The 42,377-nt window shown below is 51.1% G+C and carries 36 protein-coding genes and 9 tRNA genes (1 of these 45 running past the window's edge); 15 read left to right on the plus strand and 30 right to left on the minus strand.

Annotation, left to right across the window (positions count from 1 at the left end; genetic code table 11):
• The 3 genes from EDM55_RS13460 to EDM55_RS13465 all read right to left on the minus strand — a co-directional run.
• On the minus strand, positions 1–453 hold the start of the coding sequence (locus tag EDM55_RS13460; protein WP_246070827.1) for a permease. The gene continues 582 nt to the left of window position 1, outside the view; only the first 453 of its 1,035 coding nucleotides appear in the window; it begins with the start codon at positions 451–453; its stop codon lies beyond the left edge, outside the window.
• A gap of 170 nt (positions 454–623) precedes the next feature.
• Entirely contained in the window at positions 624–869 is a 246-nt protein-coding gene (locus EDM55_RS29950) for a (2Fe-2S)-binding protein (protein ID WP_139228071.1), read from the minus strand.
• Between the two features lie 2 nt (positions 870–871).
• Positions 872–1,372, minus strand: a complete 501-nt coding sequence (locus EDM55_RS13465) for a hypothetical protein (RefSeq protein ID WP_092267954.1) — start codon at positions 1,370–1,372, stop codon at positions 872–874.
• Between the two features lie 321 nt (positions 1,373–1,693).
• Between EDM55_RS13465 and EDM55_RS13470 the strand changes: the two genes are divergently transcribed.
• The 3 genes from EDM55_RS13470 to EDM55_RS13480 all read left to right on the plus strand — a co-directional run bounded on the left by EDM55_RS13470 (position 1,694) and on the right by EDM55_RS13480 (position 5,271).
• Positions 1,694–3,055 (plus strand): hypothetical protein, encoded by a 1,362-nt coding sequence (locus tag EDM55_RS13470; protein ID WP_092267953.1) that lies wholly within the window; start codon positions 1,694–1,696, stop codon positions 3,053–3,055.
• A gap of 148 nt (positions 3,056–3,203) precedes the next feature.
• Positions 3,204–4,313 carry a flavin-containing monooxygenase gene (locus EDM55_RS13475; RefSeq protein WP_122960527.1) on the plus strand — a complete coding sequence of 370 codons (1,110 nt, stop codon included), beginning with the start codon at positions 3,204–3,206 and terminating at the stop codon, positions 4,311–4,313.
• Entirely contained in the window at positions 4,288–5,271 is a 984-nt protein-coding gene (locus tag EDM55_RS13480) for a cation diffusion facilitator family transporter (RefSeq protein WP_122960528.1), read from the plus strand. The genes EDM55_RS13475 and EDM55_RS13480 overlap by 26 nt, the downstream gene beginning before the upstream one ends.
• A gap of 52 nt (positions 5,272–5,323) precedes the next feature.
• Here EDM55_RS13480 and acsA read toward each other — a convergent pair whose 3' ends face one another.
• Positions 5,324–7,039, minus strand: a complete 1,716-nt coding sequence (acsA, locus tag EDM55_RS13485) for an acetate--CoA ligase (protein ID WP_092267950.1) — start codon at positions 7,037–7,039, stop codon at positions 5,324–5,326.
• Positions 7,040–7,203: 164 nt separating this feature from the next.
• On the opposite strand from acsA, the gene EDM55_RS13490 reads away from it, so the two are divergent.
• The 7 genes from EDM55_RS13490 (at position 7,204) to EDM55_RS13520 (ending at position 14,052) form a co-directional block, all read left to right on the plus strand.
• Complete coding sequence (locus EDM55_RS13490) at positions 7,204–8,109, plus strand: metallophosphoesterase (RefSeq protein WP_092267949.1); 906 nt, start codon at positions 7,204–7,206, stop codon at positions 8,107–8,109.
• Positions 8,110–8,147: 38 nt separating this feature from the next.
• Positions 8,148–9,167: a PucR family transcriptional regulator gene (locus EDM55_RS13495; protein WP_122960529.1), complete on the plus strand. Its 1,020-nt coding sequence runs from the start codon at positions 8,148–8,150 to the stop codon at positions 9,165–9,167.
• Positions 9,168–9,277: 110 nt separating this feature from the next.
• Complete coding sequence (locus EDM55_RS13500) at positions 9,278–10,393, plus strand: ABC transporter ATP-binding protein (RefSeq protein ID WP_092267947.1); 1,116 nt, start codon at positions 9,278–9,280, stop codon at positions 10,391–10,393.
• Positions 10,394–10,522: 129 nt separating this feature from the next.
• Complete coding sequence (locus EDM55_RS13505; protein WP_092268202.1) at positions 10,523–11,296, plus strand: Cof-type HAD-IIB family hydrolase; 774 nt, start codon at positions 10,523–10,525, stop codon at positions 11,294–11,296.
• Between the two features lie 22 nt (positions 11,297–11,318).
• Positions 11,319–11,966: a trimeric intracellular cation channel family protein gene (locus tag EDM55_RS13510; protein WP_092267946.1), complete on the plus strand. Its 648-nt coding sequence runs from the start codon at positions 11,319–11,321 to the stop codon at positions 11,964–11,966.
• Positions 11,967–12,035: 69 nt separating this feature from the next.
• Positions 12,036–13,433 carry a S8 family peptidase gene (locus EDM55_RS13515; RefSeq protein WP_246070824.1) on the plus strand — a complete coding sequence of 466 codons (1,398 nt, stop codon included), beginning with the start codon at positions 12,036–12,038 and terminating at the stop codon, positions 13,431–13,433.
• 25 nt (positions 13,434–13,458) lie between these two features.
• Positions 13,459–14,052 (plus strand): NAD(P)H-dependent oxidoreductase, encoded by a 594-nt coding sequence (locus EDM55_RS13520; RefSeq protein ID WP_122960530.1) that lies wholly within the window; start codon positions 13,459–13,461, stop codon positions 14,050–14,052.
• A 116-nt stretch (positions 14,053–14,168) separates the two neighbouring features.
• Here the strand turns inward: EDM55_RS13520 and EDM55_RS13525 are convergent, their stop codons facing one another.
• From EDM55_RS13525 to EDM55_RS13555, 7 genes are all read right to left on the minus strand, one after another.
• Positions 14,169–14,681, minus strand: a complete 513-nt coding sequence (locus tag EDM55_RS13525) for a DUF3907 family protein (protein ID WP_092267944.1) — start codon at positions 14,679–14,681, stop codon at positions 14,169–14,171.
• Between the two features lie 94 nt (positions 14,682–14,775).
• Positions 14,776–15,951, minus strand: coding sequence for an ABC transporter permease (locus EDM55_RS13530; protein ID WP_122960531.1), 1,176 nt, complete (start codon positions 15,949–15,951; stop codon positions 14,776–14,778).
• Complete coding sequence (locus EDM55_RS13535) at positions 15,944–17,134, minus strand: HlyD family secretion protein (RefSeq protein ID WP_092267942.1); 1,191 nt, start codon at positions 17,132–17,134, stop codon at positions 15,944–15,946. Before EDM55_RS13535 ends, EDM55_RS13530 begins: the two co-directional genes overlap by 8 nt.
• 39 nt (positions 17,135–17,173) lie before the next feature.
• Positions 17,174–17,755 carry a TetR/AcrR family transcriptional regulator gene (locus tag EDM55_RS13540; RefSeq protein WP_092267941.1) on the minus strand — a complete coding sequence of 194 codons (582 nt, stop codon included), beginning with the start codon at positions 17,753–17,755 and terminating at the stop codon, positions 17,174–17,176.
• A 137-nt stretch (positions 17,756–17,892) separates the two neighbouring features.
• Positions 17,893–21,093 carry an AfsR/SARP family transcriptional regulator gene (locus EDM55_RS13545; RefSeq protein ID WP_092267940.1) on the minus strand — a complete coding sequence of 1,067 codons (3,201 nt, stop codon included), beginning with the start codon at positions 21,091–21,093 and terminating at the stop codon, positions 17,893–17,895.
• Between the two features lie 122 nt (positions 21,094–21,215).
• The gene (locus EDM55_RS13550) at positions 21,216–21,839 is read right to left on the minus strand and encodes a YhcN/YlaJ family sporulation lipoprotein (protein WP_092268200.1); all 624 of its coding nucleotides are present in this window, start codon (positions 21,837–21,839) and stop codon (positions 21,216–21,218) included.
• An 83-nt stretch (positions 21,840–21,922) separates the two neighbouring features.
• Complete coding sequence (locus EDM55_RS13555) at positions 21,923–22,699, minus strand: stalk domain-containing protein (RefSeq protein WP_122960532.1); 777 nt, start codon at positions 22,697–22,699, stop codon at positions 21,923–21,925.
• Between the two features lie 235 nt (positions 22,700–22,934).
• On the opposite strand from EDM55_RS13555, the gene EDM55_RS13560 reads away from it, so the two are divergent.
• A complete protein-coding gene (locus EDM55_RS13560; RefSeq protein ID WP_122960533.1) occupies positions 22,935–24,995 on the plus strand; it encodes an exo-beta-N-acetylmuramidase NamZ domain-containing protein in 2,061 nt (686 codons plus the stop codon).
• Positions 24,996–25,063: 68 nt separating this feature from the next.
• Here the strand turns inward: EDM55_RS13560 and EDM55_RS13565 are convergent, their stop codons facing one another.
• From EDM55_RS13565 to EDM55_RS13600, 8 genes are all read right to left on the minus strand, one after another.
• Entirely contained in the window at positions 25,064–26,635 is a 1,572-nt protein-coding gene (locus EDM55_RS13565; RefSeq protein WP_122960534.1) for an acyl-CoA synthetase, read from the minus strand.
• A 658-nt stretch (positions 26,636–27,293) separates the two neighbouring features.
• Positions 27,294–27,382, minus strand: a tRNA-Ser gene (locus EDM55_RS13570).
• Between the two features lie 203 nt (positions 27,383–27,585).
• Complete coding sequence (locus tag EDM55_RS13575; RefSeq protein ID WP_122960535.1) at positions 27,586–29,004, minus strand: aldehyde dehydrogenase family protein; 1,419 nt, start codon at positions 29,002–29,004, stop codon at positions 27,586–27,588.
• Positions 29,005–29,023: 19 nt separating this feature from the next.
• Entirely contained in the window at positions 29,024–30,382 is a 1,359-nt protein-coding gene (gene gabT, locus EDM55_RS13580) for a 4-aminobutyrate--2-oxoglutarate transaminase (RefSeq protein WP_122960536.1), read from the minus strand.
• A 16-nt stretch (positions 30,383–30,398) separates the two neighbouring features.
• On the minus strand, positions 30,399–31,682 hold the full coding sequence (locus tag EDM55_RS13585; protein WP_122960537.1) for a peptidase: 1,284 nt from the start codon (positions 31,680–31,682) through the stop codon (positions 30,399–30,401).
• A 56-nt stretch (positions 31,683–31,738) separates the two neighbouring features.
• Positions 31,739–32,416 carry a 3-oxoacid CoA-transferase subunit B gene (locus EDM55_RS13590; protein WP_092267934.1) on the minus strand — a complete coding sequence of 226 codons (678 nt, stop codon included), beginning with the start codon at positions 32,414–32,416 and terminating at the stop codon, positions 31,739–31,741.
• The gene (locus EDM55_RS13595) at positions 32,398–33,090 is read right to left on the minus strand and encodes a 3-oxoacid CoA-transferase subunit A (RefSeq protein ID WP_092267933.1); all 693 of its coding nucleotides are present in this window, start codon (positions 33,088–33,090) and stop codon (positions 32,398–32,400) included. The genes EDM55_RS13590 and EDM55_RS13595 overlap by 19 nt, the downstream gene beginning before the upstream one ends.
• Positions 33,091–33,106: 16 nt before the next feature.
• Positions 33,107–34,459: an aspartate aminotransferase family protein gene (locus EDM55_RS13600; RefSeq protein WP_122960543.1), complete on the minus strand. Its 1,353-nt coding sequence runs from the start codon at positions 34,457–34,459 to the stop codon at positions 33,107–33,109.
• Between the two features lie 139 nt (positions 34,460–34,598).
• On the opposite strand from EDM55_RS13600, the gene EDM55_RS13605 reads away from it, so the two are divergent.
• Complete coding sequence (locus tag EDM55_RS13605) at positions 34,599–36,149, plus strand: PucR family transcriptional regulator (RefSeq protein ID WP_092267932.1); 1,551 nt, start codon at positions 34,599–34,601, stop codon at positions 36,147–36,149.
• A gap of 5 nt (positions 36,150–36,154) precedes the next feature.
• Here the strand turns inward: EDM55_RS13605 and ablB are convergent, their stop codons facing one another.
• Positions 36,155–37,000, minus strand: coding sequence for a putative beta-lysine N-acetyltransferase (gene ablB / locus EDM55_RS13610; RefSeq protein WP_092268197.1), 846 nt, complete (start codon positions 36,998–37,000; stop codon positions 36,155–36,157).
• A 209-nt stretch (positions 37,001–37,209) separates the two neighbouring features.
• On the opposite strand from ablB, the gene EDM55_RS31450 reads away from it, so the two are divergent.
• Together EDM55_RS31450 and EDM55_RS13620 are read left to right on the plus strand one after the other, a co-directional pair.
• Entirely contained in the window at positions 37,210–37,290 is an 81-nt protein-coding gene (locus tag EDM55_RS31450) for a YjcZ family sporulation protein (RefSeq protein WP_092267931.1), read from the plus strand.
• A 104-nt stretch (positions 37,291–37,394) separates the two neighbouring features.
• On the plus strand, positions 37,395–38,126 hold the full coding sequence (locus EDM55_RS13620) for a glycerophosphodiester phosphodiesterase (protein WP_092267930.1): 732 nt from the start codon (positions 37,395–37,397) through the stop codon (positions 38,124–38,126).
• A gap of 58 nt (positions 38,127–38,184) precedes the next feature.
• Here the strand turns inward: EDM55_RS13620 and mnmL are convergent, their stop codons facing one another.
• The 4 genes from mnmL to EDM55_RS13640 form a co-directional block, all read right to left on the minus strand.
• Entirely contained in the window at positions 38,185–39,159 is a 975-nt protein-coding gene (mnmL, locus tag EDM55_RS13625; protein WP_092267929.1) for a tRNA modification radical SAM protein MnmL/YtqA, read from the minus strand.
• A gap of 172 nt (positions 39,160–39,331) precedes the next feature.
• Positions 39,332–40,570, minus strand: coding sequence for a glycosyltransferase family 2 protein (locus EDM55_RS13630; protein WP_092267928.1), 1,239 nt, complete (start codon positions 40,568–40,570; stop codon positions 39,332–39,334).
• A gap of 265 nt (positions 40,571–40,835) precedes the next feature.
• Positions 40,836–40,912: transfer RNA gene (locus tag EDM55_RS13635), tRNA-Glu, on the minus strand.
• Between the two features lie 17 nt (positions 40,913–40,929).
• Positions 40,930–41,014 (minus strand) — tRNA-Leu (locus EDM55_RS13640).
• Positions 41,015–41,364: 350 nt separating this feature from the next.
• Here EDM55_RS13640 and EDM55_RS13645 point away from each other — a divergent pair.
• Entirely contained in the window at positions 41,365–41,622 is a 258-nt protein-coding gene (locus tag EDM55_RS13645) for a hypothetical protein (protein ID WP_092267927.1), read from the plus strand.
• 190 nt (positions 41,623–41,812) lie between these two features.
• On the opposite strand, the gene EDM55_RS13650 is transcribed toward EDM55_RS13645, so the two are convergent.
• From EDM55_RS13650 to EDM55_RS13675, 6 genes are all read right to left on the minus strand, one after another.
• Positions 41,813–41,889 (minus strand) — tRNA-Arg (locus tag EDM55_RS13650).
• A gap of 5 nt (positions 41,890–41,894) precedes the next feature.
• Positions 41,895–41,968 (minus strand) — tRNA-Cys (locus EDM55_RS13655).
• Positions 41,969–41,974: 6 nt separating this feature from the next.
• Positions 41,975–42,050: transfer RNA gene (locus EDM55_RS13660), tRNA-His, on the minus strand.
• A 22-nt stretch (positions 42,051–42,072) separates the two neighbouring features.
• Positions 42,073–42,146 (minus strand) — tRNA-Trp (locus tag EDM55_RS13665).
• A 1-nt stretch (position 42,147) separates the two neighbouring features.
• Positions 42,148–42,224: transfer RNA gene (locus EDM55_RS13670), tRNA-Met, on the minus strand.
• 11 nt (positions 42,225–42,235) lie between these two features.
• Positions 42,236–42,326: transfer RNA gene (locus tag EDM55_RS13675), tRNA-Ser, on the minus strand.
• Positions 42,327–42,377 lie beyond the last annotated feature (51 nt).

Raw genomic sequence — 42,377 nt, forward strand, 5'->3', positions numbered from 1 at the left:
AGGCTGTCTGGTAAAAGCAATGTATGTAGAGGACATAACGACTGGATTGACGATGGGGCCCGCTAGTAAAAATGTGATCCCTACATGCAGCGGCATGACTTTTTGAATCAATCGACGTACAACCGGTATGATGGCACATTCGCAGACCGGGAATAAAAATCCAAGCAACGCTCCAAAGGGAAGCGCTATCAGCGGATGCTTGGGGGTCCAGCGCCGAACCTGCTCTTCTGTGATAAACGTCTGGATGAAAGCAGAAAAGAATACCCCGAGCAAAACAAACGGGATGGCTTCCAAGACGATACTCAGAAAAAACGTTTTGACGTCCAGCCAACGCGGCGACCATTCCCATTGCCCACCAGCAAACCAGTCCTTTTTGCCGATCGTGGTCAACCAGACGGCTCCCAGTCCCAGAATAAGAGCACCTATAATCTCCAGGAAAAAATGGCGCAGCATCGTAAGCAACTCGAGCTTCCCCTCTCTAAATCGTAATCATTCCGAATTATATTCATTTCCGGACAAACATACAACGATTTTTTTCTCCCCCACTTCTTCGACTTCTTCCCTTCCTCCACTTGCGAATGAAACGGGTACTCTCGCATATCTTCCATGAGCGTCAGCCATAATCAGTCTCTTTCATCGTCTGAGAGCAGCGGACATGAATCGCAAACCCGGCTTTTATCACCGCCACGTACGATGTAAGCGAGACAACAGTGCTTGCGGATATAATAGGGACTGCTTCCATCTGACGGGTGATAGAGGCGAAACTCCATGGCAAGTGGATTCTTTTTCGTTCGGTCACAGCCAGCAGGAACCTCTAGTAATCTCTTCCATTGCCGATCGATCTGAAACGCTTTTTCGGGAATGTCCATTTTCAGCTGCAAAGCCTTCTGTGCGGTATTATACAAATCTGCGAAAACAGATGTGTAGTCTTGCTTCTCGACACCTCGGACACCCGCTGAAACAACGGAGTCAGGTGCTTGTACACAAAAGAAGACAGGAAGACCTCGACTTCATGGTCGGATAGCTCGCTCAACAGCTTTACCGCCGTTTCAGGAAGAACAAACCCCATTTCTCCTCCGTCTTTTCGCGTAATAAACATATGCTGAGGCGAGGTATCCAAAATAATCTGATAGCGGATAAGCGCATCGAACACTCCCATGCTAAGGACTGAATAACGCTTGGCAAACAGCGTGCCAGTGACAGCTAAAGCTATATGATTCATCTGACTGCTCTGCGCTTCTAAAAACTCCCTCATTTGCACCTTCTGTTCGATCAGATCCTGTACCGTATACTCACCTTTTGCCTGCGAAAGATCGTCTTCGATAGAGATGCCATATTGTTTTGCTAAATACATTGACCATTCCCGATTCATGTACGCACAACCTTCCGCATCATGTGATAATAATTCTTATTCTCACTTGTATTGTACCGAAGACAGCACGCTATGAAAAGATTCCCAGTTTTTTGTGTTTCGATTGTCTCTCTACGGGACAAGCGCCCTACATCAGGCAAGCAAGAATTGCTTCCAATCACCTATCCTTCCATCCTTTTTATTCCAGTTCCAACCCTTTATAATAGAAGTACCAACTCTCGTCCATCTGGAAAGGAGGTGGGTCCCCCAAAAAGCCGCTCACATGATTTGACGTAACCGTGTCCGGAGCACCTACTCTCTAGACGAATGGAGGCGTCACGCATGAACCATCCTGATTTCCGCCATCTGTTAGCCTGCATGGACGACGTCACGTCCGCTGCCATGGACGAAAACACGGGTCCAGCAGATCCTGCCGAGTACCACTCTCTGTACGGGCGTTTGCAAGATGCTGCCGACACCCTCCCGCCGCTTTATCGCGTACATGTTTATGAACCGTTTATGCTAGCCGTGGACAAGCTTTCCGAGGCTGGATTCAACAGCATGCTTAGCCGCGATCCTCGAAAAGAACGGGAGGCAGGGTTGTTTTTGGATATTGCCCACGCCATTCTCCAAAACAGTGAAGCGTACGAACGTGAAGCAACTGATGCCTTTCAGGAAGTAGTCAGCGATTTGTACGACGGCTTTTTAAGTGAGGAAGACAGGAAAGGAATCAAGCCACCAGATGAAAGCCTGATCGCTCCTCTCGTGAAATGGGGACGCCCCCAGTTTGGACCCTATACCTGGACGGCTGAAGCTGCCGCCCATTTTGACATCAAAACAGGAATTGTCAACCTCCCTCCGGCCAACGCTCGGCATGGTTTGTTGGCGTGGTCAGCGCTTGGCCACGAGACAGCCGGACATGACATCCTGCACGCGGACAAAGGATTGCTTGCCGAGCTGCAGCATCATGTTTACGACGCTTTGGCTGATGAGCTGTCCAATTCTACTTTAGCCAACTACTGGGCACTGCGTATCGATGAGACCGCCTCGGATGTCCTCGGCATTTTAAATACAGGCCCGGCCGCAGGCATCGGTTTGATCGGTTATTTCCGCGGATTGAACAAGGCATACACGGGAGTGCCCACTTTGCGCAACACGGGTCCACAAAACGATCCTCACCCAGCAGATATTCTTCGAGGCTACCTAGCCGCCGAGACCGTTCGCCTCCTCCAGTTCGACAATGCCACCGAGTGGGCGGAAGCCTTAGAGGAAGAAACAGATAAAGACCACTCAGGAATTCTTCTCGGAAGGACCTCCTTAGATGTAGAGACTGCCAAAAAGTCAGCGGCGATTGTCGCTCGCACCATTACCAATGCACGATTAAATAGTCTGGAGGGGCATGCCCTCGGTCAAATTCAAAACTGGCAGAATCACGATGAAAAAATCGTTCGGAATCTCCGCACACATTTGTCCGAATCACAAGCTGTTCACGATTGCGTCGTTTCAGGCATGTATGCCGCACATGTCGTCGCTGCTGCGGTCACGGCATCCATTGCGGGTGAAGTCCCCATTTCCGATGCCTTTCCCCGTATGACTGCCTTGCTGAAAACGATGCACGATGCCAACCCTTCTTGGGGACCACTGTATGTTCGGCATCGTGGAGATCTATCGCCACACCGTGCTTATTCTCGTACCGCTAGCTAGTTTTGTTTTTCACTTTCCTTCCGAAAAGCCGTTGTCTTTTGCGAGACGGCTTTTTTTGCTGTTCAAATAAACATTCAAATGATTACTTGAATATTGTATTTTATCTGGTATGATTTAGGAAAAGACAGTCAAGAAAGAGGAGATACACATGACTGACTACGACGTGATCGTGATTGGCGCAGGCCAAGCGGGGTTATCCATCGGGTACTACCTTCAGCGACATAAGCTTTCCTTTGTCATTCTGGAAAAAAATGATCGTGTCGGTACAAGCTGGCGCGAACGTTACGACTCTTTGGTCCTTTTCACTCCACGTGCTTTTAATGATTTGCCCGGACTCCCCTTTCCCGGAGATCGACATGGATTTCCAGACAAAAATGAAGCGGCTCATTATTTGGAAATGTATGCCCACTACCATTCATTCCCCATCCGGCTAGGTGTGGAAGTCCTGCGCGTGGAAAACCAGGGAGGGAGCTATCAGGTGCACACGCAGGAGCAGGTTTTTCGTACTCGGTCAGTAGTTGTCGCGACTGGGCCTTTTCAAGAGCCCTATCGGCCTTCTCTGCATGCCCATGTCGGGAAGGAGATCGCGCAATGGCATACGGCCACTTTTCGAAATGGGCAGCAGATAAATCCAGGCACCGTACTTGTTGTTGGGGGAGGGAATTCAGGCATCCAAATCGCGACCGAGCTGGCGCAAAAGCATTCCGTTATTTTATCCATCGGGCAGTCACGAACCCATCTGCCGCTTTCCATATTGGGTAAAACTATTTTTTATTACCTCCGCTCACTGGGCTTGCTTACTGCTCCTTCCTCTTCCCGGCTCGGAAGGCTGTACCGCTCATTGCCTGACCCCATTTTCGGATACAAAAAAGAGCTTCGGCAGCTGCAACGTGCTGGCAAACTAAAAATAGCACCACGAACCGTATCCCTGTCAGGCTGTACCGCTGCTTTTGAAGATGGCAGCACCGCTGACTTTTCAACGATCATTTGGGCAACGGGCTATCGCCCCAACTATGCATGGCTGGACGTACCCGGTGCATGCAACGAGCTAGGCCGCCCTTTCCATCAAAAAGGCGTCTCCCCAGTTCCCGGACTGTTTTTTCTGGGATTGCCGTGGCAGCGCAACCGGCTGTCTGCCTTGATGGGCGGCGTTGGCCATGACGCGGCTATACTGACAAACGAAATTGTAGACTTTCTTCGCACGGAAACTGTTTCTATAGGAGGCACGATGTATGGGACACCACCATCACTCTCATGATCATAGTCACCATCACCATGGCAGAGGTGCCAGCAAAAAGGCTCTGCTTGTATCCCTCTGCATCATCACGCTGTTTTTGATTGTAGAAATTATCGGAGGCTTCTTCACGAACAGCTTGGCGCTCCTATCCGATGCAGGCCATATGCTCAGCGACGCCTCGGCTCTTTTGCTCAGCTTGATTGCCCTTCACTTTGCTTCGCGCCCACCATCTGCCCAGAAGACGTTTGGGATGCACCGCTTTGAAATTTTGGCTGCCTTGATCAACGGTGTCACGCTCGTCGTGATTTCCCTGATCATCATCTGGGAAGCCTACCAGCGCCTCCTCGCACCGCCTGAGGTCGCCAGTGGAACCATGATTATCATTGCGACTGTCGGGTTGTTGGCGAACGTCGCAGCTGCCTTTGTCCTCATGCGTGGAGACTACAAGGGAAATATGAATGTCAGAAGCGCCTATCTGCACGTCCTCGGTGACATGCTGGGTTCCATCGGCGCCATTCTTGGCGGAATTTTGATGTGGTCATTTGGCTGGTATATCGCCGATCCCCTGATCAGTGTAGTCGTCGCCATCCTCATCATGCTCAGCGCTTGGCGGGTTACAAAGGAATCCGTCCATATCCTGCTGGAAGGAGCGCCAAGCCGACTTGACACTACCGAGATCGCAGGAAGGCTGCAGCAGCTGGAAGGTGTCACTGCTGTACATGACTTGCATGTGTGGACCGTTACTTCCGGCTTCGAATCCCTCACCTGCCATTTAATCGCAGCGGACGATTTGCCTAGCTATCCGATATTGGCACAGGCTCTCCAGGTATTGGAGCATGATTTTGGGATCACGCACGCGACAATCCAAATCGAGAATTCTTCCGTCCATCACGATCGACTTCATTGTGAAGAAAGCCCTCATCAGGAGGACCATGAAGCGCACAATCACGCGCATACTTGTCAGGGACACGAGCATTAGCGAAAAAAACCATCTCCCTGTTGATAGGAGATGGTTTTTGCTTGTTCTGTTATTAGTCTTCCATGGTAGACAGGTCGCCTGTCGGCAAGCCCAGCTCCCATGCTTTCAAGACGCGGCGCATGATTTTACCGGAGCGCGTCTTCGGCAGCTTGTCGCGGAATTCGATCTCACGCGGCGCAGCATGCGCAGCCAGACCTTCCTTCACAAACTTGCGGATTTCTTCCATCAGTTCATCGGTAGGCTCATAACCGGCACGCAGCGCGATGAACGCTTTGATGATCTCTCCACGAACAGGGTCCGGTTTACCGATCACCCCTGCTTCCGCTACAGCTGGATGCTCGACCAGCTTGCTTTCTACCTCAAACGGGCCAACGCGCTCACCCGATGTATTGATCACATCATCAATACGTCCTTGGAACCAGAAATAACCTTCTTCATCCTTGTAGGCAGAGTCGCCAGAAACGTACCAGCCCGGGATGTGGAAATACTCCTGATATTTCGCAGGGTTGTTCCAGATTTGACGCATCATTGCTGGCCAGCCGACTTTGACAGCCAGATTCCCCATGCGGTTTGGCGGCAGCTCATTGCCTTGGTCGTCGATGATAGATGCGTAGACACCCGGAATCGGTTTGCCCATCGAGCCAGGCTTGATCGCCATGGATTTGTAGTTACAGATCAACTGGCCACCTGTCTCCGTCATCCACCATGTATCGTGAATGCGATGGTTGAATACACGCATGCCCCAATACACAACCTCTGGATTGAGTGGTTCACCGACGCTCAAAACGTGACGCAGGTTGGAGAAATCGTATTTTTTGACCAGCTCATCCCCTGCTCCCATCAGCATGCGGAAGGATGTCGGTGCGCTGTACCAGACGCTGACTTTGTACTTTTCCACGGTTTCGTACCAGGATTCCGGTGTGAAACGTCCACCGCGGACTACGTTTGTCACACCATTCAGCCAAGGGGCAAAGATCCCGTAGGCAGTACCCGTTACCCAGCCTGGATCGGCTGTGCACCAGTAGATGTCGTCCTCCTGCAGGTCCAGTACCCATTTTCCTGTTTGATAGTGCTGGATCATGGCATTGTGCACGTGCAAGACACCTTTGGGTTTCCCCGTAGATCCAGACGTATAATGCAGGATCATTCCGTCTTCACGATCCACCCATTCGATTTCAAAATCGGAGGGGGCTTCTGCCATCGCTGCTTCGAAGCTGATTTGTCCTTCTGGCAGCTCGTCTTTGGAGCCTACCACGATTACGTGCTTCAAAGCAGGCAGTTCGTTCACCGGAATGCGAGGCAGCAGCGCAGGTGTGGTGATGATCGCAACAGCTTCACTGTTTTCCAGACGATCGCGCACAGCTGCTTCCATGAACGCCTCGAACAGAGGCCCTACGATTGCTCCTACTTTTAACGTCCCTAAAACGCTTACATAAAGCTCTGGCGTACGAGGCATGAAGACGAATACGCGGTCTCCTTTTGCAATTCCCAGCCCGCGCAGGACGTTCCCGAATTTATTGGACAGCTCGCTAAGCTGTGCATACGTGTACGTTTCATCACGAGTCAAATCACTGTATATGAGAGCGGTTTTGTCTTTACGATCAGTCAATACATGGCGGTCAATGGCTTCGTACGCCATGTTTACTTTCCCTGTCTCGTGCCAAGAGAATTGTTTTTCCACTTCAGCCCAATCAAAGTTCGCGTAGACTTCGTCGTAATTGCCCAGATTAAACCGGCCTTCCGTAGCCGGAATTTTTTCCACGTTCATACTTTCACTCTCCTAGACTCCAATGGATTCTTTTTCATTCAACTTTCTTAATATTTCTGCACTTCTTCGTAAATTCCTTCTGCCAGTAACCTACTTATTCGAAGATCGTGCAAATCTAGTATAATGAGCGGTACTCACACCCAAGAAGGAGATGGCACCCGGAAATGATATGGTTGTTCCTTGCCGTAGCTATCGCCCTGTTATTCATTCGCGCTTACCGCAATACATTTGACGTGCATACCAATTATGTATCCGTCCCGCTTCAGCCTTCCCGCAGACTCCCTGATCCCGCGGATTGGGAGCCGTTGTCTATCTTGCACTTATCTGATTTGCACATGGAAAATATCTCTGTGGAAGCATCCAGAGTCGTCGAAGATTTTTCCGATCGTCAGCTCGATCTCATTGCGATCACCGGAGATCTGTTAGACCGTCAAAAAAACATTCCGAAGGCGATTCACTATGTGAAAACGGTGATGACGCTGCAGCCTGCTCTCGGCACCTACGTCGTTTTCGGCAATCACGATTACGTACTGCCAGCCTCCAAGCTCGCCCTCCTGAAAACGGAGCTAGAGCGCATCGGCTGCAAGGTACTCATCAACCAGCATGTAACGGTTTCCCATCGCGGAAACCCACTGCACATCATTGGAGTAGACAACTTCTCAACAGGACACTGCAAGCTAGGCAAGTCTTTTGAGCACGTACCCATGACAGGGGCAAGACTGGTGCTCACCCATGATCCAAACGTGGTCCTGCACATGAAGGACTACTCGTACGACTACTTGCTTTCCGGTCACTTCCACGGAGGGCAGATTCACTGGCCGCGCCCGTTTCACCTCGCGAAAATGGGAAAGCTGCCTAAGCTGAACATGGTAGTGGGGCTGCATCACGTGGATGGGCGCCCTTTTTACATCAGTGAAGGTCTGGGGCAGACTGGGCTCAATATCCGCTTGCGTTCGCGGCCGGAAATCACCCTGCACACCATGGCAGGCTCAGCCTATTTCCCCCACGGACAAAATGCACCCTTCGCCACTTCTATGCAGGAAGCTTCTGCCACGCTCGCCCTTGACTGAGGTATAATGCAAGAAAAGGGCGAGGAGAGAGCGCTTGCATGGAACAATGGATGAACTACGCTGAACAGATTCGTCAAGAAACTGGTTTACCTATTATTTGCGTTCAGACCTCTCGTGTATCTGTCGACCAGCTCCTGCTTGAGCACCAAGAGCGCGGGTGGGAGCTTTCGGCCATTACGGAGGACGACTCGGGCGCGGTTTGGCTTATTTTCATTGAGAGTCTCTCCTGGCATGAATCAGCAAGGGCTTTGCTCCGTCTTTTTTTCACCCCGCAAGCCACTAGAACAGGCGGATCCGTAATCAATCAGGTCTCCGCCTGGTTACATAGCATTTGTCATGGCTCACCGATCTCCCCCCCAGCTCGCCTCGAACAGCTTTGGTCCTGGCGTGAGCCGCGCGCTGTTTTTCTCATGGAGCATTCCAGATGGGAGAGCGTATTTGAGTGGCAAACCCTCCAGCCCTTGCTCCAAGACTTTTTCAAAGGAGAGGATTCCTCTTTTCTTGGAATCCCGCTTGGTCGCTCCTATTATTTGCTTCTCGTCCCCATCTCCATCCTTGGAAATCAAAACGATCCGGAAGATTTACTGGAGTGGGCATCCGGGCTGCATGATCTCGTTTCGACCGAGCAGATGGAGCATGTCCGCCTTTTGGTGAGCAGAACGATCTCGACGCCGCTTTTGCTCGGAAAAGCGCTGCAAGAGCTTCTCTCCCTGTCCCACGCCTTGACCACTTTTCGTCCTCGGACCATGGTTGCCGGCTCCTGGCAATATCCGTTAGAGCAGTGGGCGCAAGCCTTGCCATCCGAGACGAGACTCGAGCTTTTGCGCAGCCTTCCTCCCTTCATCACCGCTCATACCTTAAACGCAGAACAGATCGAGACACTGGAGACGCTGTTTCACTGCCAGTGGAACATCAGCGATACGGCCCGCCAGCTGTATGTGCATCGCAATACCCTTCTCTACCGCTTGGACAAGCTGACAGAGCAAACGGGACTTGACCCGCGACAGTTTCCACATGCCATCCTTTTCCGGCTATTGCTGCTTTTTCGGCAAAATTGACCAAACAATTCGTGCAATTTTACCGTGGAGCCATCTGCCATGACTTGGTACCCTTGTGGTAGAACCTCATCCATGATTCTCTTCACGCTGCTTGGGAGGTATCCACGATTATGGCAAAAGTAACCTTAAACCACATTTACAAAAAATACGGCAACAACGTAACCGCAGTAGATAACTTTCATCTGGAAATTCAGGATCGGGAATTCCTCGTCCTCGTCGGTCCGTCTGGATGCGGGAAATCGACGACCCTGCGCATGATTGCTGGCTTGGAGGAAATATCGGAAGGCGATATGTACATCGGAGAAAAACGCGTCAACGACGTCGCCCCAAAAGATCGGGATATCGCCATGGTATTCCAAAGCTATGCCCTCTATCCTCACATGAATGTGTATGAGAACATGGCTTTCGGGCTGAAGCTGCGCAAATTTTCCAAATCGGATATCGATGCACGCATTCAGGAGGCTGCACGTATCCTCGATATTTCCCACTTGCTCGACCGCAAGCCAAAAGCGCTGTCCGGTGGTCAACGCCAGCGGGTAGCATTGGGCCGTGCAATCGTGCGTGAGCCACAGGTTTTTCTCATGGATGAACCGCTGTCCAACCTGGATGCCAAGCTGCGGGTTCAGATGCGCACGGAAATTTTGAAGCTCCACCAGCGCCTGAACACCACGATCATCTACGTTACTCATGATCAGACAGAGGCCATGACGATGGGAGATCGTATCGTTGTCATGAAAGATGGACTCATCCAACAGGTAGCGACACCTACTGAAATTTATAATCATCCGCTAAATCTGTTTGTCGCCAGCTTCATCGGCTCCCCTGCGATGAACTTCGTGAAGGGCAGTGTCGTCGAACGAGAGGGCCAGCTATTTTTCGAATCAGATCAGCTGATCGTGACCTTCCCGACAGACAAGGCCAAACAACTGCGTGAGCGAGGCTACGTTAACAAAAGCGTCATTTTCGGCATCCGCCCCGAAGACCTGTACAGTGACGCGCAATTTATCGAAGCGAATCCATTTGACAGCTTCCTTGAAGCAGATGTGGATGTCGTCGAAAATATGGGCTCGGAGCTGTACGTTTATTTCCATAATATAGCCCAGACACAAATGGTTGCTCGTGTAGATGCCAGAGAAGGCCTGAAGCCTCGTATGAAGGTAAAACTGGGAATGGATTTGTCCAAATGCCACGTATTTGACAGCGAGACGGAACTGGCTGTATTCTAATAGCAAAGTGAAGGTGGAATGTCTTTTTTCCGACATTCCCTTTTCTATTTTTTACGATCAAATCTTTTGGATCAGGCACGATTTTCCTGGTTCTTGGATTATACAGAGAAAGAGTGGAGAGGAAAGAAAATGGCGTATAAAATTGTCTTTTTTGACATTGACGGTACCCTGCTCAATACGAAGCATGCCATACCGGCAGCAACCTTCGAAGCCGTGCAGCGCCTGAAGGATAAAGGCGTCCAGATTGCCATTGCCACGGGGCGTTCGCCTTATCACTTGTCGAACATCGCTAATCAGCTGGGCATCGATACCTTTGTCAGCTTTAACGGCTCTTATGTGGTAAGTAAAGGCAACGTGATCGCACACACGCCTTTTTCTACAGAGACTTTGGCGAAGCTTGAGGGAATGGCAGACGGAAACCAGCATCCCATGGTGTTCCTCAGTGCAGACAGCTGCTATGCAAACGTCAGCGATCATCCGTACGTCATCGAATCGTTTGATTCCTTGCGCCTGCCTGCTCCCGCTCATCGTCACCGCTACTGGGCGGAAGCACCTATTTATCAAGCATTTCTTTATTGCAATGCCGATGAAGAGGAGCCGTATGTCGATCGTTTCCATGAGGTTTCCTATGTACGCTGGCACAAGCAAGTTCTGGACGTCTTGCCGCCAAACGGCTCGAAGGCAAAAGGCATTGAAGCTGCCCTGCGCCATTTTGGCTACAGCCCGGACGAAGCTGTCGCGTTTGGAGACGGACTGAACGACAAAGAGATGCTCGCCTACGTCGGAATGGGAATCGCGATGGGGAATGCCCACGATGAGCTCAAACCATTTGCGAACCGCATTACCCGTCACGTCGATGAGGACGGCATTCATCATGGATTATTACAACTAGGGCTGATTTAGTAGGAAGGATGTAGGAAAAAGCATGTCTTGGGAATGGTTTAATATTATTGGAACGGTCGCATTCGTGATCAGCGGCGCTGTCATCGCGATGGAGGAAGAATACGATCTTCTCGGCGTTATCGTCTTGGGGATGGCTACCGCTTTTGGTGGAGGGATTTTGCGCAACATCTTGCTGGGAATCCCGCTTACTGCTTTTTGGAATCAAGGCACATTGTTTACTATCGCACTCGTATCTATGCTCATCGTCTTTGTCCTCCCCCACAAATATATTGGCTATTGGAACCGATGGGGACTGTTTTTCGATGCTGTCGGGCTTTCCGCTTTTGCGATTCAGGGGGCGATGTATGCAACTCAAATGAATTATCCCCTCAGCGCAACGATCGTCGCTGCTGTTTTGACCGGTATCGGCGGCGGGATTATCCGCGATGTGCTTGCAGGACGTAAGCCACTCGTGTTCAAGGAAGAAATCTATGCGGTTTGGGCCATGGTGGCTGGTGTCGCGGTCGGCTTAAAATGGGCGACATCAATTCCAGAGCTGTATACACTGTTCTCTGCTATCATCGGGTGCAGAATGGTTTCTGTCTATCGGGGCTGGAAGCTTCCACGCCGCTCTCTGCGTCCTACCCCCACCCCCTCTTCTGCTCCACGACCTCTAAACAATCGAATGTAAGCTTTTACCTTCATAATCACTCTCTCGGTGTGCAGGCTATATCCATAAGCACATGAGGGAGTGATTTTTTTGCGCTTTGCCCCAATTGTCGTCGCTGTCGCTTTGGTCGGGCTCGTCGTCGTTCCCTATCGCATGCATCAAAATGCAGAGCAGGAAATGCGCGAGCCCCATCCTCGGGTCACTTCACTGAATGCCAGTATCCCGAGGATCAACTACATCGAACAAGTAAAAGACATACGCCGAGGCTTGGAGAAGCGCAGCCACATTCAGACGCTGCATCACAACCCTCGCGATCGGAGCCATTATATCGAGCATGAAGTCGTTGTTCGCTTTTCACCGCGCCCTGATCAGAAAACGATAGACAAAATGGTCGCCTCCCTCGATGCCAAAATCAAACGGGACTTTGACAAATTCATCATCATCAAATCACGCAGCCTCACTACCAAGCAGTTGATGAAGAAGCTGGCCGAGCATCCGGATTCCGTTTTTGCGGAGCCAAACTTTCTTCTGCTTCCGAACAGAACGCCGAACGATCCCTACTATACGGAGTACCAGTGGAACCTCCCGCTGATTGGAATGGAACAGAGCTGGGATGTCAGTGAGGGCAGCAGTGACGTCATTGTTGCTGTTGTCGATACAGGGGTAGACATGGAGCACCCAGAGTTTGAAGGCAAGCTCGTAGAGGGCTACAACGTTCTTGACGGCAGCAATAAGCCTCAGGATGACAATGGTCACGGCACACATGTCTCCGGAGTGATCGCGGCCAAAACAAACAACAACGACGGCATTGCCGGGATGACCTGGAAAAGCAAGCTGATGCCCGTCAAAGCGATCGGTGCTGACGGCTCAGGCTCGGCAGTAGACATCGCGCAAGGCATTTACTGGGCGACGGATCACGGTGCGGATGTCATTAACCTGAGCGTAGGTAACTACACATCCTCAGCCGCTCTGAAGGAAGCGTGCAAGTACGCCTACGACAACAATGTCGTGCTGGTCGCGGCTTCCGGAAACGACGCATCTGATCAGCCGAGCTACCCCGCTGCCTATGACGAAGTGCTTTCCGTTGCTGCCGTTGATCACCTGAAGGAACGCGCCGATTTCTCCAATTTTGGGGACTATGTAGACGTTGCAGCACCCGGGGTCGATATCCCCAGCACCTACATTTACAGCGACTATGCCTCCCTGTCCGGGACGTCCATGGCATGTCCACATGTAGCCGCGCTGGCAGCGCTCGTACGCTCCGTGCATCCGGATATGAAATCCCATGACGTGATGGAGCTCATTCGCAGCTCTGCCCTCGATCTGGGGCCACCTGGACATGACCAGCTGTACGGATATGGGATGATCGACGTCAATCGAACATTAAGACAGCTGCATACGGAGCCAGCCCAATCCGAGCAAACCCCACCAACTTTTGGCGGCCTCCTCAACAAATTTTTGCTGCGTCTTCGCTTTGGTTTTGAATGAAGAAACTTTTGGAGGAGGAAGAGATATGAAGGCTTGCATCCTGTTTGCCCATGAAGGTGAATCCAGCTTTTGTCACGCGATTCTATCCCATGTTACCCAAGCGCTGGAGAAGCAAAATATCGAGTACAAGCTGCGCGATCTGTACAAGATGAACTTTCAGCCGGTGTTTCGTTCAGAGGATATGAAGCTGGTTGAGCAAGGTAGCGCTTCTCCCGATATTCTCGAAGAACAAACCATCATCTCCGAATCGGATCTGCTCGTTATGATCTATCCCGTATGGTGGTGGTCAACCCCTGCCATTTTAAAAGGATATATCGACCGCGTCTTTACAGATGGCTTTGCTTTTCATTACGAGGAAAAAGGTCCTGTCGGTTTGCTCGCGGGCAAGCAGGCCATGGTGTTTACAACGACTCGGGAAACGGCGAAAGAATTGGTTGGCAAAGGCATGGATGCGGTCATCGAAAAACAAATTGCCGAGGGCACCCTTGGGATGATTGGTTATCATGTCGACTATCATAACTTCGCTGCCGTCTCCCATAACGAGGAAGGAGCGCTCAGCAACATGCTTCGCCAGGTGGACGAGCGCATGCTGCACATCCGTCAGCCCGTAGGCGTGTAAGTCCGGTTACTTCCCTTCGCCTCAAGCGCTCAAAGCAATAGCCAGATAAACAGAAATGGATAGAGATTCAGTTGATGACTGAACCTCTATCCATTTTTTTTGCAGTCAGCTCGCACTTATGCCTGTGCTTGCTCCTTCTGCATCCGTTTTTTGGTGATATAATCCGTTTCGTAATATTGCAGATCATCTCGCATTTGCTCAAATACCTTGGACAGAGATAGCGTCAGCTGCTGCAGCTCAGGGGTGACCTGTTTGCGGAAAATAATAGCGTCTTGTCCGGTATAGGAATAGCGACCGTCTTCGTCATAGACCTCGCCTTTGGGGTAGTAGAAGTTATTGACACAGGTATGGTAGACCTGATACAAAACTTCTTCGGCAAACTCCTCATTGAATCGTGCTCGGCGAAGGGAAACCCCTAGCCTGTCGTACGCATTTTCGCAGTATACAAGTAAATGGCGCAGGTCAGAAAGATAGGTCCGATAGTAAGATTCGTACTCTTCCTTATCACCGGACTGGGAAACTAGGCTGGATAAGGTCACCTGGTTCAAATAGCGTTCCACTTCCATGCTTACCTTTTTCAACTTGGTGTACGTCTCTTCGCACAATTGTTTCAGATGAGTCGCTGACATAATGTCCCCCTTGCGTTGAAAATCTGCCTTTTTTAAGTAAGTATATAGGATAGATTCTTTACAACACAAGAGATTCTTTTCCTTTTTCCCCTTCTTAAACCGTTGCCGACTCGCCCACTTTTTCCGTTTTTTTCCTTGTCTGTACCAGGTAGAACACATAGGCTGCGAACAGGCCCAGCGCGGACATGAAGCATAAAATCAGGAGATCAGACGTGACTTGGGACAGCCCGTGTCCCTTCGTTAAAATTTCTCTGGTTCCATGTAAAAAATAGGTAAGCGGTAAAGATTTTCCAATCGCAGCCACTCCAGCTGGCATAGACATGAACGGCCACGTAAATCCGGAAAGCATAAAGGACGGAACCGCAATGAGCATAGCCGTTTGGGTTGCCTGCAGCTGGTCTTTGGAGAAAAAGGAAATCGCAAAGCCGATCGACAGGACCGCCAAATTGAAGGCACTTGCGATGAGCATGAGATTGACCGTGCTACCGTAGTACGGGATGCCAAATACCTTCAGCAACAGCGTAAACCCGATAAACATATTGAGTGTTCCTGCCAGAAAATAAGGGAGCAGCTTGCTTATTGCTATTGACCAAAAGCTGTTCTTCTCCATCGTGCTTCGCCAGGTTCCCGCTTCTTTTTGTTGCGTCACGGAGATCGCAATGCCGAGAAACAGCACCTGCTGTAGAACCGTTCCTGCCAACCCGAAGACCATGAAGGACATGTAGCTAAAGGTCGGATTGTAAAGGACCCGATAGCGGTAATCGATCCCTGTGTACAGGTTTTTCCCCTCTTCTCCCCAACCCCCTTTTGCCTCCAGCTTTTTGAGGGTAGCACCGGCTGAGACCGTCTTAACTACGGTACTGGCAGTCCTTACAGCCGTGTTGGAGATCATCATGTTGCTACCGTCGATAACCGTCAGTACTTCTGCTTCTCGTCCCGCCTTCACGTTCTTTTCCAATTCTGCCGGGATGATCAAGGCGACGTTTGCCTGCCCCTGGTCAATCAGCCGCATCGCTTCCTCCTCGGTCCCGACAATGGAAGTGATTTGAAAGGTCTGATCGACCTCAAATGCACGGTACAGCTCCCGGCTCAGCTCTGTTTGATCCGCATCCACCATGACCGTCGGGATATGCATGACCTTTTTCTCACTGTACAAAAAGCCAAACAAGGTCAAATACATCAATGGAACGATGAAGATGATGTTCCGAATTGTTTTATTGGTAAAAAGGTTTTGCCATTCTGTCCAGAAGAGGCGGGAGAAGTTACTCACCGTTACCAGCCCCTTCAACGTTCCACTCGACCGTCAGGCCCGGACGCAGCTGCGGATCATTCACAATCAGTTTCACCTGGAAGGAACGAATATCTCGGTCCCCTAATTCCTGTGTCGCTTTTTTCACCGCAAAATCCGCAGCAGGGGCAACCGTAACGACTTTTGCATCCACTTCCCGTTTCAATGCCGGTACGTACAATTTCACAGTATCTCCCGCTTTTACAGCGGACAGGCTGTACTCATCCACGTAAAACTTCACATAGTTATCTGCTTTGGACTGAATGGTCAACACGGTAAAGCCCTGTGCGACCAATTCGCCTTTTTGAACCGCTACCGATTTCACGACACCGTCAACAGGCGCAGTCAGCTTCGTGTTGTTCAAATACGCTTCGATCTCCGCCAAAGCCCCTTTTGCCTGCTGGACACCCGCTTCTGCCGATTTCACATCCAGCTCTTTCAGGCCTACCTGTCCGCGCGCTGCTACCGCCTGATTGTACGCCGCTTTCGCTTGATCCAGCTGGGCCTGCGCTGCATCTACCTGTTCGCGTCTGGCTCCCGACTGTGCCATTTTCAGCGACTCAACAGCCGCTTTGTTCTCTGCAGTCGCTTGTTGATACTGCATGTCGGCTTCCTCCACTTTTACTTGGGGGACAGCCCCTTCTGCAAACAGCTTTTTCATCCGCTCCAGGTTGGTTGCCGCGATCTGCTTCGCTGTAGCTGTGGCCTGTACTTTCGCTTTCAGCTGAGCGACCTCTTCAACCCGCGCACCATTTTTGTTTGCAGCCAATTGAGCAGCAGCGGAGTTTACTTGCGCGCTTGCCTGATCCACCTGTGCATCGCTCGAGCTATCCGTCAGAGACACTCCCTTTTTCGCCTGCTCCAGCTTTACTTGCGCCAGACGATAGGCTGCCTCTGCCTGTTCTTTCTTTGCCAAAAGCTCCTCACTGTTCAGCGTGGCAACCAGCTGCCCTGCCTTGACCTCATCGCCCTCGGCGAGGGACAATTGCTCGATGGAGCCGCCCATTTTAAAGGACAAGTCGACTTCGGTTCCCTCAATGACCCCTGCTATTTTATCCGCTCGCTGCCCGGAGACGTTTCCTACTCCCGGTCCAAATAATACGGTTCCCAATACTGCGATGCCGGCCGCAAAGCCAGCCACCCCGATCCATGCACGCTTGTTCATCTGTTTTCCCCTCTTTTGTGTATGTGTATTTCTTGTAGATTAGCAACGCTTATCCAAGATACCCGCCAGCATCGTCCGCAGCGTCTCCCGAACTGCATCCGTGTTCAGCGGCTCCTTCCGAAACTGTTTGCGCAAAACGGTGAATCCGATCATGCCAAACAGAGCCGAAGCCAAAGTCCGTATCTCCACATCTGCTCGAATATATCCTTTTTGCTGCAAATCGGTCATGTAGGTCTCCATGGTGGTAAAATACCCGGTCAACAGACTTCCGACCAACTGATCTCGTTGTTCGTCACCCGTAAAGAAGCTCAGCAATAAGAAGCAAAGCTCCTGATTTTCGGAAAAGAAGCGAAGATGCTCATCCAACACACTCATCATGCGGTCTTCCAGTGATAGATCTTCCTTTTGCATGACACTGTCTACATGGTAAATCAGCATCTTCACGCCTTTTTCGATGACGTATAAAAACAGCTCCTCCTTGGTGGAAAAGTGGTAGTATAGCGTCCCTTTTGCGACCTGCGAGACTTCTGCGATCGTGTCCATCGAAGTTTCACTAAAGCCGTACTGGGCAAACGCAGTTAAAGCCCCCTGCGCAATCTGGTCTTTTTTTGATGAGGCCATCACTCCCATCTCCTTTCATTTTTGAACTGACTGGTCAGTACAAAAACAGTGTAATTTGCCTTCCTAGTTTTGTCAAGAGAGTCCCGCCTTATGTCTCCCTTGTTTTTGCATGAAAAAAAGACCGCGTCGTGGCGGTCTTACTGGGTCATGATTTTTTGATACGTTTCCTGCGTAGCGAGCATGGGCGCAACCCCCAGCTGCTCCTGAAGCTTGGCCACACATTTTTCGTACCATCGAATAGCCTGCTTGCGATTATTCAATCGGTAGTAGGCTGTCATCAGCAGGCGGTAGGCTTCCTCCCAGCAGTCATCTACCTTCAGGATGGCCTCGCACCAGCGGATCACCCCTTCCAGGCGATTCTCCTCCAGCCTGATTTTCGCCAGTCTCTCGGCTCCCCGTAGGAACAAGGCTTGCAGCCGCTCTCTTTCCTCTACACACCAGTCGTCGTAGCGGCATTCCGGCAGATAGTCCCCCTGGTAATACCCTAGCCCTTTTTCGAGCAAAATCGCCGCCTGCACGGGGTCTGCTTCAGCGAAACCTAGCGTGACGAGCTTCTCGAATTCTTCGACATCGATGTGATAGCCGGAAGCGAGGTTAAATCCGTAGGAGCTGCCGTGCCTTTGGATGAAAAATGTTTCGGCTCTTGCTGCTCGGTTCGGCTCCAGCGCTTTATTCAAAGCATTTAATGCAACCTTGAAGTCCCGGATCGCCGACTCCTCGTCACTGTCTGCCCACAGGCGGTTCATAATCTCCTCTCGAGCGAGCAGATGCTGCCGTTTGGTGAGCAGGAGCTGAAACAACAGCTTGGCAGTACCGCGCTGCCATGCTTTTTCACTCAGTTCGTTTTCCCCAAGCCATACACGGAATTGCCCCAGCGTTTGTATGCGCAGTGTGTAGCCGGGGTGGAACGTCACGTTTTGCAGACCTAGATCGTTCAGCAGCTGAGAAACGTAATCCGGCGATACTTGACGCCGCTCCGCTTCGATGAGCACAGGCATCAGCTGCTGAACGTCCTGAGGAGTAAGCATCGTCGGACGTCTCAGCAAGAAGTGATACTCGCCAGACTGCATGAGTGACAAGGCTTGGGTCATGGCGGGTACGAATTTGTCCCATTCTTTGTTGCGATAGGCCAGATAGCTGATCCACAGCTGACTGGTAACGACACCATAGCTGTCACCGCATTTGCTCAGCCGCTCCACACAATCGGCAAAGACCTCCTGAGCCTCTCTGTCCTTTCCATAGGTCGCATAAGCAATCCCGATCGCCATACGAACCAAGCTGTTCAGCCAGTCGTCTCGCATCGCGTCCGTCTCCTGCTTGCCTCGCTCGCCGTATTGCAAGGCGAGATCAAGTGCTTTTTCCCTGCCGTACAGCAATGTGAGTCCCAGGAGCGTTTCCGATTTTCCACGCGTGGACTGCAGCTCCTCCATCATGCGCAGCCCTTTTTCGTACAGCAGACGAATTTCTTCCGCTGGGAGCTGCTGGCTGATCAGAGCTGCATGCGCTTTTCGGACGTAGCCATTCGCTTCCACAAAAGGAGAGTTCGCCGCTCTGCCCAGCTCAATCGCCGTTTCAGCCGCTTGCCAGCCGCGCTCCCAGTCTCCGTTCAAGGCGTACACAAACGAAAGAAGAAGGGAAGTCTCCCGGTACGAACGTGTCAGCTTTGGGTGCTTCTTTCTCTCGTCTAAAGACTTGTTCTCCAGCAGTTGGATGGAGGATTGCAGTCGCCCGGTGCGAAACAGTAGCCGTGATTCGAGCTCCACCTCTGTCAACTGCTCCAGCTCTTGGCTTTTTCCATACCATTCTGCAGCCTGTTTTGCGTCCCCGCGATTGGTGTATATCTCGGCAAGCACCCGGTACAGTCTAGGAGCCGTTTCCTGCCCTTGTTCCGCCGGAGGAAGAAGCTCAATCGCCTGCTTCAGCAAGGTCTCCGCACGATCTCCGCCCTGAACGCTGTCGAGGTGTACACGTGCCATTCCCTCCAGGCCTCGGCATTGACCGATTAGATCATGCTTGGTCTGGCTTAGGTCAATAAAATGCTGGTACGACCCAAATGCATTTACGTAGTGGCAGCGGTAACGTTCTACCTCAGCCTGATAAAACCACAGCCAATGCTTTTCCTCTTTGATCGTGTCGGGCAAAAGCGTGATCCAGTGATACAGAACATCGAGCTTTCCGTCCATCAGTAATCGCTCGGATGCCTGATAGAGCCACTCTCCCAGCACATCCCATTTTGCTGCCAGCTGCAAATGCTCGAAGGCTTTCCCGTCTTCCCCTTTTCGTCGATACCAAAGGGCAGCCGCTTCGTTCACTTCCAAATACAGGTCACTATGGGAAGCCAGCTTACTTGCAAGCAGCCGGTGGAAGAGCGGATGGAAGAAATGCCGCCCTTGTGCATCCACGGAAATGAACAGATTGCCATCGTGCGCCTCTCTCAGATTCTTTACGCCTTCATTTCCGAGGACTTGGCGGCAATCCTCCTCTTCAAACTGTTCCAGCACAGCGCATTTCATTAAAAAGGTCTGCAAGGAGCCGTCCAGCTGACTCCATACCTCCGCGTCCAGCAAGTGAACCAACCGCGACAAGTCCCGTAAGCTTTCGGAAACGGAGGTCCCCATCGCCATTTTATCTCCCAAGAAACGTAGCGAGAGCACCCAGCCGCGTGAAACCTGCTCCACGCGGCTCCACTCCTCGTCCGAGAGCCAGACGTCGTACTCATCCTGAAAAAAGGCTTCGCTGTCATCCCTGGAAAACGTCAAATCGGCTGTATCCACTTCCAAGCAATCCCCTCGCGTTTTCCATAGCTCCATCTCTGTCCACGTCAGACGGGTTCGAGATAAAACCACCAGCTTGAAGCGATGGGGGAGCTGTCCAGCAAGCTTTCGAACGAACACGTCAACTGGACTGTCCTTTGGAATAAACTGAAACCCATCTAAAACAACAAAGTAGTCAGAATGCGCCTGCAGCTGCATCCATTCCCGAACGAACAACTCTGCCAACCGATGTGGCTCAAGCGCTTCGGTCTCTTCGGTCAGCTTTTGCATCAGCGATTCACCAAAGTGAGGCAATACACGCCGCACGCTCTCCATCAGCCCGTACAGAAATGCGGATAGCTCTAGATCCACCTCGGACAAGAAATACCAGCACGTTTCCCTCGCGGCATCATGCAAAAACGTAGCGACTGCCATGGTCTTTCCGTAGCCAGTGGCTGCGTGCACGACGCAAAACGGGACGTGATCCATCAGACGAAGCTTTTTCGCCAAAGTTGGACGCCTTAGCACGTATGGTTTTGGGGTGGGAGGGGTTATTTTTGTGATCGAGACCTGCGGTGTTTTCATACATTGCACTCCTTGCCGTTCTCCTTCTCTCTTCTTTTGTTATTTCCCCTTTATTGCTGTATTTCCTGCCTCGGGAGTGCAAACGCCAAAAAGCCCACCCGGACAATCCAGGTGGTGCTTTGTCAGTCGACCAAATTGTAGCCCTTGATCGTGTATCCAATGTCGTTGATCAAAACTTGAAACTCTTCATGACTCACCGGCTCTTTACGAATAATCCGCTCGTGCAGATCAGCGATCCGATCGTACAAAGCCCGACTCGTGGACACGTACATAATATTGTACTGGGATTCGGTCTGCAAACGAACGCGCATTCTGTCGACTACCCGTTTTTGCAGGGCATCCGTGTGGCCGTTGTCGTTGCGAATGATCTTGCCTTTCGTATAGGGAATGCTGGGGTGTGGATTGACCTCATCAGGCTTCGGCGTATCGATCGGCAGTACCCCCACGAGGAGTGTATCTTTATACGCCAGCACTTTGATGTCGACTACTCCCGGTATCTTCTCGGCGTGTCTTTCCAGCCTGGAAACGAGATGTGGCTCGCGCTGGTGTACGTATTTTTGGCTAATCATCGCCGCTGGGCCTTTATCCAGCCCGGCATTGTCATTGCGATAGTTGATCCCGTACGATTCGTACTTCGCCTGATTTCCGTTCAAATCCTCCGATCCCTGTTCTTTGTTTGGCGAACAGCCTGCAAGCAAACCGGCGAGCATCATGGAAGCGCAGATTCCCACTTGAATTCGTTTCAACAAAAAACACCTCCTTGCCCATAGTGTGATGTGCAGGAGGTGTTCTTACTCACAAATCGTAGGGGGATTCCTTTGCCAATTCCTTACGAATTGCTTACAAACTCGCCTTCATAGGTATCGACTTTTCCATCTTTTTCTGCCTTCAGCGTGAAATTACGAATTCCATCATAGGTATCTTTGTTAAACTCAAAGGATCCATCCGCATTTACGTCTACTTCAAAGGTATTGTCCTCCAGCGTAACCACTACTTCACTACCTGGTTCGACATTCCCGCTTACACGATACAAACCAATTGTAGCAATCGTAAATGTTCTTCCTTTGATCGTAGTACGATCAATCAACTTGACTGCAGCTTCATTTGCTGCCGGCTTTTGTGTGGCGCTGTTGTCTTTGGGCTCTGCGGTCGCATTCGATTGAGTAGCTTGCTCGTCCGTAATCAGAACAGTTTGAGTCGCTTGGTTCCAATTCACATTATAGCTCAAGGCTTCCGCGATAAAACGTACAGGCACCATCGTCCGCTGGTTGATAATTTGTGCAGGTACATCCAAATTGATGGTTTGTCCGTTTTTCTTGGCGATTTTTTGTGTAACAACCAGTCGGACATTACTCGTACCTTTGTTGATCGTTACCGTTCTCGTTTGCTCGTTCCAGTCTACATCGAAGCCAAGGCTCTCTGCGATTGGTCGGATTGGCACCAAGGTGCGGCTGTCTCGAATGACAGGTTTTTGGTCAGGAAATACAATTGCCTTCTGGTTGTATTCCACTTTAATGGCAGCTGGCGCAGAAGCTGCGGATGCAGAAAAAGCTGCCACTGGTACAAGCGCAATAGCCAGTACAAGCGAGGCGAATTTTTTAAGCATTTCGTCCACTCCATTTCAATAAAGATTCACACGGTTCTTAATCTACTATAGGAAGTAGACCGTTGCAAGCTAATCATTCTATGTTTCATGCTGGATTCTATGAAAATAAGCAGGGAAGAAATGGATACTTTCGAACTATTTTCAAATTGTTACAAAAATGAAACCATCTTTCCCCAAAAAACCGTTACAATGGACATACAGCGACGAAATTTTTCCTTTGAAAGAGGCAATGCCGATGAAAAAATTAATTCCGCTCCTCATCCTCGCACTCATTTTTTGCATGATTCCGCCTGGCGGAAGCTCTGCGAACACTACTGCCATTCAATTGGGAAGTGATGTTCTGTTCGAGCAATTTCATTCTTTGCTGGAAGGCAAAAAAGTGGGGCTCCTCACCAATCAAACGGGAATCAACAGCCAAGGAGTCAGCACCATCGATATGCTCAGACGAGATCGCACGGTTAGCCTAGTAGCTCTCTTTTCTCCAGAAAACGGTCTGGATGGAAAGCAGCCGATCACCTCTGAAGTAGGAGTCAGCACGCATCCGGTATACGGCATTCCCGTTTTCAGCATGAACGCTGCCCATCGCGAGCCCAGTAAAGAAGTCTTCGACAAGCTGGATGTCTTGCTAGTAGACGTACAGGATAGCGGTGCCCGAACAAACCCATACATTACGAATCTGTATGACTGCATGTCTGCCGCGAAGCGTCTCGGCAAGCCAGTCATCGTTCTGGATCGCCCCAATCCTCTTGGAGGGCGTATCGTCGATGGACCCGTTCTCGAACCTGCCTATCGTTCCTATATTGGCCCTGATATCCTGCCACTCGCTCATGGCATGACGATCGGTGAGCTTGCTTTATACTTTAACCGAAATGTCGGTGCTGATCTAACCGTTGTCCCTATGCAGGGGTATACGCGATCCATGCTGTACCAGGAAACGGGTCTAGCCTGGAAACATAGCACGCCAGATTTGCCGACTCTCCCTTCTGTGTACAGTTCCCTGGCTACCGGCATTGGGGCAGGAACCGCCCTGCGTGTGGAAAATTCTTATTCATGGATCGGCGCTGAGGGAATCGATGCGAGCAAGTATGCTGATCTCCTGAACGCAAGCCTCCTGCCAGGTGTCATGTTCTTCCCTGTAAACAAAGAATCCGCTGGCGGAGTTCGCATGCAAATTACCGACCCGCATCTTTTTAACCCAGCCAAGACAGGCATGTACGCTTTGGCATACGCTAGACAGCTCAGTCATTTTCCCGTCCCCAAAACCAGCGCGAATGAAATTCCGCTATTTGTCCAAATCATGGGAACGGACAAAATCAGTAAAATTCTGGAGCAGGAAAAAAGCCCGCAAGATATAGAAGCGTCCTACTCCGCACAGCTGACGACCTTTCAAGAAACGCGCAAGTCTTTCCTTATTTATGGGGAGGAGCCCTATCAGCCTCTCTTGCCGATTGTGAGCAGACCAGCTGCAGCCCAAACAAGTCAGCCTCCTGCGCCGTCCAAGCCAGCAACAGGGGGAACGACCACACCTGCAAAGCCGTCACAACCTGTACCAAAGCCGCCTGTGACAAAGCCTGCGGAGTCGACACAGCCTGCTGCCAAACCGCCAGCTGCGCCAAAGTCTCCTGCGAAGCCAACCGCTACCGATAAAGTCGCTTACCTGACTTTCGATGACGGACCGTCTGTGGTGACACCACAAGTGCTCGATATTTTAAAAAAATTTGATGTGAAGGCAACCTTCTTTATTGTAGGACGCAATGTTCCTGGTCACGAAGCCATCCTCAAGCGCACGCTTGCCGAGGGACATGCGATCGGTGGCCATACTTACTCCCATGATTACCGCATCGTGTACAAAAGCATGGAAGCCTTCTTTGCTGACTTGGAAAAAGGAAATCAGCTGATCGAAAAAGCCACCGGGATCAAGCCCGCTCTCTTTCGCTACCCTGGTGGAAGTTCCAACACAGTCAGCCTCAAATATCAGGATCCAAAGCTCTACAATAAGATGAATCCCGTTATGAAGTCCATCAAGGCGGAAGCCAACAAGCGCAAGTATACCTTTATCGACTGGAATATAACAAACGGCGATGCTAGAAGCAATCAATACACCGCTCAAGCAGCTCTCTCCAATATCAAGCAGCAAGTGAAGAACCAAAAAGAAATCGTCGTCCTGATGCACGATTCCAGCACGAAGGCTCCCACAGCTCAGGCACTACCGGAAGTCATTACCTTTTTAAAGTCGAAAGGATATCGCTTTGATGTCATTCATCCAGAGCACCCTACGGTATCCACAGTGAAATAGAACGAAACAGCCCGCTCCTCGTTGCAATCGTCCGAGAGCGGGCTGTTTCCTTTTATACGGCTATCGACTTACTGCTGAGAAGCGAGAACGTCATAGCGCAACCGCAGCTCACGCTTGAGAATCTTTCCGCTCGGGTTGCGCGGCAAGTTGTCCGCAATGACGATATATTTCGGTGCTTTAAACGCCGAGAGCCGTTCCTTGCAGAAGGTCAGCATCTCTTCTTCGGTCAATGCTTCGCCAGCTTTTGGCACGACAACTGCTGTAACAGCCTCGATCCAGTATGGATGTGGAATGCCGATGACTGCCACCTCGGATACCTTTGGATGCAAATAGATCATCTCCTCCACTTCCCGGCTGGCTACATTTTCCCCGCCAGACTTGATCATATCCTTTTTACGATCCACGATCGTTATAAATCCTTCGTCGTCCATGATTCCCAGATCCCCGCTGTGGAACCAGCCTCCCTCGAAAGCAGCCTGCGTTTTCACTGGGTCACGGAAGTAGCCGATCATGGCGTGACTGGTACGATGTACGATCTCCCCGATGCTGCCTCGGGGCACTTCGTTTCCTTCGTCATCCACGATCCTGGTCTCCACATTGAGTGCAGGTTTTCCTGCTGATCCAGCTTTACGGATCTGCTCTCCGGGCTTGAGCACCGTTGCAAGTGGTGCCACCTCTGTTTGCCCGTAAAAGTTGTAGAACTGTGCGCTTGGCAGTCGTTGATTGAGCTCTTTTAACACCTCAACGGGCATGATGGCAGCTCCATAGTAGCATTTCTTGAGAGAGCTTAGATTACGCGAAGCAAAATCAGGAGAACGCAGAAGCGCGATCCAGACTGTTGGCGGGCAAAACAGCTGCGTCGCTTGAAAGGTCTCCACGGTTTCCAGCGTGCTTGCAGGAGTGGCCTGCTCCAGAATGATACCGCTTCCACCTAAATATATGTATGGCCCTAAAAAGCAGTGCAGCTGCGCGCTATGGAATAATGGCAGCGCGTGAACGGCTACGTCGTCCTCTTTCATATCGCCTTCGATGATGGTACTGACGTATTCGGATATGATGCTCTTATGAGTCAGCATGACCCCTTTTGGCTTGGACTCGGTACCGCTCGTGTACAAAATATGGGCAACATCCTCGTCATCGAGATCGACTTCCGGCTCCTGTTGATCAGCGCCTTCCAGCATCTCACGGAAGGGCTGCCATTCCTCTACTTGTGCTGCCGGCTTGGAGATAAGCAACTTCACCCGAATGGCTAGCCCCGACTGTTCTATCGCGCCCTGAGCAAGCCCACGGAACTCAGGAGATGCGAAGACCGCACTTACTTCCGAGTGTCCTAGGATAAAAGCCACATCCTCCTTATTCAGCATGAAATTGATGGGAACCATGATGACGCCTGCTTTTGCCAAAGCAAAATTGAGAATCACAAAGTCCATCGAGTTGCGCGATAAGACAGCTGCCCGGTCTCCCTTTTTCAATCCCTTTTCTATTAAGGCATGCGCAGCTTGATTGACGATTCCATCAAGCTCGCGATAGGTAAGCACTTCTTCTTCAAACTGCAAAGCCTTTTTGTCAGGAAAACGCATGTGACTTCGGCGCAGAATATCACCCAACGTATTTCTCCTTACCCTTTTGGCTTCGATCATGTACACGCCTCCTAGCATCATTTCTTGTATTATACTATAATTTTCTTTATTGCAATTATATTCTGATATTTTTCCATAAAAAAAACGGCAGCTTCGTCTGCATTTTTGAAGCTGCCGCAGGGCCCCAAGAATCAATCGAGTCCTTACGTACAGGATATATCATTCTGACCTATTCAACGACATTGGTTTTGCTGGATTTTAAGGAAAATAACGGTCAATCGAGCATTTTCGGCAGAAAAAGCTTACCCACAGCAGCTGTGTCATTGGTTTTGCCAAACAATTCCGCTCATAAAAAGCAAAAAAAACTCCAACCCATACTGGTTGGAGAAGGGATAGTACGTTGAGTACTTACGTGAATGTCTTTAAGATACACGATTTTATCCCTATTGCCTACAAGCATATACAGGCAACAATGCCTAAAATGGGCAAAAAAATAGCGACGACTCTCTGCATGGTTTAGTCCGCCGCATATTCCCCAAATGTTTGTACTAGATTTCCTTACAAATCCATTATGCTCCTGGTCAACTGTTGGTTCCACAAGTAAATAATGGGAAGCTAGGGAGATCGAACTAATTTTTGAAGGTCAGACAACAAAAAAACGTCCCATCTGCAAGGCTCTCAAAATCGCCTTTTGACGGAACGTGTATCTACTTATATATGGCGGAGGGAGCAGGATTCGAACCCGCGTGAGCTTTCACTCTAACGGTTTTCAAGACCGCCCCGTTATGACCACTTCGGTATCCCTCCACGTTTCAACAAGTATTACTATAGCATAGCTGCTTTCCCATGCGCAAGAGCCCAGCACTAGAAAACGTTGGCCACATTACCAGCTAACTGGCTAGCTGCGCCCCTCTGCTACAGACCTGGTTAGCAGATATCGACTTGCTCAATGAAAAAAGCCTTGGCTCCTCCACTTCTGTGACAGGAAACCAGGCTTTTTACTCTTTCTACTATTTCTTGACGACAACCAGCTTCAGCTCCGTGAGCTCTTCGATCGCGTACTTGACCCCTTCACGCCCCATACCGCTTTCCTTGACGCCTCCATATGGCATATGATCCACACGGAAGGTAGGGATATCGTTAATCATCACACCGCCAACATGAAGCTCATCTGCTGCCTGCAGTGCGAGCGACAGGTTGTTCGTATACAAACCAGCCTGCAAGCCATAACGCGAATCGTTAACGAGACTGATTGCCTCCTGGACAGACTCGACTGCATTGACCAGAACTACTGGACCGAAAACTTCTTGGCAGGATACTTTTGCATCTGCAGGAACTCCTGTCAGTACCGTTGGCTGGAGCATGCGATCGACTACTTCTCCGCCACATTCCACGCGTGCGCCATTTTGCTTAGCTTCCTCGATCCAGTTCACTGCCCGCTCTGTCTCACGCGGATTGATCATTGCCGAATAATCCGCCTCTTCCGACAGGGAATCTCCCCCGCGAAGCTTCTTCGTCTCCGCCACAAACTTGGTTACGAATTCCTCGAAGCGGTCTTTGACTACATAAATGCGTTGAACGGAAATGCACACTTGACCGGAGTAAGCAAAAGCTCCGAAAATGCAGCGTGGGATTACCTCGTCAACATTGACATCTTTATCAATAATCACTGCGGAGTTAGATCCGAGCTCCAATGTAACGCGCTTCAGTCCTGCCCGATTCCGGATATCGATCCCAACGGCTGGGCTTCCCGTAAAGGTCAACGCTTTCACGCGCGGGTCTTTCACCAGGAGGTCACCAACGGACGCCCCGCTGCCCGTGACGACGTTCAGAGCGCCTGCAGGGGCACCCGCCTGCTCAGCGATCTCCGCCAGGAAAAAGGCAGACAATGGTGTTTGGGAGGCTGGCTTCAAGACAACTGCATTTCCTGCAGCAAGCGCTGGCCCTACTTTGTGGGCAACCAGATTCATCGGGAAATTGAATGGAGTAATCGCCCCGATCACGCCCAGTGGCTCTCGCACGGTGTAAGCGAGCCTGCCTTCGCCGCCAATCGCCGCATCCAGTGGCAGCGTTTCGCCGTGAATACGCTTCGCTTCCTCAGCCGCAAACTTGTACGTCTGAATCGTCCGAATCACTTCTCCACGAGCGGTTTTGATCGGCTTTCCCGCTTCCAATGCGATGATCCGCGCAGCCTCCTCCAGGCGTTCGTCCATGAGCAGAGACATTTTCTCCAAAATCGCCGCCCGCTGATAGGCAGGCATGCGTCTCATGACTGCTGTCGCTTCTTCTGCAGCGTCAATTGCCTTTTGCACCGTTTCTGGATCAGCCTGCGGTATTTGAGCGATTTCCTCGCCACTGTATGGAGAATACAACGGCGCATACACCGAAGCTTCTACCCATTGCCCGCCAATAAAGCAGTTTTTCTTCAAAACAACCGCCTCCGTCCAATTAGTGATTAGGTGTGCACAGCTCAGCCAGGACGCTTTCCAGTACGTTCAAGCCTTCTTCCAGCTGCTCATCGGAAATGACCAGTGGCGACAGTACACGAATGACATTGCTGTACAAACCTGCTGCCATGACAACCAAGCCGTTTTGATAGCAAGCCTGCACGATTTTGGCCGTCAGCTCTTTATTCGGCTCCTTCGATCCTTTGTCCTTCACAAGCTCGATCGCGCACATTGCTCCCAGTCCGCGAGCATCGCCTACTTCAGCAAATTGCTGTTTGAATTTCTCGAAACGATTGAGAATTGTACTGCCCACTTTATTGGCATGATCCAAGAATCCGTCTTGCTCCATCATTTCGATGACTTTCAACGCAGCGATACAACCGAGCGGGCTGCCTCCATAGGTACCACCGATTTCACCCGGGTTTGGTGCATCCATGATTTCCGCACGACCGGTCACCGCACTGATCGGCATACCAGCCCCCATGGACTTGGACATAGTAATGATATCCGGCACAACATCATAGTGCTCCATCGCAAACATTTTACCAGTGCGGCCAAATCCGGTTTGCACTTCATCTGCAATCAGGAGAATGCCATACTTTTCGCAAATCGCCTTGACGCCTTTGACAAATGTTTTGGATGGTACCACGAATCCACCTTCGCCTTGCACAGGCTCCATGATGATTGCAGCTACGTTGTCTGCAGCAACCTCTGCGAGGAAGAAGTCTTCAAAGCGGCGCAATACCTCTGCATCGGTCTCTTCTGGAGATGCATCGTATGGAGAACGATAGTAGTACGGGTAGGTCATTTTGTAGGTGTCAGGAGCAAACGGCCCGAATTCGTATTTGTACGGACGTACTTTGCTCGTCAGCGACATCGCCAGCAGCGTGCGTCCGTGGAAGCCGCGCTCGAACGAGATGATTGCCTTGCGCCCTGTGTATTTGCGTGCGATTTTCACCGCATTCTCGACTGCTTCTGCTCCGCTGTTGAGGAAGAAGGTCTTTTTCGCGTGGTCGCCCGGCGTGATTTGATTGAGCTTTTCTGCTAGCTGGACATACGGCTCATACATCATCACGTGGAAGCATGTGTGTATGTATTGATCCAGCTGTGCCTTGAGCGCCTCGACCACAGCGGGCGGGCAGTGACCAGCATTGATGGAGCCGATCGCCCCAGCAAAGTCGATGAAGGTGTTGCCGTCGATATCGGTCAAGAGTGCGCCTTCCGCTTTGGCTACAAAAGCTGGAGTCGTATTGGATGGCCCCCGTGGAACATTGGCTTCCTTTTTCGCGAGCATCTCCTGCGATTTTGGTCCAGGAACAGCTGTTTTCAGTTGAATAAACTTTGTGGTGATCGGACTCATGTATATCCCTCTCCCTCTAGTTCTGGGTATTTTGTTCGGCAACACCGCACCATTCAATCAAGGCTAGTGCAAAGATCTCTGCGCACGTAAAGACATCGTCGAGTACGATATGTTCGTTGGGATAATGGGCAACCTGTGTAACTCCAGGGCCTACGACGATAGCAGGCGTGTCGGCGAGCGCCGTCAGCAAGCCGCCATCTGTTCCCCATGGAGAAGCTTCGACAACAGCCCGCTTCCCTGTTACTGCCTCAAACTGGCGATGTAGAATATTCATTAATGGATGGTCTTCCGCTACGGAGCCCGGTACCCATCGCGCCCCATACCACTCCAGCTCCACCGGCTGCTCGGCAAACCAGGGATCGACTTCAGCCAGTCGCTTCAATGCAGCGGTCATCTCTGCCTTTGCATCCTCCATCTGTTCTCCTGGTGCGACTCCCATTCGACCTTCTAGCTTAACGAGATCGGCAACAGAAGAGGGCCATTTTCCTCCCTCGATGACCCCGATGTTGATCGGGATAGGAATCGGAAGTTTCTCATAGAGCGGATCGTCCAAACGATCGTTTCGATCTTTTTCCAGCTTTCCGATTGCTTGCACGACAGCCAGGCTCTTTTCGATGGCACTCACGCCTTCGTAACGGGTTCCCCCATGTGCAGAGCGGCCTTTCACAGAAAGACGGAACCACATCGAGCCTTGCTGCTTCGGGAAAATCTTCATGTTCGTGGGTTCTGGTATCAGTGCCGCATCTGCCTTGTAGCCGCGCAGGATGGTCGCCAAGGTACCCGCACCGCCGCTCTCCTCTTCAACGACGCTTTGGAAAATGACGTCGCCTTTCAGCTTTACACCGAGCTTCTGCAGGACCGAAATAGCCAAGAGGGAAGAAAGATTTCCCCCTTTCATGTCGGTTGCTCCGCGTCCATACAGCTTTCCGTCCTCAATTTTTCCACTGAACGGATCATCGCTCCACTGTGCCCGGTCACCGGCAGGCACTACGTCCACATGACCGTTTAAAATGAGGGAGCGCCCCTCACCTGCGCCCTTCCATACCCCAACTACGTTTGGACTGCCCGTAAAGACCGTACGCGGGGACACAAAGTACGGGTGAGATAGGAGCTCCTCCCCCTCCATCACCCACAAATCGACGTCCAAGCCCATCGATGCCAGCGTTTTCGCAATGCTCTCTTGGATAGATTCTTCCTCGCCCTGTACGCTCGGATTTTTTACCCATGCCTGCAACAGCGCTGTTGCCTCATCCCGATCCTTTTCCAACTGCTCCCGAATAAGAGTCTGCCAGTCTGCCATGGTTCTCCTCCTGACTCGCGGAAATTTGGTATTGCCCGTATAGTAAGAAAACCTCATTAACGAAAAACGGCTACTTCGCCTTCGATCTTCAGTTCTGCTTCTGTCGCCCCGATCACATCCGCTACACAATACGGATACATCACCTCGCGCAGATAGAGACCGTCTGACTTGACCTCCATGACAGCCATGTCGGTGATGATCCAATCGGCTGCGCCACGAGCGGTCAGTGGCAGCGAGCACTCCCTGACGATCTTGGAGCGTCCGTTTTTATCCAAATGGGTAGTGACGACCATGACTTTCTTCGCCTTCTGTGCCAGTTCCATCGCTCCCCCCATGCCAGGTACGCGTTTGCCTGGGACGATCCAGTTGGCGATATCGCCGCTCTGGCTTACCTCTAATACTCCGAGGATCGTCATATCGAGCAGCCCACGTCGGATGATGGCAAACGCCGTAGCGCTGTCAAAAAAGGAAGCTCCAGTCGCCAGTGTGACGGGAAAGCCGCCAGCATTGCAGAGCATCGGGTTTTCCTCACCCTTTACTGGGCTAGGTCCCGTACCTAAAATGCCGTTCTCTGCGTGAAACATCACGCGCACATCAGCCGGAATAAAATCAGCAACCAGCGTCGGGATGCCGATACCGAGGTTGATGATCATGCCATCCTCGACTTCCAACGCTGCACGCCGGGCAATCCGCTCTCGGTAGCTCTCGGTCTCTTTTACTTCTCCCACGCCCATTGCCAGTTCACCCCTTCGCTCTGCACGATAAAGTTAATGAAAACGCCTGGTGTTACGATCTCCTCCGGCGACAGCTCGCCAATCTCGACGATTTCATCCGCTTCCACAATTGTGATGTCTCCTGCCATCGCCACCAGCGGGTTAAAGTTTCGTGCGCTAGTATCATAAACGAGATTCCCGTAGCGATCCGCTTTTTTGGCGTGAATGATCGATACTTCCGCGGTGAGCGGCGTCTCCAGCAAGTACTCTTTGTCTCCCACTACGACTTTTTGCTTTCCCTTTTCCGCGATCGTGCCGATTCCGACATCGGACAAGATCCCGCCCAGACCGACACCACCTGCCCGCACGCGCTCTGCCAGGATACCCTGAGGGCAAAACTCCACCTCGAGCTCGCCTGCTGTCATCTGGGCGCCCGCATTTGGATTCGACCCGATGTGAGATGCGATCACCTTTTTGACTCGCTTTTCTGTTACCAGCTTGCCGATGCCGATGTGAGGAAACGCTGTGTCATTGCTGACCAGAGTAATTTCGCGGACACCTTTATCTAAAATCCCCTGAATCAGCGAGGGTGGATTGCCCACTCCACCGAATCCGCCAGACATCAGCGTCATTCCATCGCGGAAATGTGTCAGCGCTTCCTCCATGGAAATCACTTTTTCAAATCGATTAGTCATGAACGCGCGCTCCCTTCTATCCGATCAACGCTTTTTGCTGCAGCTCTTGCTGAACGGCTTCAATCGCCTCTTTCAAAATGCCGATCAGTGTATCAATTTCTTCTTGGGTAATCGTAAGCGGCGGTGCGAGAATGACCGAATCACCTGCTACACCATCAATTCCTCCGACTGCCGGATACACCAGCAAGCCCTTTTCAAATGCTTTGGCAATCACCTTCGCGCTCACGTTTTCAGAGAGGGCGAACGGCTCTTTGGTCTGCTTGTTTTTCACAAACTCGAGTCCGCACAGCATACCCAATCCGCGGGCATCTCCGACTAGAGGCAGCTCGTCTGCGAGCCCTTGCAGGCGTTGCAGCAGGTAAGCACCGTTTTCGGCCGATTTCTCAATCAGATTGTTCTTCTCAATATAGTTCAGGACAGCCAAAGATACGGCTGCGGACTGTGGGTTGGCGCTGTACGTATGTCCTGCCATGATGGAAGCGCTGCCTTTTTGGATGACTTCAATGATCTCCTCTGTCACGATCGTTGCGGCCATCGGCGTATATCCTGCGCTCATACCTTTTCCGATCGTAATCATGTCAGGCACGACGCCCCAGTGATCTACCCCAAATGCTTTTCCAGTTCGTCCCATTCCAGTCATGACTTCATCGGCAATGAACAGCACGTTGTATTTATCACAAATTTCACGGATTCGCTGGAAGTACCCCGGTGGAGGAACCACAGCACCCGCAGTCGCCCCGATAACCGGCTCAGCGATGAAGGCGGCTACCTGCTCGGGTCCTACGCGCAGGATGGCTGTCTCCAGCTCGTTCGCACATTGCATCGCGTATTCTTCCAGGCTGATTCCTTCTGGCTTACGGTAAGGGTACGGCCCCGTAATCGCCGGGTAGTCTTCGAGCAATGGCACAAACCGTTTGCGGCGCAGCACATGCCCGGACATCGACAAGGCTCCCATCGTGATTCCGTGATAGCTCATCCAGCGGGAAATGATGCGGTTTTTCGTGAAATTTCCTTGTTCCTGCCAATATTGAATGGCTATTTTTTGTGCCGTCTCCGTCGCTTCAGAACCACTGCTGACGAAGAACGTCCAGTTGAGGGAGCCCGGTGCCCACTCCGCCAGCTTTTTCCCCAGCTGCTCAACAGCATCACTGCTGAAATGAGAGCGATACGCGAAGGAAATGCTCTTGGCTTGCTCGTACATGGCATCCACGACTTCGTCTACCGCATGGCCGATGAGGGCTGTAACGGCACCGCTGCATCCATCGATGTATTGTTTTCCCTCTTTATCGTAGAGATAAATCCCTTTCCCATGAGAGATGACCGGATAGGCCTTTCCCAGTTCAGGCTTAATGACATAACTTCTTTCCATTGTCGCCACCTCGCTTTTCTCTACCTTCATCCTATCCGACCGAAGCGCAAGCGCCATCCGACGAGCTGGCAAAAAAACATGGAAAAGAGACAAAATCTTTTGTACATTTTGTATAAAGAACTTTTTCGGAGGGATCACTATGAGCATTACCATTCGGGAGGCCCTTCAATTGCCTGATATGGTTCAGACCAGATTGATTGCCGGCGCTGGTGGATTGGACAACCCCATTCGCTGGGTGACGATAGTAGAAGTACTGGAGGACGCGACACGGCTGCAGGAAGGGGAGTTTCTCATCACGACAGGCTTTGGGCTTGCTGACAACACGGAGCGTCTCTCTTCCTTCATCCCATCCCTTGCCAGCCAAAAGCTGAGCGGGGTAGCGATTCATACCGGATTTTATTTGCGAGAGATCCCTGCCGCTTTTATCGAGGTGGCCGACCAGCTGCAGCTGCCCCTCATTGAAATCCCGGCGGAAATCAATTTTTCGACGATTACAAAGGCCATCCTGCAGCCTATTATCAACCGCCAGTTCGAGACCCTGGCTTATTCGCAAGCAATTCACAACCGCATGATTGACGCCGCTCTCTCCCGGGGAGGATTAGCCGCCATCGCAGCCGAATTGGCAACGCTCACGGGTGGAGTCGTATCACTGGTTGATGCCTTGGGCTTTGAGGTGACTCAGCATGGAACAACAGAGCAAAGAGAAGAAGCCGAGGGAGAAGGTAGCACCCACTCGATCCCGATCCGCGCCAATCGCGAGCATTTTGGCACTCTTTCGTTGGTCAAGCCTTTGCATGCATGGAAAGAGCTCGATGATGTGGCACTGCAGCACGCCTCGACCCTCTGTGCGTTGGAATATGTAAAAGAACGAGCCGTTTCTGCAACGGAATGGCGGTTAAAAGGGGACTTTGTAGAAGAGCTGTTAAATGGCAAGCAGATGAGCCATTCGGAATTGGAAAGCCGCTGTCGGATGCTGGGCTATCCTTTGGCTGGTGGACACTTGGTTGCTGCTCTAAAAGTAGATGTGAGCGACGATGCTGGTCTCTACGAGCTGCATCAAAGTGCCATCATGCTGATGCGCAGGCTGTGTGATCGTCAGCAGCGCTCCTACCTGCTCCGTGAGCGCCCTCATTATTTACTGTTCGTTTTCCCCGACAATCGTGCGAGCCTGCAGCTTTTGGAGCTATTCGCGCAGCGCTGGGAGCAGCTGCACAAGGAGTATTCGCTCCATTTAGCCTTGAGCACCCCTCGTCAGCAGCTCTCTGACGTAGCTACTGCGGCTGAGGAAGCCACCTTTGCCCTGCAGGCTTACCCGCTGCTCGCAAAACCTCCGGGCATCTTGCGCTATCGTGACATGCAAGGCTATCAGTTTCTGTTTCCTTACCATCGCAGTGAAGAGGCTTTGCAGCAGCTATGGAAGCCTTTGCTCGCACCACTGATCGGATACGATAGCAAACATAATCAGCAGCTGCTGGAGACGTTAAGCGTGTACCTGCAGCAGAACGGCAACGGACTTCAAACGTCCCAAGCCTTATATATTCATCGCCATACCCTGAAATACCGACTCACCCAGATTGAAGAAAAAACGGGCTACCACCTGGAGGATGCGCATCAACGCTGGCAGCTGCAACTCGCTCTCATGGCGCGCAGTCTCCAGCAACAGCTCTATCCTTCACAGGCGCAGCCCTAGCTTTCTTACTCCCAGGATGGGCGGAGTGGCTTCACCCAAATATTCATATCTTCGTAGCCGGAAAATATCGTGCAGTTGTTGATCAATCTCCCGCGATACGTATAGCCCATTTTCGCGGCAGTCACATTCATCCCTGGTGATTGCGCGCGGGTAAGCGAATACAAGTAGTAAATGCCGGATTCCTCCATTTTGCGTTCCAGCGCAACAAACAACGCTTGGAGGAGTCCTTTGCCCCCGTGATCGGGGTGAGTGGCGCAGTCCGTCATTTCGGCAGAGCCCATCCGCTCGTTCACTTCCGCTGATGCGGCACAAGCGATTTTCCCCTCGTACTCGACGACCATGTATCGAGTCCCTTCCTCCATCGTTTTACGGACATAGACAGGGTCATCCATCGGTGTCGGATAGGTAGCAAACACGAGTGCATACAGCTTCGCAAGCTCCTCCGCGTCTGCCTCACCCGCCTCTCGCATGGAATAGCCTGCCGGCAGTGCCTTCTCCTCGCCGTTGCCTTGTTTGCCAAGGCTAAGCGCAAGTACTTCTTCCGCGAGTTCAGGTGCGACGGAAGTAGCCCGCTCCTTCGTCAGAAAGCTAGAGAGCATTTGTGCATTTTCTCCATGAAAAAAGCCTTCGATGACACCTTCCAGCGCGTACCCCAAAGCGGTCCATTTTTCCACATCCGCTTTTTTGCCGTAGACAATGAGCTTTGTCGCGCCAGACTCTTGTGCAAGCTTTCTCATCCATTGATCAAGCACCACGACCTGATTCGGGTCATATACGTGCAGCTTCACCCGCCGGTTTTGCTGGTCCACGACCAGATCCCCTGAGGCGAGCATGATCTCTACATTTACCATGACGCACTCCCCTTTCCGTTCTCTATTCATTGTAGCAAACGGAAATTCTGCGTCATCTGCCAATCTGTATAAAATCCTGCTTCGTTGCTGCCGGAGCATCATTTCCCTCTTCTATTGTCTTGAGATAGGTATTCGATGAGAGCCATTTGTACCTTCCGCTCATAGCATGATAGAAGGAACAGTCAAAGACGGGGAAGGAGGGGATTTTCATGAGTATTGGAAACAACAATTTCGCCCTGGTACTGGTGCTTTTCATCCTTCTGGTGATCGTGCTCAGCGCAATTGGATAGTCCGCTGTTTACGTCGCGCCCCTCATCGCGGTAGTATCGAGGGGCTTTTTACATATCATGGTAGTATGTGGATTTAAGTCTGTCTTTGAAAGGAGGAAGCTCACGTGACTCCCCTCATCTACGCCCATCGCGGTGCTTCCGGCCTTTTTCCGGAAAACACCATGGAGTCTTTTTACGCGGCTGTTCGGCGTCGTGCTGACGGCATCGAGCTGGATGTGCAGCTGACCCGTGACGATAAACTCGTCGTCATTCACGACCATACACTGGATCGCACAACCACAGGCAGTGGTCTTGTCCGCAGGCATACCTTGCAAGAGCTTCGACAATTTCGTGCTGACAGAGGCTCATCCTCTCGTTATTCTCGCGCGAGGATCCCGACGCTGCGCGAGGTCTTCCATGCTTTTGCCGAAACGCCCCTCCACTTTATCATTGAACTGAAAAACTTTCTCTCCGATCAGCCGCATCTGGAGGAGCTCGTTATTGAGCAGATCCGACGTTATCATCTGACGGACCGAACCATCATCTCCTCATTTAACTTCGACAGCTTGCAGCGCATCAAACAGCTGGATCCCGCTCTGACTACGGGTCTGCTGTATGTCGGCCCGATTCCGCGTCCCTGGGAAGTCGCCAAGCGCTATGCTGCCGATCAGTTGCATGTACCTATGGATCAGCTATCGGCACAGCTGGTCAAGGAATCCCACAAGCATAACCTCACTGTTCTCGGATGGACCGTGAACAGCTCCAAGGACATCCAGGATGCCTTCGATATGGGTGTCGATGGCCTGATCACCAATTACCCCGGGCGAGCACGAAAGATCCTGCGAGCCCGTTCGTAATCAGCTGTAACAAAAAGGGAGCCTCCTTTCATCGGCTCCCTTTTGCTGTGTCGCTTTATCATCCGTTCATTTGCGGAACGAAAAATTTCCCTTGCCACGAGTTGCGATTTTTCAACTCAGCATCGATGCCATTGAGGACTTCCCATTTCTTTCGGCTCCACATAGGACCAATCAGCAGGTCTGGAGGGCCATCGCCTGTAATGCGGTGCACGATCATCTCTGGCGGCAAGACCTCCAGCGAATCCACAACCAGCTTGGTGTATTCTTCTTGCGACAGGAACTCCAGGAGCCCTGCTTCATACTGCTTTACCATCGGCGTCTTGCGGAGAAGATGCAGCAGATGGATTTTGATTCCCTGCACATCCAGATGCGCCACTGCGTTTGCCGTCTGCATCATCTCTTCATGCGTCTCTCCCGGCAGCCCGTAAATAATGTGGGAGCAGATGCGGATGTTGTGCTTACGGAGCTTCTCAACGGCCTGCAGATAGCACTCGTAGTCATGCGCACGGTTGATCAGCTGGGCCGTATGTTCGTGAATGGTTTGCAAGCCGAGCTCTACCCACAAATACGTCCTCTCGTTTAATTCAGCCAAATATTCCACCACATCGTCCGGCAAGCAGTCAGGACGCGTCGCGATCGACAGCCCTACAACCCCCTCCTGCCTGAGGATGACTTCATACATCTCGCGCAGCTCAGCCACAGGTGCGTACGTATTGGTGTAGGCTTGAAAGAAACCGAGGTACTTGGCGCTCGGCCACTTTTCATGCATGCGATTCTTCACATCATGAAATTGGCGTTCCAGGTCCATTCGACGGTCACCCGCGAAGTCCCCCGAGCCTCTGGCACTGCAAAACGTGCAGCCGCCAGTCGCGACCTTTCCATCTCGGTTCGGGCAGCTGAAGCCCCCGTCCAGCGGCACCTTGAAGATTTTTTCGTGAAACGTATTTCGCAAATGGTAGTTCCATGTATGATAACGTTTATCTCCCCACATCAAGGGAGACTCGTTATGGAAACACTTTGGTGCGAGCTTCATTGCTGTATTCCCTCCTCGTGGCGAAGCTGCTTTCAGTCGCCACTCTCTTACGTCCATCCTGTTTGACGATTCGGTACTCGATCCAATTATTATACCAACTGGAGGCAACCACTGCCACCCCCGTAAAACAGGAAAACCACAGGTTCCCCTGTGGTTTTTACACGTGTAGCTGCTATTGCTGGATTTCCTCGATCCGAATTGCACGACTGTGAGATGTATGGCTCCACACCTGATTTTTCTTAGTAAAGAAGGCGTAAAACATAATCGGGAGCCAGGTGAGGAAAAAGAACGGGAGACACAGTATTCCCAGATACCCCTTAAGAGGCACTTTTTCCAGATATAGAGCCATGAACGGCAGCAAATAGAAGACTGCTGTCGATGTATATACTAACCAGCTAGGTAAAATGCTTGCAGCAGGCATCAACATATCAATTTCGAAGAATCGACCCAAGAACACCAAAGACATGAACGTTACAATCAATACGTACATCGGCTGGAACAAATAAAATGCAGCATCCAGCATTCCCAAACGTCCTTTGGTAATCCCGTTTTTCAAAACGGAACCAATGTAGCGTCCAGCGACATCGTAGTGTCCTTGCATCCAACGCAGACGTTGGCGCATGGAAGATTTCAGGTCAATCGGCTTTTCATCCCAAACCTTGGTGTCATGAGCCCATGTCGGGTAAATGCCCCGTTCAATGCAGCGTGTGGCGAACTCAAGGTCTTCCGTCAAGCTCGTAGCACCCCAGCCCATTTCCTTGAGCAGGCTGCTCTCGATGCAAAGTCCAGTACCCCCTAATGTGTTCGGCAGTCCAAGGTTATGACGTGCCAGCTGCCACATCCGGTTGGTGAACCAGTAGGTCACCGCGTAAGACAGGGTAATCCAAGAATCGAACGGGTTTTTCGAATCGAGGTAGCCTTGAATGACTCTTGCCCCTTTGCAAAGACGATCGTTCATGACACGCAGGAAATTTTTCTCTACCAGATTGTCTGCGTCAAACATGACGACAGCATCGTATTGCTCTGGTCGTGCCCAAAGATTTTCCAGCATCCACTCAATCCCGAAGCCTTTTCCTCGTTTCGATGTGTCAAATCGCTCGCACGCAATCGCGCCATGAGCTCGGCTGATTTCCGCAGTATTATCTGTACAATTGTCACAAATAACGAAGATGTCGTACTTCTCGCGCGGGTAATCAAGCTTTTTCAGGTTTTCAATCAGTGGCGCGATAACGGCGCTCTCGTTATGTGCCGCGATCAGCACTGCAAAGGTTTTCTCCGGTTCATGTGTGACTTGCTCCTTTTTGCGGAACAGCCCTGCACAGGAAACCAGTGTTTGGTACGTGCTGACTACACCTACCGTTGTACTAAATCCGATGAATAATCCCTCAATGATCTCTCTAAATACACTCATGGGTTCTTCTCCTCGACCTGAATCAAAATTGGGTCAGTTTTTCGTTCAGGTAGTGTTGTTTTTCCAACATTTCTCTATTGTTTTTCTCTCAATTGGGAGTGTACATCAAATGCGATTCATTAGCAATGACCCAAAAGTGGGAAAAAGAAGGCACTGCTATCACCTTTCCCACGTTTCTTTCTTTCTATTCGACATCTCACGACAGTGAGCAGAAAAAAAAGCCTTCGTAACAAAAGGCTTCGATTATTCAGTCTGACTAAAAAAATGGTGACCCGTAGGGGATTCGAACCCCTGTATGACAGCGTGAAAGGCTGCTGTGTTAAACCGCTTCACCAACGGGCCAATCTGTCCATTCTTTATGGTGCGGTCGGCGAGACTCGAACTCGCACGGGTCGCCCCGCCACCCCCTCAAGATGGTGTGTCTGCCAATTCCACCACGACCGCAAAACCTTTAATCCCCAATCACGTTCTCGAGTATACACAATCCGTTTTCGTAAGTCAATACGATTTTCTGACTGTTCGGCGCCCATTTTCATTCAAATAAAATCCGTTTTCACAGCCTCAATTCTTTCTTATTATATGTCGAGTCGAAACAGGTCTGACCGTGTAGAAAACTTTTCTGATATCGGTAAGAAACTCTTTCGGAAAATATCACAGATTCGTCACACTCGACAATATTTCCTACAAGTCTTTCCACTCTTTCCATACATATTTTCTATGCTCCGAGGAAAATACTAAAGCGAAACAGCATGGAACGAAGCGTCTATTCAAAAATGATCCGATGGGAGATTGCCATGATACCTGAAAATATTAAGCTGCTCTTGCATGATATCAGGCTGATAGGCGGTGGCATGGAGGAATATGAGAACCCGGATGATTGGCAGTTAATCCGTGGCCTGGTAGGTGAGGAATGGAACGTAGACCAGTGTGACGCTACACCAGAGTTTTGGGAGAAGCTGAAAGCCTCACTGGAGCAGCAAAAAGAGGTCGCGATGAGTAAGGCAGAGAAACGGTACCTTCACGGGCTCTACTACTACAACCCGTTTGTTTGATTACGCCTCACTCTAGTTTACTCACTAGGCTAAAAGTATGAATCTACTTGGAATTTGTAAGCTTGAATAAGAATACGTGGATCGCATTTGCCCGTTTTTTCTCAATGAATACAAAAAAGCCTCCTTTACACTCAAAGCAATTCCCTTGAGTACACAGGAGGTCTTTTCGTATTTTTCCAGTAGGCAACGATGGCGTCCCAGGAGAGATTCGAACTCCCGACCGACGGCTTAGAAGGCCGTTGCTCTATCCAGCTGAGCTACTGGGACAGAATTGGAGGGAGTACCCGGATTTGAACCGGGGATGAGGGTTTTGCAGACCCGTGCCTTACCACTTGGCTATACTCCCATAACATGGGGCGATCGATGGGACTTGAACCCACGAGTGCCGGAGCCACAATCCGGTGCGTTAACCCCTTCGCCACGACCGCCATAGCAAGATTAAAGTCCTTCTGGCAGGGGCAGTAGGAATCGAACCCACACCAAAGGTTTTGGAGACCTTCGTTCTACCTTTAAACTATGCCCCTTTGGTAGCGGTGGAGGGAATCGAACCCCCGACCTTTCGGGTATGAACCGAACGCTCTAACCAGCTGAGCTACGCCGCCAAAATAGAAAATGGCGGAGAGTGAGGGATTCGAACCCTCGCTACGCTTGCGCATACTAACGGTTTAGCAAACCGTCCCCTTCGGCCTCTTGGGTAACTCTCCGCGATAGATATATGTTCCTTCAAAACTGGAACTGCATGTTTGCTAAGATGT

Origin of the sequence: Brevibacillus centrosporus (genome assembly GCF_003710815.1) — a bacterium.
Lineage (GTDB): Bacteria > Bacillota > Bacilli > Brevibacillales > Brevibacillaceae > Brevibacillus > Brevibacillus centrosporus.

Excerpts from the sequence above, each read along its gene's own strand:
- mnmL (WP_092267929.1), bottom strand. The coding sequence starts at position 39,159 with ATGAAGCTCGCACCAAAGTGTTTCCATAACGAGTCTCCCTTGATGTGG.
- EDM55_RS13470 (WP_092267953.1), top strand. The coding sequence starts at position 1,694 with ATGAACCATCCTGATTTCCGCCATCTGTTAGCCTGCATGGACGACGTC.
- gabT (WP_122960536.1), bottom strand. The coding sequence starts at position 30,382 with ATGAGTCCGATCACCACAAAGTTTATTCAACTGAAAACAGCTGTTCCT.
- EDM55_RS13465 (WP_092267954.1), bottom strand. The coding sequence starts at position 1,372 with ATGAATCGGGAATGGTCAATGTATTTAGCAAAACAATATGGCATCTCT.
- EDM55_RS13565 (WP_122960534.1), bottom strand. The coding sequence starts at position 26,635 with ATGATCGAAGCCAAAAGGGTAAGGAGAAATACGTTGGGTGATATTCTG.
- EDM55_RS13490 (WP_092267949.1), top strand. The coding sequence starts at position 7,204 with ATGATATGGTTGTTCCTTGCCGTAGCTATCGCCCTGTTATTCATTCGC.
- EDM55_RS13510 (WP_092267946.1), top strand. The coding sequence starts at position 11,319 with ATGTCTTGGGAATGGTTTAATATTATTGGAACGGTCGCATTCGTGATC.
- EDM55_RS13600 (WP_122960543.1), bottom strand. The coding sequence starts at position 34,459 with ATGGAAAGAAGTTATGTCATTAAGCCTGAACTGGGAAAGGCCTATCCG.
- EDM55_RS13480 (WP_122960528.1), top strand. The coding sequence starts at position 4,288 with ATGGGACACCACCATCACTCTCATGATCATAGTCACCATCACCATGGC.
- EDM55_RS13500 (WP_092267947.1), top strand. The coding sequence starts at position 9,278 with ATGGCAAAAGTAACCTTAAACCACATTTACAAAAAATACGGCAACAAC.
- EDM55_RS13520 (WP_122960530.1), top strand. The coding sequence starts at position 13,459 with ATGAAGGCTTGCATCCTGTTTGCCCATGAAGGTGAATCCAGCTTTTGT.
- EDM55_RS29950 (WP_139228071.1), bottom strand. The coding sequence starts at position 869 with ATGGACATTCCCGAAAAAGCGTTTCAGATCGATCGGCAATGGAAGAGA.
- EDM55_RS13585 (WP_122960537.1), bottom strand. The coding sequence starts at position 31,682 with ATGGCAGACTGGCAGACTCTTATTCGGGAGCAGTTGGAAAAGGATCGG.
- EDM55_RS13535 (WP_092267942.1), bottom strand. The coding sequence starts at position 17,134 with ATGAACAAGCGTGCATGGATCGGGGTGGCTGGCTTTGCGGCCGGCATC.
- EDM55_RS13605 (WP_092267932.1), top strand. The coding sequence starts at position 34,599 with ATGAGCATTACCATTCGGGAGGCCCTTCAATTGCCTGATATGGTTCAG.
- EDM55_RS13595 (WP_092267933.1), bottom strand. The coding sequence starts at position 33,090 with ATGACTAATCGATTTGAAAAAGTGATTTCCATGGAGGAAGCGCTGACA.
- EDM55_RS13540 (WP_092267941.1), bottom strand. The coding sequence starts at position 17,755 with ATGGCCTCATCAAAAAAAGACCAGATTGCGCAGGGGGCTTTAACTGCG.
- acsA (WP_092267950.1), bottom strand. The coding sequence starts at position 7,039 with ATGAACGTGGAAAAAATTCCGGCTACGGAAGGCCGGTTTAATCTGGGC.
- EDM55_RS13475 (WP_122960527.1), top strand. The coding sequence starts at position 3,204 with ATGACTGACTACGACGTGATCGTGATTGGCGCAGGCCAAGCGGGGTTA.
- EDM55_RS13495 (WP_122960529.1), top strand. The coding sequence starts at position 8,148 with ATGGAACAATGGATGAACTACGCTGAACAGATTCGTCAAGAAACTGGT.
- EDM55_RS13505 (WP_092268202.1), top strand. The coding sequence starts at position 10,523 with ATGGCGTATAAAATTGTCTTTTTTGACATTGACGGTACCCTGCTCAAT.
- EDM55_RS13590 (WP_092267934.1), bottom strand. The coding sequence starts at position 32,416 with ATGGGCGTGGGAGAAGTAAAAGAGACCGAGAGCTACCGAGAGCGGATT.
- ablB (WP_092268197.1), bottom strand. The coding sequence starts at position 37,000 with ATGGTAAATGTAGAGATCATGCTCGCCTCAGGGGATCTGGTCGTGGAC.
- EDM55_RS13630 (WP_092267928.1), bottom strand. The coding sequence starts at position 40,570 with ATGAGTGTATTTAGAGAGATCATTGAGGGATTATTCATCGGATTTAGT.
- EDM55_RS13645 (WP_092267927.1), top strand. The coding sequence starts at position 41,365 with ATGATACCTGAAAATATTAAGCTGCTCTTGCATGATATCAGGCTGATA.
- EDM55_RS13525 (WP_092267944.1), bottom strand. The coding sequence starts at position 14,681 with ATGTCAGCGACTCATCTGAAACAATTGTGCGAAGAGACGTACACCAAG.
- EDM55_RS13545 (WP_092267940.1), bottom strand. The coding sequence starts at position 21,093 with ATGAAAACACCGCAGGTCTCGATCACAAAAATAACCCCTCCCACCCCA.
- EDM55_RS13555 (WP_122960532.1), bottom strand. The coding sequence starts at position 22,699 with ATGCTTAAAAAATTCGCCTCGCTTGTACTGGCTATTGCGCTTGTACCA.
- EDM55_RS31450 (WP_092267931.1), top strand. The coding sequence starts at position 37,210 with ATGAGTATTGGAAACAACAATTTCGCCCTGGTACTGGTGCTTTTCATC.
- EDM55_RS13560 (WP_122960533.1), top strand. The coding sequence starts at position 22,935 with ATGAAAAAATTAATTCCGCTCCTCATCCTCGCACTCATTTTTTGCATG.